Source organism: Plesiocystis pacifica SIR-1 (assembly GCF_000170895.1).
Taxonomy (GTDB): domain Bacteria; phylum Myxococcota_A; class Polyangia; order Nannocystales; family Nannocystaceae; genus Plesiocystis; species Plesiocystis pacifica.
On record NZ_ABCS01000010.1, the window covers coordinates 1 to 56,421 of the forward strand.

At 70.6% G+C, this 56,421-nt stretch carries 49 protein-coding genes and 1 tRNA gene (1 of these 50 only partly in view); 25 read left to right on the forward strand and 25 right to left on the reverse strand.

Features of this window, described 5'->3' with window-relative positions:
* From PPSIR1_RS50710 to PPSIR1_RS06945, 7 genes are all read left to right on the forward strand, one after another.
* A partial coding sequence (locus tag PPSIR1_RS50710) for a calcium-binding protein (protein WP_006970292.1) occupies positions 1-1,225 on the forward strand: 1,225 nt, incomplete at its 5' end.
* 314 nt (positions 1,226-1,539) lie between these two features.
* Positions 1,540-1,830, forward strand: coding sequence for a hypothetical protein (locus tag PPSIR1_RS47465; RefSeq protein ID WP_006970293.1), 291 nt, complete (start codon positions 1,540-1,542; stop codon positions 1,828-1,830).
* A gap of 65 nt (positions 1,831-1,895) precedes the next feature.
* Complete coding sequence (locus PPSIR1_RS47470; protein ID WP_157595269.1) at positions 1,896-2,405, forward strand: EXPERA domain-containing protein; 510 nt, start codon at positions 1,896-1,898, stop codon at positions 2,403-2,405.
* Between the two features lie 40 nt (positions 2,406-2,445).
* Positions 2,446-3,729, forward strand: a complete 1,284-nt coding sequence (locus tag PPSIR1_RS06930; RefSeq protein ID WP_045115536.1) for a DUF2330 domain-containing protein — start codon at positions 2,446-2,448, stop codon at positions 3,727-3,729.
* The gene (locus PPSIR1_RS06935; RefSeq protein WP_157595270.1) at positions 3,726-4,412 is read left to right on the forward strand and encodes an AgmX/PglI C-terminal domain-containing protein; all 687 of its coding nucleotides are present in this window, start codon (positions 3,726-3,728) and stop codon (positions 4,410-4,412) included. Before PPSIR1_RS06930 ends, PPSIR1_RS06935 begins: the two co-directional genes overlap by 4 nt.
* A gap of 78 nt (positions 4,413-4,490) precedes the next feature.
* Positions 4,491-4,724, forward strand: a complete 234-nt coding sequence (locus PPSIR1_RS06940; RefSeq protein ID WP_006970297.1) for a hypothetical protein — start codon at positions 4,491-4,493, stop codon at positions 4,722-4,724.
* A 164-nt stretch (positions 4,725-4,888) separates the two neighbouring features.
* Entirely contained in the window at positions 4,889-5,416 is a 528-nt protein-coding gene (locus PPSIR1_RS06945; protein WP_006970298.1) for a hypothetical protein, read from the forward strand.
* A gap of 11 nt (positions 5,417-5,427) precedes the next feature.
* On the opposite strand, the gene PPSIR1_RS06950 is transcribed toward PPSIR1_RS06945, so the two are convergent.
* From PPSIR1_RS06950 to PPSIR1_RS06970, 5 genes are read right to left on the reverse strand one after another with little or no spacing between them, the layout of a single operon-like run.
* The gene (locus PPSIR1_RS06950) at positions 5,428-6,651 is read right to left on the reverse strand and encodes a fatty acid desaturase family protein (protein WP_006970299.1); all 1,224 of its coding nucleotides are present in this window, start codon (positions 6,649-6,651) and stop codon (positions 5,428-5,430) included.
* The gene (locus tag PPSIR1_RS06955) at positions 6,627-7,631 is read right to left on the reverse strand and encodes an NAD-dependent epimerase/dehydratase family protein (RefSeq protein ID WP_045115551.1); all 1,005 of its coding nucleotides are present in this window, start codon (positions 7,629-7,631) and stop codon (positions 6,627-6,629) included. The genes PPSIR1_RS06950 and PPSIR1_RS06955 overlap by 25 nt, the downstream gene beginning before the upstream one ends.
* Positions 7,628-9,388 (reverse strand): fatty acid CoA ligase family protein, encoded by a 1,761-nt coding sequence (locus PPSIR1_RS06960; protein ID WP_006970301.1) that lies wholly within the window; start codon positions 9,386-9,388, stop codon positions 7,628-7,630. Before PPSIR1_RS06960 ends, PPSIR1_RS06955 begins: the two co-directional genes overlap by 4 nt.
* Positions 9,385-10,353: an alpha/beta fold hydrolase gene (locus PPSIR1_RS06965; protein ID WP_006970302.1), complete on the reverse strand. Its 969-nt coding sequence runs from the start codon at positions 10,351-10,353 to the stop codon at positions 9,385-9,387. The genes PPSIR1_RS06960 and PPSIR1_RS06965 overlap by 4 nt, the downstream gene beginning before the upstream one ends.
* On the reverse strand, positions 10,353-11,399 hold the full coding sequence (locus tag PPSIR1_RS06970; protein WP_006970303.1) for a 3-oxoacyl-ACP synthase III: 1,047 nt from the start codon (positions 11,397-11,399) through the stop codon (positions 10,353-10,355). The genes PPSIR1_RS06965 and PPSIR1_RS06970 overlap by 1 nt, the downstream gene beginning before the upstream one ends.
* A 215-nt stretch (positions 11,400-11,614) precedes the next feature.
* Between PPSIR1_RS06970 and PPSIR1_RS06975 the strand changes: the two genes are divergently transcribed.
* Positions 11,615-12,226 (forward strand): GIDE domain-containing protein, encoded by a 612-nt coding sequence (locus PPSIR1_RS06975; protein ID WP_157595271.1) that lies wholly within the window; start codon positions 11,615-11,617, stop codon positions 12,224-12,226.
* An 89-nt stretch (positions 12,227-12,315) separates the two neighbouring features.
* Positions 12,316-13,566, forward strand: a complete 1,251-nt coding sequence (locus PPSIR1_RS06980; RefSeq protein WP_006970305.1) for an alpha/beta hydrolase family protein — start codon at positions 12,316-12,318, stop codon at positions 13,564-13,566.
* 75 nt (positions 13,567-13,641) lie between these two features.
* On the opposite strand, the gene PPSIR1_RS42020 is transcribed toward PPSIR1_RS06980, so the two are convergent.
* Positions 13,642-14,217, reverse strand: coding sequence for an SMI1/KNR4 family protein (locus tag PPSIR1_RS42020; RefSeq protein ID WP_006970306.1), 576 nt, complete (start codon positions 14,215-14,217; stop codon positions 13,642-13,644).
* Positions 14,218-14,286: 69 nt separating this feature from the next.
* Here PPSIR1_RS42020 and PPSIR1_RS06990 point away from each other — a divergent pair, with 69 nt between their 5' ends.
* Positions 14,287-15,789 carry an acyl-CoA dehydrogenase family protein gene (locus PPSIR1_RS06990; protein ID WP_045115537.1) on the forward strand — a complete coding sequence of 501 codons (1,503 nt, stop codon included), beginning with the start codon at positions 14,287-14,289 and terminating at the stop codon, positions 15,787-15,789.
* Between the two features lie 8 nt (positions 15,790-15,797).
* Here the strand turns inward: PPSIR1_RS06990 and PPSIR1_RS06995 are convergent, their stop codons facing one another.
* Together PPSIR1_RS06995 and PPSIR1_RS07000 are read right to left on the reverse strand one after the other, a co-directional pair.
* Positions 15,798-16,715, reverse strand: a complete 918-nt coding sequence (locus PPSIR1_RS06995; RefSeq protein ID WP_006970308.1) for a crotonase/enoyl-CoA hydratase family protein — start codon at positions 16,713-16,715, stop codon at positions 15,798-15,800.
* A 133-nt stretch (positions 16,716-16,848) separates the two neighbouring features.
* Positions 16,849-18,309 carry a lysophospholipid acyltransferase family protein gene (locus tag PPSIR1_RS07000; RefSeq protein WP_006970309.1) on the reverse strand — a complete coding sequence of 487 codons (1,461 nt, stop codon included), beginning with the start codon at positions 18,307-18,309 and terminating at the stop codon, positions 16,849-16,851.
* A gap of 250 nt (positions 18,310-18,559) precedes the next feature.
* Between PPSIR1_RS07000 and lon the strand changes: the two genes are divergently transcribed.
* On the forward strand, positions 18,560-20,971 hold the full coding sequence (lon, locus tag PPSIR1_RS07005) for an endopeptidase La (RefSeq protein WP_006970310.1): 2,412 nt from the start codon (positions 18,560-18,562) through the stop codon (positions 20,969-20,971).
* 117 nt (positions 20,972-21,088) lie between these two features.
* Here the strand turns inward: lon and PPSIR1_RS07010 are convergent, their stop codons facing one another.
* Entirely contained in the window at positions 21,089-21,571 is a 483-nt protein-coding gene (locus PPSIR1_RS07010; protein WP_157595272.1) for a substrate binding domain-containing protein, read from the reverse strand.
* Between the two features lie 52 nt (positions 21,572-21,623).
* On the opposite strand from PPSIR1_RS07010, the gene PPSIR1_RS07015 reads away from it, so the two are divergent.
* The 3 genes from PPSIR1_RS07015 to PPSIR1_RS50050 all read left to right on the forward strand — a co-directional run bounded on the left by PPSIR1_RS07015 (position 21,624) and on the right by PPSIR1_RS50050 (position 23,962).
* Positions 21,624-22,958 (forward strand): sulfotransferase domain-containing protein, encoded by a 1,335-nt coding sequence (locus PPSIR1_RS07015; protein WP_006970312.1) that lies wholly within the window; start codon positions 21,624-21,626, stop codon positions 22,956-22,958.
* A 135-nt stretch (positions 22,959-23,093) separates the two neighbouring features.
* Entirely contained in the window at positions 23,094-23,642 is a 549-nt protein-coding gene (locus PPSIR1_RS50045) for a hypothetical protein (protein WP_006970313.1), read from the forward strand.
* The gene (locus PPSIR1_RS50050) at positions 23,609-23,962 is read left to right on the forward strand and encodes a hypothetical protein (RefSeq protein ID WP_232296442.1); all 354 of its coding nucleotides are present in this window, start codon (positions 23,609-23,611) and stop codon (positions 23,960-23,962) included. The genes PPSIR1_RS50045 and PPSIR1_RS50050 overlap by 34 nt, the downstream gene beginning before the upstream one ends.
* Here PPSIR1_RS50050 and PPSIR1_RS42025 read toward each other — a convergent pair.
* The 5 genes from PPSIR1_RS42025 to PPSIR1_RS07050 form a co-directional block, all read right to left on the reverse strand.
* Positions 23,959-25,515, reverse strand: a complete 1,557-nt coding sequence (locus tag PPSIR1_RS42025; protein ID WP_006970315.1) for a LamG-like jellyroll fold domain-containing protein — start codon at positions 25,513-25,515, stop codon at positions 23,959-23,961. The two genes, PPSIR1_RS50050 and PPSIR1_RS42025, sit on opposite strands and share 4 nt — an antisense overlap.
* 97 nt (positions 25,516-25,612) lie before the next feature.
* The gene (locus PPSIR1_RS07035; RefSeq protein WP_006970316.1) at positions 25,613-27,175 is read right to left on the reverse strand and encodes a HEAT repeat domain-containing protein; all 1,563 of its coding nucleotides are present in this window, start codon (positions 27,173-27,175) and stop codon (positions 25,613-25,615) included.
* A gap of 31 nt (positions 27,176-27,206) precedes the next feature.
* The gene (locus tag PPSIR1_RS07040; protein WP_006970317.1) at positions 27,207-27,686 is read right to left on the reverse strand and encodes a hypothetical protein; all 480 of its coding nucleotides are present in this window, start codon (positions 27,684-27,686) and stop codon (positions 27,207-27,209) included.
* A gap of 15 nt (positions 27,687-27,701) precedes the next feature.
* A complete protein-coding gene (locus tag PPSIR1_RS42030; protein ID WP_086001085.1) occupies positions 27,702-29,282 on the reverse strand; it encodes a formylglycine-generating enzyme family protein in 1,581 nt (526 codons plus the stop codon).
* A 54-nt stretch (positions 29,283-29,336) separates the two neighbouring features.
* Positions 29,337-30,014, reverse strand: a complete 678-nt coding sequence (locus tag PPSIR1_RS07050) for a potassium channel family protein (protein ID WP_006970319.1) — start codon at positions 30,012-30,014, stop codon at positions 29,337-29,339.
* A 160-nt stretch (positions 30,015-30,174) separates the two neighbouring features.
* Between PPSIR1_RS07050 and PPSIR1_RS07055 the strand changes: the two genes are divergently transcribed.
* Positions 30,175-30,666, forward strand: coding sequence for a hypothetical protein (locus PPSIR1_RS07055; protein WP_157595273.1), 492 nt, complete (start codon positions 30,175-30,177; stop codon positions 30,664-30,666).
* Here the strand turns inward: PPSIR1_RS07055 and PPSIR1_RS07060 are convergent.
* The 3 genes from PPSIR1_RS07060 to PPSIR1_RS07070 all read right to left on the reverse strand — a co-directional run bounded on the left by PPSIR1_RS07060 (position 30,638) and on the right by PPSIR1_RS07070 (position 34,309).
* Positions 30,638-32,176, reverse strand: a complete 1,539-nt coding sequence (locus PPSIR1_RS07060; protein WP_006970321.1) for a TrkH family potassium uptake protein — start codon at positions 32,174-32,176, stop codon at positions 30,638-30,640. The two genes, PPSIR1_RS07055 and PPSIR1_RS07060, sit on opposite strands and share 29 nt — an antisense overlap.
* Before the next feature lie 75 nt (positions 32,177-32,251).
* Complete coding sequence (locus PPSIR1_RS07065; RefSeq protein WP_045115538.1) at positions 32,252-33,055, reverse strand: VOC family protein; 804 nt, start codon at positions 33,053-33,055, stop codon at positions 32,252-32,254.
* A 219-nt stretch (positions 33,056-33,274) separates the two neighbouring features.
* Positions 33,275-34,309, reverse strand: coding sequence for a 3-oxoacyl-ACP synthase III family protein (locus PPSIR1_RS07070; RefSeq protein WP_006970324.1), 1,035 nt, complete (start codon positions 34,307-34,309; stop codon positions 33,275-33,277).
* A gap of 138 nt (positions 34,310-34,447) precedes the next feature.
* Between PPSIR1_RS07070 and PPSIR1_RS47475 the strand changes: the two genes are divergently transcribed.
* Positions 34,448-34,596, forward strand: a tRNA-Leu gene (locus PPSIR1_RS47475).
* A 74-nt stretch (positions 34,597-34,670) separates the two neighbouring features.
* Here the strand turns inward: PPSIR1_RS47475 and PPSIR1_RS42035 are convergent.
* Together PPSIR1_RS42035 and PPSIR1_RS07080 are read right to left on the reverse strand one after the other, a co-directional pair.
* Positions 34,671-35,387 carry a tail fiber domain-containing protein gene (locus tag PPSIR1_RS42035; protein ID WP_006970325.1) on the reverse strand — a complete coding sequence of 239 codons (717 nt, stop codon included), beginning with the start codon at positions 35,385-35,387 and terminating at the stop codon, positions 34,671-34,673.
* Positions 35,388-35,434: 47 nt separating this feature from the next.
* Positions 35,435-36,262 (reverse strand): prolipoprotein diacylglyceryl transferase family protein, encoded by an 828-nt coding sequence (locus PPSIR1_RS07080; protein ID WP_006970326.1) that lies wholly within the window; start codon positions 36,260-36,262, stop codon positions 35,435-35,437.
* A 228-nt stretch (positions 36,263-36,490) separates the two neighbouring features.
* Here PPSIR1_RS07080 and PPSIR1_RS42040 point away from each other — a divergent pair, with 228 nt between their 5' ends.
* From PPSIR1_RS42040 to PPSIR1_RS07095, 3 genes are all read left to right on the forward strand, one after another.
* Complete coding sequence (locus PPSIR1_RS42040; protein ID WP_006970327.1) at positions 36,491-38,545, forward strand: DUF2330 domain-containing protein; 2,055 nt, start codon at positions 36,491-36,493, stop codon at positions 38,543-38,545.
* A 102-nt stretch (positions 38,546-38,647) separates the two neighbouring features.
* The gene (locus tag PPSIR1_RS07090; protein WP_157595275.1) at positions 38,648-39,628 is read left to right on the forward strand and encodes an NHL repeat-containing protein; all 981 of its coding nucleotides are present in this window, start codon (positions 38,648-38,650) and stop codon (positions 39,626-39,628) included.
* A gap of 123 nt (positions 39,629-39,751) precedes the next feature.
* The gene (locus PPSIR1_RS07095) at positions 39,752-40,699 is read left to right on the forward strand and encodes a DUF1295 domain-containing protein (RefSeq protein ID WP_045115539.1); all 948 of its coding nucleotides are present in this window, start codon (positions 39,752-39,754) and stop codon (positions 40,697-40,699) included.
* A 344-nt stretch (positions 40,700-41,043) separates the two neighbouring features.
* On the opposite strand, the gene PPSIR1_RS07100 is transcribed toward PPSIR1_RS07095, so the two are convergent.
* Complete coding sequence (locus tag PPSIR1_RS07100) at positions 41,044-41,955, reverse strand: LysR family transcriptional regulator (RefSeq protein ID WP_006970330.1); 912 nt, start codon at positions 41,953-41,955, stop codon at positions 41,044-41,046.
* Between the two features lie 125 nt (positions 41,956-42,080).
* Here PPSIR1_RS07100 and PPSIR1_RS42045 point away from each other — a divergent pair, with 125 nt between their 5' ends.
* Positions 42,081-43,295, forward strand: a complete 1,215-nt coding sequence (locus tag PPSIR1_RS42045; protein ID WP_006970331.1) for a M57 family metalloprotease — start codon at positions 42,081-42,083, stop codon at positions 43,293-43,295.
* Between the two features lie 145 nt (positions 43,296-43,440).
* On the opposite strand, the gene PPSIR1_RS07110 is transcribed toward PPSIR1_RS42045, so the two are convergent.
* Positions 43,441-45,732: an amidohydrolase family protein gene (locus tag PPSIR1_RS07110; protein ID WP_006970332.1), complete on the reverse strand. Its 2,292-nt coding sequence runs from the start codon at positions 45,730-45,732 to the stop codon at positions 43,441-43,443.
* Positions 45,733-45,937: 205 nt separating this feature from the next.
* On the reverse strand, positions 45,938-46,186 hold the full coding sequence (locus PPSIR1_RS07115) for a Rossmann-fold NAD(P)-binding domain-containing protein (RefSeq protein ID WP_006970333.1): 249 nt from the start codon (positions 46,184-46,186) through the stop codon (positions 45,938-45,940).
* A gap of 121 nt (positions 46,187-46,307) precedes the next feature.
* Here PPSIR1_RS07115 and PPSIR1_RS07120 point away from each other — a divergent pair, with 121 nt between their 5' ends.
* The 3 genes from PPSIR1_RS07120 (at position 46,308) to PPSIR1_RS07130 (ending at position 50,491) form a co-directional block, all read left to right on the forward strand.
* Entirely contained in the window at positions 46,308-47,327 is a 1,020-nt protein-coding gene (locus tag PPSIR1_RS07120) for an AraC family transcriptional regulator (protein WP_006970334.1), read from the forward strand.
* 102 nt (positions 47,328-47,429) lie between these two features.
* Positions 47,430-49,280, forward strand: coding sequence for a lipoxygenase family protein (locus PPSIR1_RS07125; protein WP_006970335.1), 1,851 nt, complete (start codon positions 47,430-47,432; stop codon positions 49,278-49,280).
* Positions 49,277-50,491, forward strand: a complete 1,215-nt coding sequence (locus tag PPSIR1_RS07130) for a catalase family protein (protein WP_006970336.1) — start codon at positions 49,277-49,279, stop codon at positions 50,489-50,491. The genes PPSIR1_RS07125 and PPSIR1_RS07130 overlap by 4 nt, the downstream gene beginning before the upstream one ends.
* Positions 50,492-50,572: 81 nt before the next feature.
* Here PPSIR1_RS07130 and PPSIR1_RS49180 read toward each other — a convergent pair whose 3' ends face one another.
* Together PPSIR1_RS49180 and PPSIR1_RS07140 are read right to left on the reverse strand one after the other, a co-directional pair.
* Positions 50,573-51,400, reverse strand: a complete 828-nt coding sequence (locus PPSIR1_RS49180) for a hypothetical protein (RefSeq protein ID WP_006970337.1) — start codon at positions 51,398-51,400, stop codon at positions 50,573-50,575.
* 58 nt (positions 51,401-51,458) lie between these two features.
* Positions 51,459-52,856: a hypothetical protein gene (locus PPSIR1_RS07140; RefSeq protein ID WP_006970338.1), complete on the reverse strand. Its 1,398-nt coding sequence runs from the start codon at positions 52,854-52,856 to the stop codon at positions 51,459-51,461.
* A 113-nt stretch (positions 52,857-52,969) separates the two neighbouring features.
* Here PPSIR1_RS07140 and PPSIR1_RS07145 point away from each other — a divergent pair, with 113 nt between their 5' ends.
* Positions 52,970-54,391 carry a BNR-4 repeat-containing protein gene (locus PPSIR1_RS07145; RefSeq protein WP_232296443.1) on the forward strand — a complete coding sequence of 474 codons (1,422 nt, stop codon included), beginning with the start codon at positions 52,970-52,972 and terminating at the stop codon, positions 54,389-54,391.
* A gap of 145 nt (positions 54,392-54,536) precedes the next feature.
* Here the strand turns inward: PPSIR1_RS07145 and PPSIR1_RS07150 are convergent, their stop codons facing one another.
* Positions 54,537-55,787 carry a saccharopine dehydrogenase family protein gene (locus PPSIR1_RS07150; protein WP_006970340.1) on the reverse strand — a complete coding sequence of 417 codons (1,251 nt, stop codon included), beginning with the start codon at positions 55,785-55,787 and terminating at the stop codon, positions 54,537-54,539.
* 89 nt (positions 55,788-55,876) lie between these two features.
* On the opposite strand from PPSIR1_RS07150, the gene PPSIR1_RS07155 reads away from it, so the two are divergent.
* On the forward strand, positions 55,877-56,421 hold the 5' portion of the coding sequence (locus tag PPSIR1_RS07155; RefSeq protein WP_006970341.1) for an aminotransferase-like domain-containing protein. The gene runs 658 nt beyond the window's last position; 545 of the gene's 1,203 nt are visible here — the first part of the coding sequence; it begins with the start codon at positions 55,877-55,879; its stop codon lies beyond the right edge, outside the window.

Below are 56,421 nucleotides of genomic sequence, written 5' to 3' on the forward strand. Positions count from 1 at the left end.
GTCGGCTGAGACTGGGCCCGTGCTCCGTGTTCGCGCGCTCACCCCCTCGCTGACCCTCGCGCTCTTGGCGATCGGTCTGGCTGGCTGCTCCTTCGACGCCTCGGGCTCGGGCCAGACGGGCGCCGGTGATGGCGAGTCCGAGACCGCCAACGCCGACGAAGTCGGGGAGGACAGCGAGAGCAGCTCCGAGGGCAACGACGACACCACGGACTCGACCGACGCGGACACCACGGAGACAGAGACGGAGACGGAGACCGGGGAGACGGAGGCCGGGGACACCACGACCGGGGACACCACGGAGACCGGGACCGAGGAGACGACGGAGGAGAGCACCGAGGAGTCGACGGAGGAGAGCACCGAAGAGAGCACCGAAGAGGAGTCGACCACCGGCGAGCCCGACCCCAACTGCATGGGCATCCCCGACTGCGAGACCGTCGACGTGATCCCGATCGTGAACGACGAGGGCGATCCGCTCGAGGATCTCGAGCCGGACCTCGGGCCGTGGAGCGGCGTCGGCGGGGCCGAGATCATGGGCACCGACTCGGGCGAGAACCTCGTCGGCAGCAACGCCGCTGACACGATCTTCGGCCTCGCCGGCGCCGACACCATCAACGGCAACGGCGGCTCCGACTTGATCTGGGCCGGCTCGGGCCCCGACGACGTGTTCGGCGGCGACGGCAACGACAGGCTCATCGGCGGGGGCGGCGACGACGAGCTCAACGGGGAAAACGACGCGGACTGGATCTCGGGCCAGGCTGGCGTCGACACCATCGACGGCGGCGGCGGGGCCGACCTGCTCGAGGGCGACAGCGGCGACGACGTGATCAACGGGGGTCAGGACGCGGACTGGCTGTTCGGCGGCGACGACCTCGACACGCTAATCGGCGACGAGGGCGACGACCTGCTGTTCGGCGAGGCCGGAGACGACGACCTCCAAGGCGGCGGCGACTCGGACACCCTCGTCGGCGGGGGCGGCGACGACACCCTCGGCGGCGGGGCCGGCAGCGACTTCTACGTGTGGAGCAACGGCGAGGGCGACGACGAGATCACGGGCGAGACGAGCGGCTCGGACGTGCTGTGGATCGTCGGCTTTGGCCCTGACGACGTCATCCAGCTCAAGATCGGCGATGACCTGGTGGTTCAGCTGCCGACGGGCAGCGTGACCTTGGTGGGCTACTACAACGGCCAAAACGAGATCGAAGAGATTCGCACCGAATTTCTTTGATGCCCCCACAGGCGGTGGGGGACCGGGGACGCTTCGTCGCTGTCCGCTCCTCCGCTCTGGTCGTGGGGCAATGGGGTTCGTGCCTTCTAGGGCGCATGTGGTCGCCCCCGCAGGCGGGGGCGTGGTTTGGCGTGGTTTGGCGTGGTTGAGGGCTGGAGTGGCGTGGGCGGGGTATGGCGTGGGCAGGGTATGGCGTGGGCAGGGTTTGGTGGGGAGGGGGCGGCGTTGGAGGGGAAGGGCGTGGAGTGGCGTGGGAGCGGCGATTACCTGCGCAGGTAATCGCCAGGGCCCTCGTCTTCGCTCAGGTTTAGGGCATGAACAAAGCTGTCACCGTGCTCGCGTTCCTTGGGTTCACCGCCTACACGATCGCGGTCATCGTCGCGCATGGGATGCCAGACTTCTCGACCTTCGACCCGTGGAACTGGCAGGTGTTTGTCGACCTGTGCGCCGCAGCGTTGGCCTTTTTCTGGTTGGCGCTTCCGGAGGCGAAGCGCCTGGGCGTGCCGGCTTGGCCCTACGCGCTCCTCACTCCCGTGCTCGGGTCGATCGCGATCCTCGCCTATCTCGTTCACCGCGAGTTTGCGTTGGCCCGGCGTCCAGGTTGATCGAGTACCGCGTCGTGGGATCGGCGTCACGCCGCGGCTCCATCAAACACGCCACCATGGCGGCCATGGACTCCGCCGAAGCCGCCGAGGCGCCCCGCATCCCCCCGCTGCTCCAGCGCCCCCTCGACATCCTGCTCATCGTCTGCTTCGTCACCTTCGCGTTCACCTCGCTGGTGATGGAGATGTACGTGGTCTTCGACCTCGACCTGCACGCGCGCCCCAACGACCCCTTCGCCAAGGCCTGGCTGCTCTACGCGAGCTGGGATCCGCTGTTCTTCGACAACCCGATGTGGCTGCGGATCATGTGCGGCATCGATGCCTTCGTGTTCGGGCCTTTCTACCTGTTGCTGATCCCCGCGCTGGCCCGGGGCTGGAACGCCATCCGCGTCCCGGCCTTGCTCTACGTCTCGGCCATCGTCTACTCGACGGCGGTCTACTTCGGCTACGAGTTCATCGTCGAGGCGGGGCGAGCCAACTTGACCATGGTCGTGCTGGTCAACATCCCCTACACGCTGATGCCGCTGGTGCTCGGGTGGCGCATGCGCAAAGCTCGACCCTTCGACGTTGCGGCCTGACTGCCGGCCCGCTGATGGGCTTTTGTGTAGACTGGGCGCGATGCCTGCCCCGCTCTCGCGCCCCAGGTGGCCCGCGCTCGTCGGCGCTTCGCTCATCGTGCTCGGAGCCCTCGCGCTCCCGGCCGGACCCCTGGAGCCGGGCCAGGCGCGGGCTTGCGGGACCTTTCGCGGCCGGGGCGTGGATCCCGAGCGCACGCCCACGCCCAGCCGCGAGAAGGTGCTGCTGATCCACGACGCCGAGGCCGGGCGCGAGCACTTCGTGCGCGAGATCGCCTTTCGCCACGGCTCGGAGCCCTTCGGCTTCGTGGTCCCGACGCCCTCGCGGCCCGAGGTCGTCGGCATGGAGGGCACGCCCTTTGGCCTGCTGCGCCGGACCTTCCCCTTCGCCCCCACGCCGCGGGCGCAGCAGGGGGCCTTTGGGTATGGAGCCGGCCCGCAGTCGGGCGTGGACGTGCTCGACGTCGAGAAGGTCGGCAGCTTCACCGCCTTCGTGCTGGCGGCCTCGGACAGCGGCGCGCTCGGAGACTGGCTCGAAGACAACGACTTCGCGTCCACGCCCGAGACCCGCGCCTGGCTCGAGCACTACGTGCGCATGGGCTTTTACTACGTCGCGCTGCGCTACGAGCCGCCGCCGCTGCCCGCCCAGCCGGACGGGGGCGGGGAGGCCGAGAAGAAGTCCAAGCCGGCGGCGGGCGGGGGCAAGGGCGGCAAGAAGGGCAGCAAGACGAGCAGCCTCGCGGACCGGCAGCGCCAGCAGGCCGAGCGGGGCAAGCTCGCCTCCGAGGTCCTGCGCATCAGCTTCGACACGCCCGTCCCCTACTACCCCTACTTCGAGCCGACCCTACCCGCGGTGGCCCAGGTGGCCAACGCGGCCCAGCAGCGCGACGCCAGCGTGCGCGCTCGCTTGCTCGAGCTGTGGGTCGTGGGCCAGCGCCCGGTCGTGCCCGTGGCGACGGCGCGCGTCGACGGCGAGACGCGCTGGGTGCGACCCCTCGCCGAGGGGCAGCGAGCCAACGACGGCCGGGCGCGCTTCGAGCAGAGCCTCGGCCGCGCGCAGGTCGACGTCGCCAAGCTCGTCGACCTGCTGCCCGCGGGCGAGCTGGTCGTGCAGACCTTCCAAGATCAAAAGTCGGGGCGTGAGGGCTACGGCGACATCCTGTTCGCGCCGGCGGAGCTGAGCCCCCTCGACGAGGACGCGCGCGCAGCCCTCGAGCCGCTGCTCGGGGTCCTCGACCCGGCCCTGGTTCCGCCGCCGCCCAAGCCCAAACCGAAGCCCAAGCCCGACGTGCTGCGTGACGACACCGGCAAGCGGGTGGGCCCGTGACGCGCTGGAGCTCGCGCGTGGCGCTGGGGTTGCTGCTCGCCCTCGGGTGCGTCGCCCCGGAGGCGGAGCGGGTCGCCGCGGGCGGAGACGGGGTCGAGCCCGAGCGCGACGACGAGCCCCGCGAGGGCGCGGGCGAGGTGCCCATCGGTGGGCCGTCCCCGACCGGGGCGAAGGACGCGGACGAGAGCGAGCAGCTGGCGGGCATCGAGCTCGGACCCACGGGCCGCGAGGAGGACGTCCTGGCCCTGTTCGACCGGGGCTTGGCGAGCCAGCTCCCCGTGCGCGGGACCGACGAGGGGGCGACCCTCGACCTGCGATTGGGCGACAAGCTGGGCAAGGGCGAGACCAAGGCGCGCGCCAAGATCCGCCTGCTCGAGCCGACCATCGTCGGCTCCCTCGACGCCGCGATCATCAATCGGGTCGTGCGCGCGCACCTCAACGAGCTGCGCTACTGCTACGAGCTGGCCCTGCGCGAGGATCCACAGCTGCGCGGCGCGCTTCGCCTGGACTTCACCATCGACGCCGAGGGCAAGGTGTCGAAGGCGACGGTCGGCGAGGAGAACCTCGGCGACGAGACGGTGCTGAACTGCCTGGGTCGGCGGCCCAAGCACTGGCAGTTCCCCGAGCCGCGCGGCGGCGGCGAGGTCGAGGTCGGCTATCCGATCAAGCTGAGCCCGGGGTGAGCCCGCAGCTGGGCGGTCCTGCTAGTTTGGGGTGTCGACGCGGCGACATTGCCGGGGTAGCGTGGCCCTCGGTTCATCGTGAAGCACGTCACCAAGACCATCGCCCGCGCCGCCAACACCCGCATCGATCAGTGCAGCTGCGGCGCCATTCACATCACCGTCGGCGGGGTCACCATGCGGATCCGCGAGCAGGCCGCTCGCGAGCTCCGTGACATGCTCATCGCAGGCCTGCGCGCAGTCGATCAGAACACCACCAACGCGCCCATGCCCTTCCACATCGTCCCGCCGCCCGACGACCAGGACCTGCACTGACCAGCTGGCGCGAACTTCGCCACCGGACGCGCGGTCCCATGTTTCGGCGGGAGTCGAGCCCTGTGCACCACTGCACTGGTTGATCCAAAGCGCCCCACTACACTGCGTAGATGGAGCCACGTCGACGGTCGGATAGAGCGCAACTCCCCCTCCTCGCACTCGCCGTGCTGCTCGGCGCGACGGGCTGCACCCACCGGATCTGGCTGACCCAGGACCTGCGCGAGGACTACGAGCTCGGGGTCATCGACGGCGAGGTCGCCAGCGCGGACACGACCGCCAAGCACTCCGCCGCCGAGCTGCAGTACTTCATCGCCGACCGCGTCGTGCTTCAGCGCCAGGTCTCGGGCCGCTCCGACGACGTCGCCCGCGGGCGCATCCGGGTCCGCCAGGGCCGCTTCGTCGACACCGTGGTGATCCCCCGCGGGACCCCCGGCATCGCCGCCGTCGTCGAGACCGGCGCGCTGCAGATCAGCTTCGAGGAGGGCAGCGCCTTCACCTTCATGCCCAACGAGCGGACGGGCATCTACGAGCTGCAGACCGTCGAGGGCGAGGGCGAGTGGCCGACCATCGAGGTCGACGGGGAGTTCTACTGGGTGCAGCGGGGCGCGCGGGCGCAGCTGCGGGTGCGCCGGGAGGACCGGATGCAGCACTCCTTCCGACGCCGGGCCATGAAGGGGCGCCGGCTGGACTGAGCGAGGGGGCTCTACCCTTCTCGAGCCGACGCCCGGGTCGTATCGAGCACGGGCATGTCGACGTCGCCGACCATCACCGCGACGGTCTTCGCGACCCGCGTCCACACGCCCTCTTGCACGTAGGGCACGCCGTGGCGCTCGCACAGCTCGCGGACCTTGGGCTGCACGCGGCGGTACTGGAGCAGGGAGAGGTCGGGCCACAGGTGGTGCTCGATCTGGTAGTTGAGCCACCCGCTCATCAGGTCGACGGTGTCCGTGCCGCAGCGGTAGTTGGCGCTGCCGACGATCTGGCGCAGGTAGAACTCGCCGCGCCCGCGGGTCCGGCCCTCGAAGCGGTAGAGGTCGGCGCCGGCGTGGTTGGGCACGATGGTCACGAAGGCGTGGGTATTGGTCAGCGCCTCGGCGAGGGCCGAGTTGATCAGCACGCTGGCCACGGCCCACCAGCCCAGGGGCGCGAACAGGGCCGGGAGCACGAGGAAGTTGAGCAAAAAGTAGGGGCCCCACGAGCGCAGCCACAGCCTCATCGTGACCACGGGCAGGAAGCTCCACAGGCCGCGCTCGGACCAGCGGGCGCGCAGGGCCTCGGCCGGGTCGAGGGCGGGCCCGCCCGCGCGGCGCTGCTGGGCCCGGGCGAGGGCCTCGAGGGTGCTGGGCGCGTAGTAGACGTACTTCCAGCTCATCGCCATGAAGGGCACGAGGGCGCGCCGCAGCCAGCGGGGCAGCCTCGAGTCGCGCAGCCAGATCAGGTTGCGCTCGACCAGGTCAGGGTCGGCCTCCTCGTTGAGGCGGTAGTGGTGCTGGAGGTTGTGCTCCTCTCGCCAGGCGTCGGGGTCGATCCAGTCGAGCCAGTCGACGACCCGGCGCCAGCCCGCGGCGAAGCCCTTGCCGGTGCGCGAGCGGGGCGTGGCCTCGACGCCCTCGTAGCCGCGGTGGCACACGGGGTGGGCGACGCCGGTCCAGCGGACGAAGCGGCCGAGGGAGAGGGCGAAGATCGACAGGGGGTTGGGGGCGATCCAGCTGGTCGCCAGGCCGATCAGGCTCGCGGCGCGGCCGATCCGCTCGACCTTGCGCAGGTGTCGAAGGTCCGCCTCGCCCATGTCCGCGCGGGCCTCGGACGCGATCGCGTCGAGCTCGGCGGTGAAGGCCTCGACGTCGAGGCCGTCGAGGAAGCTCGGCGCAGGGCTGCGCCCGGGCGCATGGTCGCGCGGGTCTAGAGCGGGTTGTCGCGTACCCATGAGCGGAGCCGTTGCATGCCCTCGGCGTAGGACACCGCGGGCTCGTAGCCGAGCTCGCGGCGCGCCGCGGAGATGTCGTACCAGTGCGCCGTGGACATCTGGCTGACGACGAAGCGGGTGATGGGCGGCTCTCGACGGATCCGCAGCAGCTTCCACAGGCCCTCGATGACCGCCGCGGCGGCGCGCGCCTTGGCCGCGGAGATGGTCGCCTCGATGGGCGGCAGCCCGTTGATGTCGAGCAGGTCGTTGAGGAACTGCGGCCCGGGCATGGGCTCGCCCTGGGTGATGAAGTAGGCCTTGCCCGCGGGCGCGCGCTCGGGGTGCTCGGGGTCGAGGCGCTCGGCCGCGGCGATGTGGGCCGCGACGGCGTTGTCGATGTAGACCGTGTCGATGGGCTGGGGCTCGCCGATGAGCTTGACCCGGCCGGTGCGGGCCTTGGCGATCATCCGCGGCATCAGCGAGGTGTCCCCGGGGCCCCAGACCAGGTGAGGGCGGATCGCGGCGGTGACCAGCTCGGCGCCGTTGGCCGCGAGCACCTCGCGCTCGGCGATGGCCTTGGTCGCGGGGTAGTGGGCCTCGAAGTGGTCGGGGTAGGGCGCGGACTCGTCGACGCCGTCGACGGTCTCGCCCCCGTGCACGACGCTGGGCGTGCTCGTGTAGACGAGCTTGCGGGCCCCGGCGGCGCGGCAGGCCGCGAGCACGTTGCGCGTGCCCTCGACGTTGGTGGCGAAGAAGCGCTCGTAGGGGCCCCAGATGTCGACGAGGGCCGCGGCGTGGAAGACCGCGTCGCAGCCCGCGACGGCGGCCTCGAGCGCGGCGCGGTCCTGGACGTCGCCGCGCACCAGCTCGACGCCCCACTCGCGCAGGAAGGGATAGTCGCCGCGGCAAAAGCCGCGCACCTCGACGCCGCGATCGAGCAGCGCCCGGGCGATGGACTTGCCGACGAAGCCGCCAGCGCCGGTGATCAGCGCGCGCTTCATCGCAGCCGGGCCTCCGCCCACGCGCGCAGCTTGCCCCGGCCGATCTTGGCGTTGTGCCGGATGTCGACGGGGAAGCCCTTGGCGTCGTCGTAGCGCAGGTAGTGGCGGACCCGATCGAGGCCCAGCGCGGGGGCCAGGGTGCCCTCGGCGTACTCGGCCTGGTGCTTGGCGAGCTCGCGCAGCTCGGCCTCGACGGTGGACCAGGCCTGGGCGTCCTTGCGCGCGGGGTGGTCGGGCTCGAGCTCGACGCACAGCGCAGCCTCGACGGCGCCGCCGCGCTGGGGACCCACGAGGGCGCAGCGGTACACGGCCGGGTGGGTCTCGAACACCTTCTCCGCGGGCACGGTGAACAGCGTCGACGCGCCCGGCTCGGCGGCGTCGAGCACGACCCGGTGGCTCTTGCGGCCGCAAAACCAGATCCGGCCCTGCTCGTCGCGCCAGCCCACGTCGCCCATGCGGTGCCAGATCCGGCGGCCGTCGTCGCTCTGCTCGACGATCTTGGCCTTCGCGGTGTTGGCCTCGTCGTTGAAGTAGGACTCCGTGACCATGGGGCCGCACACGGTGATCTCGCCGACCTCGCCGCGTTCGAGCTCGAGGGCGGGCGACCACTCGGGCACGGGCTCGTCGCTGATCTGGATGATGCGGACCTCGATGCTGGGCACGGGGAAGCCCACGCACACCCCCGCGCCGACCTCGGTGTGCGGCCAGGTCTCGCCGCGGATGCTGCGGCAGGGCAGGCAGGCCACGGGCAGGGACTCGGTCGCGCCGTAGGGCGGGAACAGGTCGGCGGTCGCGGGGACCATGCCGTGCCACCGGGCCATGGTCGGCCCGGGCAAGGGCGCGCCAGCGGCGATGACCCGGCGCAGGCTCGGGAGCTTGGCGCCGTGGGCCTCGCCGTAGCGGCCCACGGTGTTGAGCAGCGCCGGCGAGCCGAACATGGTGGTCACGCCGAAGCGCTGGACGGGCTCGAGGATGTTGCGCGGATCGACCTGGGCGGGCTTGGTCGAGTCCATGTCCGGGAGCACGGTGGTCATGCCCAGGGCCGGATCGAACAGGGCGAAGAGCGGGAAGGTCGGCAGGTTGACCTCGCCGGGCTCGATGCCAAACATCTCGCGCAGGGACTCGACCTGGGCCACGAAGGTGCGGTGGCGGTAGACCACGCCCTTGGGCGGCCCGGTGCTGCCGCTGGTGAACAAGATGGCGGCGATCTCTTCGCCCCGGGTGGGCTCGGGGCGGTCGCCGGCGGCCAGCCGCTCGGCGCCGAGGGCCTCGACGCGCTCGAGCTTGGTGCCGCCCAGGCCCATGCCGCCCACGTGCACGCGCTGGCGGATCGTCGCGCGCCCCCAGCCGAACAGGACCCGGGCGACGTGGGCCTTGGGGATGCCGATGAAGGCCGTGGGCTCGGCCCGGGCGATGCAGCTCTGCAGGCCCTTGATGCCCAGGCCCGGATCGATCATCACCGGGACCACGCCGGCCTTGAACATCGCGAAGGTCAGGGCGAACAGCTCGGGGCTCGGCGGGACCATGAGCACGGCCCGGTGCCCGCGGGCGACGCCGACGGCGTGCAGGCCTGCGGCGATGCGATCGCTGCGCTCGTCGAGCTCGCGGTAGCTGACCTGGGTGTAGACCAGCTGGCCGTCTGCGTCGCGGCGCTTGGTCGGGAAGTAGATCGCCGTGGCGTCGGGCTGGGAGGCGGCCATGCGCGGGAGCATGTCGGCGACGGTCGCCGGGAGCTCCCCTGCACCCTCCGTGCTCACGGGGAGGCCTCCGCGGCGCTCGGGGCTGCTTTGTGGGCGCTGTCCTGAGCTGCGGTCGGTACCACGGCCGGCGCCATGAACTCGCGGACCAGCGCCTCGATCTCCTCCCCGGCGTCCTCGAGCACGTAGTGGCCGCAGTCTTCAAAGCGGTGCACGTCGGCGCTGGGCAGCTTGCGCTCCCAGACCTCGAGGAAGTGCTTGTCGAACACGAAGTCGCGCATGCCCCAGCAGATCAGCACGGGGTGGCTGTCGAACTTGGGCAGGGCCTCGCCGACCTCGGAGACGATGTCGAAGCCCGGATCCCGGGGCGCGAGGGGGATGTCCTGGACGAAGCGCAGCACGGCGCGGCGGTTGGCCCAGCTGTCGTAGGGGGCGATGAGGCCGTGGGCGACGGCGGGGTCGAGGGGGCGCCGGGTCACGCAGTAGCGGTTGGCCCCGCGGCTAAAGGCGTTGAAGCCCCGGACCAGCACCGTGCCCAGGCCCGTGCGCGTCAGCCGGAGCGTGCCGGGCATGGCCTTGGCCGGCGGCAGGCCGAAGGCCGCGGTGTTGAGCAGCACGATGCGATCGACCTCGGCCTCGTGGGCGTGGGCCCAGCCCATGCCGATCATCCCGCCCCAGTCGTGGACCATGAGGTGGATGGGTCCAGCCTCGGTCAGGCGCAGGTGGGCGATGAGCTTGCCCAGGTCCTCGATGCGCCGCCCGAGCCGGTAGGGGTAGCGGGCGTCGTCGGGCTTGTCGGACTTGCCGCAGCCCATGTGGTCGGGGGCGACGACGCGGAACTGAGGCGAGAGGGCCTTGATCAGCCGGCGCCAATAGAACGACCAGGTCGGGTTGCCGTGGACCATGACCACGACCGGCGCGCCCTCGCGGGGCCCCTCGTCGACGTAGTGCATGCGCAGGCCGGGCTCGACCTCGAAGTAGTGCTCGGCGAAGGGGTACAGCTGCTTGGAGACGGAGACCTGCATCACCACACCACCTCGGCCATGGCGCAGTTGAGGCCCGAGCCGATGCCCATCAGCCCGACCCGGTCGCCGCGGCCGAGCCGGCCCGAGCTCGCGGCCTTGGACAGGACCATGGGCACGCCCGCGGGCCCGACGTTGCCAAACTCGGGGTAGGTCGCCAGGAGCTTGGCGGGGTCGAGCTCGAAGGTCTCGCAGAACTTGTCGGTGTGCGTGCGGCTGACCTGGTGGATCACGCACTCGTCGAGGGCGCCCGGGGTCCAGCCGAACTCGCGCTGGGCCGCGCGCCAGGCCTCCTTGGCCACGCGCAGGCCGGCGGTCAGCAGCTCGGCCGAGTCCGTCTCCATGCGGTCGACCTGGCCGCGGCACAGGCCGCTGTGCTGGGTCGCGGCCACGATCACGCTGCCGAGGAACTGGTGGCTGTAGCCGCCCTCGGCCCGCTTCTCAGCCAGCGCCTGGGCCAGATCCGTGCGCGCCAGGACCATGGCGGCCGCGGTCCCGCCGAGGGTCAAGGTCGCGAAGTTCGACCAGAAGTCCTCGCGGGTCGAGTCGGGCGCGCTGAGCCGCTCGATGGTCTTGTCGATCACGTAGCGGCTGTCCTCGCCGTCGACGACGATGCCGTAGTCGAGCTGCCCGCGCTCGATCATGTTGCCGATGATGTCCATGCCGTTGATGAACCCGAGGCAGGCGTTGCCGACGTCGAAGTTGAGGCAGGTCGGGGGCAGGCCGAGCTTGCCGTGGACCAGGCAGGCCGTGGACGGCTCGACGAAGTCGCGGCACACGGAGGTGCTGATCAGCACGCCGATGCGCTCGGGGTCGACCCCGGACTCGGCGATGGCCCGGCGCGCCGCGAGGGTCGCCGCGTCCGAGGGGCTGACGCTCGCGGGCCACATCCGCCGGGCCTTGATGCCGGTGAGCGTCTCGAGGATCCCGGGGGGCAGGCCGAGGCGCTGCATGGGCGCGGCTAGTCGATTCTCGAGGTCCGTGGAGCTGACCCGGTAGGGGGCGTCGACGTGGGCGACGCTGCAGATCGAGACGTTGGCGAAGCGCATGCGGGACCGTGGCGGGCACCCTACTCTCGGGGGCGATGGGCGACAAACCCAGGCGCGCGAGGCTCGGCGCGGGCTGTCGCACATGGGCGAGGTCACCGTGAGGTGAACCCGCCTCGCACCCAAGGCGGCGCCGAGTCAATCTCGAGTCGACGGCCGCGTGGCTCCCCATCTGGGTCCCCACCGCCGAGCGGGTAGCTGCTAATCTGGCCGCGCCCGTGCAGTTCCTTGCCCTGTGTGCCGCGCTTGCCGTGTTCGCCCTGCTCTTGTATCGACTGCGCCGTTTTCTGTCCGGCGCACCGCGGGTCGCCATCGACAGCGTCCGTCCAGGCTGGGTCGAGGTCGCGGGCCAAGTGAAGGGCCTTCAGCGGGACGCCGGGGCGCTGTGCCGTGCGCCGATCTCCGGCCGCGAGGCCGTGGCCTGGCGCGTGCTGATCGAGCAGGAGACCGGGGTCCGCGGTTGGGAGCCGGTGGTCGATCTTCGCGACGGCGTCGACTTCGAGCTCGACGACGGCAGCGGCCGGATCCGAGTGTGCGCCGCGAGCTCGCCTTTGTCCCTCGACGTCGGCGAGCGCCGCGGCAAGGGGGGACCCTTCGCCCCGCCGCCGGCCATCGTCGAGCAGCTCATCGCCCGCCACCGAAACCCCCACGGCGTGCTCTTTCACAAGGGCTTTCGCTGGCGCGAGTGGGTCATCGAGGACGGGCGCCGGGTGAGGGTCAACGGGTGGGTCAAGGCGGTGCCGGGGGATCGGGCGGTCGGCTATCGCCGGGTCGACGACGAGCTCGTCCTCGCGGGCGCGGACAATCGACCCCTCGAAGTCATCGATTGATTCGGCGCGCGGACGCCGTGCTGGACGGCGGCGAGGCTCGTGTCTCGGACCTCTGCCCGGCGCGCGCGAGCTTTTGAGATACTCGGCCCATGATTCGAAGGTCTTGGTGTGGACTCGCGGCCCTGCTGCTGTGTGCGTGCCCCGCTGATGACGTCGCGCCGTCCGACGGCGGCGGGACGGAGGACGAAGTCGGCGAGAGCGAGACCACGGACGGGGAGAGCGAGGCCGGCGAGGAGGACACGGGCGGTCCGCCGCCAGCGCCCGCGGACGCGCCCGACGAGCTCGGCCCCGTCGCCGTCGGCTACACCCAGCTGACCGCCGTCGACCCCGAGCGCGACGATCGGACCCTGCTCGTCGACGTCTGGTACCCCGCCGGCGAGTTCGACGAGGGCGCCGCCGCGCCGGCGGGCTACCTGCTCGGCGGCCTGTTCACGCTGCCCTCGGAGGTCGCCTGGGCCGACGTGCCCGTGCGCGACGACCCCGAGCAGAGCCTGGTGATCTTCTCGCACGGCTATCGGGGCATCAGCACCCAGAGCTTCGAGCTGTGCGAGACCCTGGCCAGCCACGGCTTCATCGTCGTCGCCCCCGAGCACACCGGGAACTCGCAGGCCGACCCCTCGGACGACTTCGACACGGCCGCGGGTCACCGGGTCCTGGACGTGTCCTTCTTGCTCGACCTGTTCGAGGCCAAGGAGGCGGACGCCGAAGACATGTTCCACGGGCGCATCGGCGACGCGGGCTACGGCGTGGTCGGGCACTCCTTCGGTGGCATGACCTCCGTGGGCGCCGCCGCGGGCTGGGCCGGCGCGCCACCGGATCCGCGGGTCACCGCCATCGCCCCGATCTCGGCGGTCATCGACGGCGATCTGCAGTCGTCCCAGCGCAACAGCCCCAACGCGGGCTTCACCGCCGAGCAGCTGGCGAGCATCACCGTGCCGGTCATGCTGCTCGGCGGCACCGAGGACGTGGGCGTGCCCGTCGAGAACAACGCCCTGGCCTTCGAGGGCATGAGCGCCGCGTCCAGCGTGTATCGGGCCGACATCATCGGGGCCAACCACACCCACTTCTCCAACGTGTGCACCATCGGCGAGCTGCTCATCGCCATGGGCATCCCCAAGGAGATGTGGGAGGCGATCGGGGCGGGCGACCTCATCGGCCCCTACGACGCGACCTGTGGCCCCGAGGCCTTCCCCATCGAGGAGGCCGTCCGCCTGCAGAACCTCTACGTGGTCGCCTTCTTGCGCAGGCACATGCTGGGCGAGGCGGGCTACGATCACTACCTCTCGCCGGAGTACGCCGACACCGAGGCGGCGATCATCTACTGGGAGCGCGAGCGCTAAACGGCCGCGCTGGGAGCAGCTGTGGGAGCTCCCTCTCGACGAGGCGCGTGCGCTTCGACGTCGAGGTCCAGCGGACTAGTCGAACTCGATGAAGCCGGGCTCGGAGAAGCCGTAGGCCCCGTTGGCGAGGGCGCTCAGGTGCGCCCGGAGCATGTCCTCGAGCCCGCTCCAGCGGGCCAGGTAGGGCCCCTGGCCGTCCTGAAACTCCATCGCGATGATCTGACCCACGCGACCGTTGGGCCCGGGGGCGAGGTCGTAGCAGTACTCGTTGCCGCAGCCGTCCTGGGCCAGCGGCACCCACTGCGGCTGCCAGTAGGTCCGCGCCAGGCGGCCGTCGTCGAAGCGGCCGTCGCCCCAGCTCGTGACGTTGGCGAAGTGTCGGCTGAAGTCGATCTCCCGGGTCCCGCGAATGCCCTCGGCGATGCGCTTGGGGTCGTTGGCGCCGTAGTTGCCCATGAAGTTGAGGGCGTTGCGGTTGGTCTTCAGCCAGGTCTTCAGCTCGCCGGGGAGCTCGGCGCCGGCGGCCTCGGCGATCGCCGCGAGCTCATCGTCGGTGGCCGGCTCGAAGCACGACCAGCTCTCGAACACCGAGTCGGCGCCCGCGGTCTTCAAGGCCTCACGGTACTGCTCCAGCAAGTTGGCGATCGACATGGGCGCACCCTTCCTAGCCCGCCAAAGCGCCGGTGGTCAACGAGCCATGTTAAGCTGCTCGCGCGACTCATGAATGCCTCCAGACCCCCCTTTGACGAGTTCCTGAGTCGCTTCTCGAGGCGGATCCAACACCTCTTGCGCGAGCGCGAGGACCCCGACCGCCTGGGCCTCGAGCGCGGCATGCCGCCCTTCGTGCTGCGAGAGGTCCTCGCCGCCGATCCGCTCTCGGCCTTCATCCCGGTCGAACACGGCGGCCGCGGGACGAGCATCGAAGAGGGCGGGGCCGTGCTCGAGGCGATGGCCTACGAGTCCCTCGGGCTCGGCCTCATCCTCGGCATCAGCGGCCTGTTGTTTCTCCAGCCCTTCACCAAGTACGGCCAGGAGGCGGTCAAGGCCAAGGTCTACGAGGGCTTCTTGCGCGACCGCAAGCTCGGCGGCCTGATGCTCACGGAGCCGGGCCACGGCAGCGACGCGCTCAACATGCAGACCCGCTGGACCCTCGAGGACGGCGTCCACGAGCTCCGCGGCACGAAGCACTGGGCGGGGCTCACGGGCTGGGCGGATTATTGGCTTTTGTCGGCTCGCCGCGTCTACGAGGACGGAAGCCTCTCGCGGGACGTCGACTTGTTCATGTGCGACCTCGACGAGCCCGGCCAGCGGGTGATCGTCGAGGAGCGCTACAACAACCTCGGGCTGCACATGATCCCCTACGGCCGGAACCGGATCGAGGCGTCGATCCCCGCGGCGCAGCGCCTGACGCCGCGCACGACCGGGGTCAAGCTGCTCCTCGACCACCTCAACCGCAGCCGCATGCAAATGGTAGCGATGGCCATGGGCTTCCTGCGTCGCATGCTCGACGAGGCCACGGCCCACTGCCGCGCGCGCGAGGTCGGCGGTCAGTCGCTGCTCGGCTACGACCAGGTCCAGGCGCGCTTGGTCGAGATGCAGTCCGCGGTCACGGTGTGCACGGCGATGTCGGTGCACATGGCCGAGCACGCCGGCCTCGAGTTCAACCTGGCGGCGCGCGGCGTCGAAGCCAACGCGATGAAGAGCTGGGCCACGGACGCCATGCACGAGTCGGCGCAGTCGCTGCTCCAGCTGTGCGGGGCCATGGGCTATCGCTTCGACCACATCGCCGGGCGCTCTGTCGTGGACAGCCGCCCGTGGTCGATCGCCGAGGGCTCGAACGACATTCTCTACGACCAGATCGGCAACGCCTTCGTTCGTCAGATGCGGATCGCCAAGCAGCGCAAGCTCGGCGCCGTCATGGCCGGCGAAGCGCTCACGGCTCGGGCGAGCGAGCGCCTCGGGACCCTGCTCGACGTCGAGGTCGACGCTCCCCTGGCGCAGCGCGAGCAGGTTCAGCTCGGGCGCGTCGTCAGCCGGGTCATCGCCATGGAGATGACCCTCGAGCTGGGGGCGCGGGGCTACGCGGCGGACCTCATCGAGGCGAGCGTGGGCTGCCTGACCCGGGAGATCGCGGGGCTGCTGGCCGACTACGTCCGGGCCTCGCCGGGGCAGCAGGTCGACCTGGAGCGCGCCAGCGCCCCGTGGAGGGAGTTCCTGGGTTAGTCGGTGCGCTAGCCCTTGTGCGTCGAGGGCCCGAAGTCGCCGAAGGGATCGTCGCGCTCGTGCACGGCCTGCTTGAAGCCGACCTCGGCGGCCCGGCGGGCGAAGGCGTGGCCCTCGGCGGTGTGCCGGGCGACGCCGTCGAACACGGTGCCGAGGATCTGCGTGGTGTGCAGCCCCTGGGCCATGACGGTCTGGTTGAGCAGCAGCTTGTGCATGACCAGCTGGTTGATCGGCACCCGGGCGATGCGCTCGAGCAGGTTCTCAAAGCGCGCGTCGAGCTGGTCCGCGGGCGCGCTCTCGATGGCCAGGCCCCACTCGACGGCCTCCTTGCCCGAGAGGCAGTCGCCGGTGAACAGCAGGCGCTTGGCCTTCTCGAGGCCGACGCGGTGGACCCACAGCGAGCTCGTGGGCACGCCCCAGACCCGCGCCGGCGGGTAGCCGATCTTGGCGTCGTCCTCGATGACCAGCAGGTCCGAGCACAGCGCCATGTCGGTCCCGCCGGCGACGCAAAAGCCGTGGACCTTGCAGACCACGGGCTTGTCGCTGTGGAACAGGCTCATGAAGCCGCGGACGTTGCGGCTCATCATCGCGTAGTCGACGGTCGGGTCCCAGTCGCCGCCGGGCTGGTGGTTGGTGGCGATCACGGCGGGGTCGAGGGGTGAGCCCGCGAGCGAGGCGTCGCCGAACTCTTCCATGCCGTGGATGCCCTCGGCGGAGGCGACCAGATCGTAGCCGCCGCAAAAGCCCTTCCCGGCCCCGGACAGGGCGATCACGTGGACGCTCGGGTCGAGGTTGGCCCGCTCGACGCACGCGGCGAGCTCGCGCGGCATGGCCATGGTGATGCCGTTCCCCCGCTCTGGGCGGTCGAGGGTGATGCGGGCGATCCGTCCGTCGACGGCGTAGGTCATGGTGCTGAGCTCGGCCATGGACCGGAGTCTGCCCGAGAAATCGCGCCTCGGGTCGGGCCCGTCTCCGCGAGTTCGCTTCGAGCAGCGTGAGGATCTCGGCGAGGCTCCGCTCGCGGGCGAAGTCGAAGGCGTCCTTGCCCTGCGGCTCCGGTCACGCTGCGTGCTGCGCTTCGCCTTCGGGCTCGTCGAGCTGGGCGAGGTAGGTCTGGCGGAGCCGGGCGAGCTCGCGCTGGAGCCGGCGTCGCTCCCCGCGGAGCCGGGCGAAGCGTCGGCGCTGACGCAGGCGCCGGAGGTTGCTGCGCAGGCCAAAGCGATACAGGCGAAGATCGATGGCGTAGCGGTGGGCGAAGATCGCCACGGGCAGCAGCGCCGCGCCCACGCCGACCGCCGGCCACAGCCCCGCGAAGCTGAACACCGCGTAGCTCAGCAGCGCGAACCATCCGAAGAACAGGGCGGTCCCGCCGAGCAGCTTGGTCAGGGCCACGCGGTAGGCGGTAGGGCGCGTCAGCAGCAAGAGCACGCGCAGCAGCAGGTAGGGGACGATGGCCGCGACGGCGCCGACGAGGGCCAGGGGGGCGCCGAGGATGAGCCCGAGGGGGCCAAAGAGCGAGCGGTCTTCCCGGCCCAGGCGCGAGGCGTGGGCCTCTCCGCGCTTTTGCAGCGCGGTCTCGACCCGGCCCAGACCCAGGCGTCGGCGCTCGTCGGTGTAGGCGACGACGCGCTCGCGCAGCCGGGCGCAGCGGACCGGGTCCCCGTCCTCGAGCCAGCGGTAGGCGTCGATGATGCGCTGGACCAAGGCGGTGCGCTCCGCCGGGGATTGGCCGTTGGCGTCGAGGCCCTCGGCCTGGCGGATGTCGACGATCAGCGCGGTGACCTGGGCGATGAGCCGCTCGTCGTCCTCGTGCTCGACGTGCACGGCGAGGTCGCGGATCGACTCGCCCATGCGCTCGGTCAGGGCGCGGACGTGGGTCTGGGGATCGCTGTTGGGGGTCTGGAGCTCGCGCAGGGCCGCGCGCACGGGGATGGGCGGGCCAAAGGCGACGTGCACGTCGCTGCGGAAGGCCTCGCGGACCAGGTAGTTGAGGCCCACGGGGACGATGTGCAGCTCGGGCAGCTCCGCCTCGGAGTAGGCCTGGATCGTGTCGATGGCGATGCGGACCGTGCCGGTCTTCATGGGCTCGACGCGCAGCCGGGCGTGGGTCTTGCCCTCCGGGAAGATCGAGATGACCCCGCCGCGGACGAGCACGGCCCGGCACTCGGCGAATGCCGCGTCGTTGTCGACGGCGCCGCCTTTGTGGTCGCTGCGACGGCGGATCGGCACGGCCCCGACGGCGCGCAGCAGCGCCCCGAAGCCCGGCACGCGGAACAGCCCGTCGCGGGCGCAGAAGGTGACCTGGCGCCGCTCCGAGAGGCCCACGAGCACGGGGTCGACGATCGAGTTGGGGTGCGTCGAGGCGAGGATCGTCGGGACCTTCGCGTCGATGTGCTCGAGGCCGGTGACCTCGATGTGGCGGTAGAACAGGCCCAGGCCCGTGCGCGCCACGGCTCGCAGGCCGCGGTAGACCAGGCTCGGGGCTGCGCCCGCGTTGCCCGAGTCCCCAGCTTCGACCATTCCACGACGATACACGCCCCGAGCGCCGCGCGGGGAACTCTCCCAATCTTGGTCACTCTCGCCCGCTCTCGGGCCCACGACAGAACTGTCCCGTGGCTCGGCCAGGCGCCAACCCAGGTGGGGAGGCGGCCGGGACGCTCGATGCAACAACCCGCCCATTTGGCCCAGGAAAGCCCGAAAACGGGATTTTGACCCCGTTGACCCTCCCGAGGCCGACCTTAGCTTCGCCAAACCTTCCCAGGAGCGAAGCATGAGCGACAAGCAAACTCAGGTGTACCCACTGCTGCCCCTTCGCCGCGGCATCCTCTACCCCGGCTCGGTCTCGACCCTGCCCGTGGGGCGCAAGCGGTCCCTGGCCCTCGTCGAGGCCGCGCGCGCTGGCGACACCATCGTCATCGCGTCTCAGCACGACCCCAGCACGGAGCGCCCGGCGCTGGCGGACATTCAACCCGTGGCGGTGTTGGCGAAGATCCACCGCATCGGGCGCAACAAGGCGGGCAACGCCCGGCTGGTCGTCGAGACCCTCGAGCGCGTGAAGATCGACGCGCTCGAGACCAGCGACCCCTACCTCCAGGCCCGGGTGCACGCGACGCCTGACGAGAACGCCCAGTCGACGGAGGCCAAGATCCTGGCCGAGTCGCTGCGCGAGCACATCCGCGAGCTCGCCGGCGAGGCGGGGGGCGGCCTGGTCGAGGCGGTGTCCAAGGACATGCGCCCCAGCGAGTTCGCCGACGCCGTCGCGTCCAACCTGCCGCTGACCCGCGAGGCGGGCTTCGAGGTGCTGGTCACCGTCGACGTCCCCGAGCGCCTGCGCCTGGTCGCGCGCTACGTCAACGAGGCCCGCGAGACCCAGGAGATGCGCCAGAAGATCGACGAGGAGGTGCGCAAGCGCCTCGGCAAGCAGCAGCGCGACCACATCCTGCGCGAGCGCATGAAGGCCATCCAGAGCGAGCTCGGCGACGGCAACGGCGAGGACGAGGACGAGGTCGCCAAGCTGCGCGCCAAGTTCGAGGGCATCGAGCTGCCCGAAGAGGCCGCCAAGGTGGTCGAGCGCGAGCTCAAGCGCCTGACCAAGCTCAACCCCGCGCACCCCGAGTTCAACGTCGCGCGGACCTACCTCGAGACCCTGTCCGAGCTGCCCTGGGACACGCGGGCCGAGGCCGTCGACGACCTCGACGCCGTGGCCAAGCAGCTCGACGACGACCACTACGGCCTCGACGAGGTCAAGGAGCGGATCCTCGAGCACATGGCCGTGCTCAAGCTGAGCAAGGGCAGCAAGGGCACCATCTTGTGCCTCGCGGGCCCTCCCGGCGTGGGCAAGACCTCCCTGGGTCGGTCCATCGCCGAGGCCACCAACCGCCCCTTCGTGCGCATCGCCCTGGGCGGCGTGCGGGACGAGGCCGAGATCCGCGGCCACCGGCGGACCTACATCGGGGCCCTGCCCGGGCGCATCATCAACGCGGTCCGCAAGTCGGGCGTCAAGAACCCGGTCATGCTCCTCGACGAGGTCGACAAGCTCAGCCAGGGCTTCAGCGGCTCCCCCGAGGCGGCGCTGCTCGAGCTCCTCGACCCCGAGCAAAACGACACCTTCACGGACCACTACCTCGAGCTGCCCTTCGACATGTCCGAGGTGATGTTCGTGGTCACGGCCAACGATCTGAGCCGGATGTCCGCGCCCCTGCGCGACCGCCTCGAGATCGTCCAGCTCAGCGGCTACACCCCCGAGGAGAAGCTCGAGATCGCCCGGGACCACCTGCTCCCGCGCCAGCTCGACGAGAACGCCCTCGAGCCGGGGACCATGCTCCTCGAGGACGAGGCCCTGCGCCAGGTGATCACCGACTACACCCGCGAGGCCGGCGTCCGCCAGCTCGGGCGCGAGATCGGTCGCCTGGCTCGGGCGGTGGCCCTCAAGGTCGCGCGGCGCTCCCCCGAGGCCGAGGCCGACGCGGAGGCCATCCACATCGAGGCCGAGGAGCTCGAGGACTACCTGGGCAAGCGGCGCTTCTTCAACGAGGTCGCCGAGCGCACGGCGGTCCCGGGCGTGGCCACGGGCTTGGCGTGGACGCCGGTCGGCGGCGACATCCTGTTCATCGAGACCTCGCAGATGCCGGGCAAGGGCGCCCTGCAGATCACCGGGCAGCTCGGGGACGTGATGAAGGAGTCGGCGCGCGCGGCCTTGACCTACGTGCGCAGCAACGCCGAGTCCCTCGAGGTCGACCCCAACTTCCTCGACGGTCGTGACGTGCACATCCACGTCCCGGCGGGGGCGGTGCCCAAGGACGGGCCGTCGGCGGGCGTCACCATCTTCACGGCGCTGACCTCCCTGCTCACGGGTCGGCGGGTCCGCAGCGACACGGCGATGACCGGCGAGTGCACCTTGCGCGGCCGCGTGCTGCCCGTGGGCGGCATCAAGGCCAAGGTGCTCGCCGCTCACCGGGCCGGGATCACCCGGGTGATCCTCCCGCACCGCAACGCCCGCGACGTCGACGACGTCCCCGAGGAGGTGCGCTCGACCATGGAGTTCGTCTTCGCCGAGGACATGCAGACCGTGCTCGAGGCCGCCCTCGAGACCAGCACCGAGGCGGAGCTCGGCGCGGACCAGTCGCTGACCTCCCTGGGCATCGTCGACCACGGCGCGGGAGGGAGCGTGCCTTTGAGCTGAGCGGCGCTACGCTGTAGAGCGAGAGCGAAGGAGCGAGCCCCTCTTCGACGTCCCAGGCCAGCCACCGCGGTGGCCGGTCTGGGGGTCGGGGAGGGGCCTCGCCTTTTGGTCGTGCCGTTAGCGGGAGAGGGCCCGCCGCATGCTGGTCACGAGCGCGGTGAGGACGGGCGAGCCGCGATCGCGGGCGCGGTAGACCGCGAACAGGTCGATGGTCGGGGCCTCGAAGTGGGGGAGCACGAGCTCGAGGCGTTCGTCGGCGAGGGCCTCGCGCGCCAACCAGCGGGGCACCAGCGCGATACCCAGACCGGCGAGGGCGCCGCGAAAGTTGGCCAGCAAGGTCGTCGAGCGCAGCCGCCCGCGGACGCCGACGGTGTACTCGCGCTCGCCCCGGGTCAGGCGCCACAGGTGGTCGGGGCCGCGGGCGGTCAAGGTCACGATCGCCTCGTGCTCGGCCAGGTCCGCGGGCTGCTCGGGGCGGCCGAAGGCGTCGAGGTAGTCCGGCGAGGCCACGAGCACCCGGGCGACGCGGCCGAGCCATCGAGCTACCTTCGAGGACTGGGCCGTCGAGCCCGGGGGCTTTGGGCCCAACGGCCTCGACATCGACGGCGAGCTGCTGTGGGTCAGCCACACCGACAAGGGGGCGATCTACCGCGTGCCGATCGTCGACGAGGCGCCGGGGGACATCGTCGAGCTCGAGCTCGACCGCGTCCCGGCGGGCGTCGACGGGCTCGAGGTCGACGTCAACGGGGACATCGTGTTCGTCGAAGGCTACGCCGACCAGCTCACCCGCATCGAGGTCGACGGCGACAGCGGGCAGCTGACCACCCTCTCGCTCGGGGTCCTCGACGGGCCGACGACCTTCGCCTTCTCCGGGGCCGCGGGGCGTGGATCGTCGAGGGCCAGCTCCCCCACCTCCTCGACCCGACTCTGGGCCCGCCGAACTTGCCCTTCCAGGCCGTGTTCCGCGAGCTGTGATTTCGAGCGGCTCGCCAGTGTCCGCTGGGAGGGCGGGCCGCGCTATGTATGGGCGATGGCGACCGAGCCCGAGATCCCGCGGATCCTCCAGCACAAGCTGCTCAACCCCATGCTGCCCATGGTCGCCGCGTTGAAGGTCGCGGCGCGTGTTGGCAAGGGCGCCAGCGTGCTGCGCTTCATGAGCAAGGCGATGTTCCTGCCCAAGCGCTGCCGCGCGATCGATCGCTACGGCGCCTCAGAGGGTGACGTCTACGTCGCCGTGTTCCCCAAGAGCGGGACGAACTGGACCCTGCAGCTGTGTGTCCAGGCCGCGCACTACGGCGAGGTCGAGTTCAGCCACATCCTCGAATTCCTGCCCTGGCCCGAGGCGCCCATGCCCGGGATCCCGCGCCTGGACCGACCCGGACCGTGGCGAGATGCGCCCACCGGGCTGCGCATCATCAAGACGCACCTGGGCTTCGAGGGCCTCCCCCAGGATCCGGGGGCGCGCTACGTCTGCATGATCCGCGACCCCAAGGAGGTGTGCGTGTCGGCCTACTACTTCATCACCAAACTGTTCGATGTTCGAGAGCGCATCTCGCCGCGCAAGTGGGTCGAGATGTGGTTCGAGCCCGGTCTCTACGGGGAGGGCTGGGCCGAGCACGCGGCGGGTTTTTGGGCTGCGCGCGAGCGCCCCAACGTGTTCGTGTGCACCTACACCGAGGCCAAGGCAGACCTGCGCGCCCACGCACAGCGCCTCGTCGATTTCCTCGGCGTGAGCCTCGAGCCGGCGCAGTTCGACGCCGTGGTCGAGCGCGCGTCCTTGCCCTACATGAAAGCCCACGAGCTGCAGTTTGCACCTCCGCGCATGCCCTTGACCCCGGAGCGAGGGGTGATGATCCGGCGCGGGGAGGCGGGCAAGTCGGGGGAGATGCTGACGGCGCAGGAGCAGGCGCGCATCGACGAGCATGCCCGGGCCGAGCTCCGCCGACTCGGCTCGGACCTGCCCTACGACGCGCTCTTTGGCGGCTGAGACGGAGGACAGCTGGCCAGGCTACGGGCCAGCTCTCTCCCTGCGCTGCAAGGCAGATGCGCCAGGGCCGAAGAGGGAGCGATGCCTGGTGCACTTCATCAAGGAATCCTCGCCCTCTTTCGTGACGACCCGTGGATGGCCTTCGCAATCGCTCGACTCGAGCGCCCTCCGGGCCTCGAGGCGCTCCTCGATCGACACGCGGCGCTCGACGCCTTCGACGTCGATCTGGCCCGGCGACAGCTCTTGCCCGATCTCGTATTGGTCGCGGACGGGGAGCGGCGCGCGGGACGTGGGAGGGGCCTGGTCCTCACCGTCGAGGTCCAGAGCCGCACGAACGAGGAAAAGCGCTGGCGAATCCCGCACTATCAGGCCGCCCTGGCCGACGAGCACGCGCGCGAGACCTGGGTCGTGGTGGTGTCCTTTTGCGCCGCGGTGTCCCGACAGCTGGCAGCCTGGGCCGAGGCCGGGCCGCCGCGCTTCGAGGTGATCGTGCTCGACGCGGCTCGGGTGCCGGTGGGCTACGACATGGTCAAAGCCTCGGCGAGGCCCAGCGCAGCTGTGCTGGGGGCAGCCTTGCACGCTTGCCGGGGCGACCTCGACGCTGCGCGCTGGGGCCTCAAGTGGTGTCGCGGCTGCCCGCCACGCGGCGCATGCGTGACGCGACCACGATTCTGGCCGCGGTAGACAAGAGTATGCGCCTCACGCTGATTCAAGAGTTTCCCTTCGCGCCGGACGACGATCGCCTCATGGAGATCGAGCGCCGGAGCGGGACCTATCACCTCGGTCGAGACGAAGGCCTCGAAGAGGGGCTGGAAAAGGGCCGCTGCCAAGTGCTCAAGACCATGGTGCTGGCCCTCCTCGAGGTTCGGGGAGTCCCTCTGTCCGAGGCAGAGCGCGCTCGCGTAGACGAGGAGACGCGCGTCGAAGAGCTCGAGCGATGGGCCGAGCTCGCGCGTACGGCCGCGCGAGCGGGAGCTCTGTTCGAGCGTTTACCGCCCGGCTAGAGGTAGCCGAGCTGCAGCTGGATCCCGGTGGTGTTGGTCTCCAGGTTGACGCCACAGGGGGCGGGCGTGCTCCAGCCGCAGTGGCCGCCGCCGGTGATCTCGACGACCTGTCCATCGTTCGAGAACTCCGCCATCCCGGCCGGCATCCAGCCACACTGGAGGAACTCGTGGTCGACGAAGAAGGGCGTGCCGGTCAGGTCGATGTTGGCCACGCCGTTGGCGAGGTTCACTTGCTGGCAGCCCATGGCGATGCCGAGGAACATCTCGCTGACCGGGATCATGTTGTGGAACAACATGCCCGAGGAGCTGGCGAAGGTGCGATCGTCGATGTCGACCTGTAGGGTCTCGGGGTCGACGCGCAGGCCCATGTAGTTGGTGCGCACGCTGGTGTCGCCGCCCTGGCCCGCCGAGACGGTGTACTGGCCGAAGTTGTAGTCGCCGCCCGTGTTGACGAGGGGGATGTACTCCCGGGGAACGCCGGGCATGTCGACGCAGTCGACCTCCCAGGGCTGGTCGAGGTCGCCCTCGTAGAACAGGGTGTAGAGGCCGTCGAAGAGGTTGGGGTCGGCCTCCTTGAAGTCGGCGCAGCTGGTCGGGATTTTACAGGTGCTCAGGCAGCCGTCGTCCTCGACGCCGTTGCCGTCGTCGCAGTCCTCGCCGTCGTCGATGACCCCGTTGCCGCAGGGCAGGGGCGGGGGCGTGGGGTCGCCGGGGCAGGTCATGGCCCAGGTCGCCATGCCGTGGATCGTGTCGTCGACGCCCACGCCCTCGTCCCAGGTCATGTCCCCGCTCCCTTCCTGGAAGTGCCACAGGCGCAGGGTCTCGGCGTCGTTCTCGAACAGCTCGGGAGGCGTGAAGTTCTCGGTGTAGCGGGCACCCTCGGAGATGCGCAGGGAGTGGATCTCGCCGTGGTAGAATTTGTCGTTGCTGCGGTTGGCGATGGTCATCGGCTTGTCCGCGACCTCGTAGCCGAGGGGTTGCATCGAGCTCAGGATGCCGCCCGCGCCCGCGCGCACGCCGACGCCATCGTAGATGGCCACGACGTGGTGCCAGCCGTCCCGGGAGAAGGGCAGGCTCCAGGTCGCGGTGGTGTTGGTGCTGCCGTCGCCGAGATCGAAGCGCAGCTGGCTCCCCGAGAGGCTGAACTGGAAGCCGCCGTTGAGGGATTTTTGCGCGACGATGTAGGCGCTCTCGTTGGCCTGCGGCCGGATCCAGGCTTCGATGGTGAAGGTCGTCGCGCTGAGGCCCTCGACCTCGAGGTAGTCGTCGGAGCCGTCGAAGAACAGCGAAGTGCAGGGGTCTTCGCCGCCCCCGGTGGTCGTGGTGTCGGTGGTGTCGGTCGTGTCCGTGGTGTCGGTCGTATCCGTCGTGGTGTCGGTCGTATCCGTCGTGGTGCCGTCCGTATCCGTCGTGGTGTCGTCCGTCGTGGTGTCGTCCGTCGTGGTGTCGTCGGTCTCCGAGGTCTCGGTGTCCGCGGGGCTGTCTTCGACGGGGCACCCAACAACGAGGGGCAGCGTCGAGAGGATGGTGAGTCGGAGCTTTGGGCTGCGCATGACGCCGACGAGGTGTCGAGTCCCTCGATGTCGGATCCGTATTTTCGACTCGAAACGGCGAGCACACCGTGGGGCGTGGGGCGGAGCCCGCCGTGCGCTATTCGCAGCGTTCGCCAGGGAACAGCGCCACGAAGCTGTCGTGGGCCGTCGAGGCGACCATGGGGCTGCCGTCGGCGGTCCGGCACAGGGCCTCGCGGACCTCGGGGGAGGCGACGGGGGACTGGCCGAGGGCGGCGGCGAGCTCGCGGGCGAGGTTGGAGAAGCGGCTGTCGACCAGGGCCGCGGCGACGAGGGCGGGCCCCTCGGGGTCGTGGAGCACGAGCTGGCGCCCGGCCTCGGCGCGGTGGCTCAGGGCGACGCCAGTGTCTTGAAGGATGTCGCGCAGGGCCGAGTAGGCGGCCGGCTGATCGCAGCGACCCAGGGCCGTGACCGCCGAGCGGCCGACCCGGGCGTCCTCGTCCCCGCCTTCGCTGTCGGGGCCCGCGATGGCCGTCAGCGCGCGGACCGTGTCTTTGGTGCACGCCGCCTCGCCCCCCTGGGTCCGCGCGACCTGGTCGAGGGCGGCCTTGCGGACCTCGGGCCAGGGGTGGGCCTGGCTGGTCGACAGCCACGGCGCGCCGGGCTCGGACGCGGGCCCCATGAGCGCGTAGCCCAGGCTCGCCAGGCGCGGGGCGGAGGCGTCGATGAGCGCGAACTCGCTGGCCAAGGGCGCGGCTTGATCAGCGGGCATGGCCTCGAGGGCGAGGCTCAGCAAGACCTCGCTGGCCTGGTCGCCAGCCTTGGCCGCGCTGGCGTTGGCCCGGGCGACCTCGGCGAGCACGGAGGCGCCGCGCTCGAGCCGACGCAGGCCGTCGATGGCCGCCACGCGCACGGAGAAGGGGGCGTCGGCGGAGCGGGCCAGGGACTCGAGCCGAGCGCCGAACGCATCGCCCGCGGCGCAGCAGGCCGCGCGCACGACCAGCAAGCGCGCCGCTCGATCGCCGCTGTCTCGGTCCCCCTCGGCGGAGCGGGCCAGGTCGGCGTCGAGGTCGGCCTCGATGCCCGCGGCGATCGCCGCGTCGTCCCGAGTATCAGCGTGGGCGCGGCGGATCAGCGCCCGGCGCAGGCGGTCCTGGAGCTCGCTCGCGCCCCGGCCGATCATCGGCGAGAGCTCGTCCAGGCGCTCGCGGGGTGTGACGTCGACGAGCAGGTCGAGGAGGTCGCCGCGGTCGGCGTTGCTCAGCTCCTTGTCGCCGACGAGCCCGACGAGCACGGGCATGGCGGCCGCGCCCTGCTTGCGCAGCAGCTCGAGCCACAGCTCCGTGGGTCGGTCCTGGCGCATGGCCACGCGCAGCTGCTCCCCAAACAGGGCCACGTGCTCCGGACGCTGGAGCCCCGCGAGCAGGTTGAGCAGGCGGTTGCGCTCGGCGGGGCCCGGGGCCGGGACGGCGTCGAGGCGCTCGACCACGGCCTGGGCCGCGAGCTCGCCGTGGTCCTCGAGGCGCCCGCGGGCGTCGATGTAGGCCTTGCCGCGATCGACGAGCATGACCTCGACGTCGGCGCGGGCCTGCTCGAGGCCGTAGCCGTCGCTCGGGGCGTCCGCGGGGGGGTCTGCGGGCGCGGCCTCCGGGGCGACGGCCTGGGTCAGCGCGAGGGCGAGGCGGAGCGCGGTGGCGAGCACGGACCCAATGCTGCCATGCGCTCCCAGACCCTCAAAGCAGGAAGGCCGTCGCCGCCACCGCACCACCTGCGGCCACCGCCAGGCCCAGGAGGACCATCCAGGTCACGTCGCGGCCGGGCTCGACCGAGCTGGCTGGGCTCGGCGCGTCGGGCAGCTGGGAGCCCCCAGGTACGATCTCTCCGGGCTGCGCGGGCCTGTCGACGAGCTCGACGACGACGAAGAGGTCGCCGGGGCGCTCACCGGGGCGACCCACGCCGCCCTGGCCGCGCAGGCGCAGCACGGCGCCGGGAGGCAGCTCGTCGGGGAGGTGCAAGGTCACGCGCTCGGGGTCGGCGGCATCGACCGCGCGCTCGACGAGGTCACCGTCGGCGGCGAGGCGCTGGGGCACGGCCACGCGCACGCCGTGGCCCAAGCCTGCGCGCGGGACCTCGGCGGTCACGCGCAGATCGGGACCGCGGGCGGCGCTGGAGTCCCCCTCGCTGGCGTCGAAGATGTTGGCGAGGCCGGCCATGGGCGAGGACCAGTGTCACCGCCGACGCTTGCGTTGTCGAGGCCGGGCCGCCGCACCCTCGCCGGGCAGGGGGTCCGCGGCGCAGCGCAGCCCGAGGTCGGCGCGGCGGCTGCGGGGGTCGACCATCTTCGAGCCCAGCGCGCTGAGCTCGTGGGCCTCCTCGCTGAGCGCGGAGCCCCCGAACACCCGCGCGCCGCTGGTGCCCGCGTCGCTGGTCCACTCCCACACGTTCCCGGCCATGTCGACGAGGCCCCAGCGCCCGGTGCCCTCGGGGAAGCTGCCCACGGGCGCGGTCCCGACGAAGCCGTCGCTGCGCTCGTACAGCGCCGTGAAGGCCGGCTGGCGCTTGCCCTCCTCGTCGCGCGCGCGCAGCTCCCGAGCGCACTCGCGGCCGCAGGCGTTGACGAGGTGGCGGTCCGGCGGGTCCTCGCCCCAGGGGAAGCTGCGCTGCTGCTCGCCGCCCTTGGCCGCGTAGATCCACTCGTGGGCGTGGGGCAGGCGCTTGTCTCGAGCCTGGCAGTAGGCCCGGGCCTGGTCGAGGGTCAGGCAGTTGACGGGGTGCTTGCGCCGCCCGGCCTTGTCCTCGTTGCACAGCTCGTCGTAGCGAGCGTGGAGCGCCTCGTCGAGCTCGTCGACGCCGCGCCAGTCGACGCTGGCCGGGGCCTCGGAGCAGGTGTGGTCGGCGGCGCAGCGGGCATAGTCGGCGACGGTCACCTCGCTGCGATCGAGGCAAAAGGCGCCCGCGATCGGCTGCGCGCCGTAGTGGATCATCGCCATGCCCTCGGGGCAGCGCAGGTCGGAGAGGATTTCCTCCGTCTCGACGCGAGCGTCGAGGGGGAGCAGCTCGAGCTGGACCAGCGAGCGACAGTCCCGGGGCGGGCCGTAGCTGCTGGTCGCCTCGCAGGCCGCGAGCTTGCCGTCGCTCGAGTAGTAGCCGCGGTGCCGGCTGCCGCCGCCGCCCGCCCCCGCGCCGCTGACCTCCACGCCGGCCTCGACCCGCGCGCCGCTGGCCTCGGTCAGCTCGAAGGCGCCGACGATCAGGCTCGAGACCACGTGGGTCGCGTCCTCGCACTGGCGCCCGCGCAGCGCGGCCCTTGGCGGAGGCGTCGAGGGTCCGGCGTATTGCCCGACCAGGGCCATGTCGAGGAGCAGCGCGCCGTAGCGCTCGACGGCGCCGACGAGCTTGGCCGCGCCCAGGGGGACCTTGGCCCACACGTCGCCGGCGCTCTGGATCAGCAGCTGGTCGTGCTTGCCCGAGACCTCGGTCCACTCGTAGCTGCCCTCGACCTCGCAGCCGCGCAGGACCTCCATGGCGCAGCCGGTGTAGCGGACCACGATGAGCTCGCCGCGGTGCAGCTCGGCCTCGAGGGCGCTGCGCTGGGTCGAGGGCCACTCGACGAGCAGGGGGTCGAGGTCGAGCTCGGCCTCCTCGCTGCCCGAGCCCTCGACGCAGCGGGCGTAGGCTTGCTTGGCGTCGATGCCTTCGAGGCCGCCGGGTCGCGGGCTCGAGCAGCCCGGCGCGAGCAGGACCGCGCCGACGAGGGCCATGGCGCCGAGGAAGGGCGCGGCTCTCCAGGGTCCCGCAGGGCCGAGCATGACCCGACGCTAGCAGCACCTCGCAGACGCGGACAAGCTGGAGGGGGCGGGCGCTCAGCCTTTGCGGGTCAGCACCGCCACGGCGCGGTCGATGTCCGCGTTTCCGGCGATGACCAGGACGGTGTCTCCAGTCCGGATCCGCGTCTCCCCCCGAGGGATCACCAGCTCCCGCACGCCCTTGCGGCGGATCCCGATCAGCAGGCACCCCTCCGGAAACTTGCGCTCCGCCGCGATGCTGGCGGCTGAGCGGCCGATGCACCAGGCCGTGGGCGGAATGCCGACCGAGAAGACCTGCGCCGCGTCGTCGCCGATCATCACGATCTCGTTGACCACCGGGTGCTCGATGTAGAGCACGACCTGGTTGCGGAGCAGGTGGGTGGTGCGGATCAAGTGGTCGGCCCCGGCGGCCTCGTAGGCCGCGGCGTAGGCGTTGTCGCGCAGCCGGGCGATGATCCGCTCGACGCCGAGGGTCCGCGCGAGCAGGGTGCAGGCGATGTTGTCGGCGTCGTTGGGCATCACCGTGACCAGCAGCGAGGCCCGCTCGGCGCCGGCGTCCTGGAGCACGTGCAGGTCCGTCGCGTCGCCGAGCACGGTCACCGCCCCGAGCTGGGAGTAGATGGCCTCGCAGGTGTGCTTGTCTCGGTCGATGACGACCACGTCGTGGCGACGGGCGATCAGGGCCTCGGCCAGCTCGCGCCCGAGCGCGCCTCCGCCGGCGATGATGACGTACATGGCCCGATCCTATCAGGCCCCCAAAGCGGCCTGATAGGCTCTCCAGGGGCTAATGGCGAGCCCGCGCGCGAGCCTTGGGGGCGCGACGGAGGGGCGCGGTGATCGATCCCCGGGTCGGTGGCACGTCCCAGTCATGAGCCGAGTCGTTCCCCTGCTTGCCTTGGCCTCGTGCCTCCTCGTGCCAAGCCTGGCCTCGGCCGACGTCAAGCCCGAAATCTCGTCCCCGGAGGACGGGGCGATCGTCGACACGACCTTCTGGGTCGAGGTGAGCCGGGGAACCTTCGAGCACTGCAGCGTTGGCGGGTGCGACGAGCTAAAGGACCTCGATGTCACCCTGAGGGCCAACGGGAAGTATGCGGCCAGCGCAGACTTCGAGGGGCAGCCCTCGGTGGCGCTGGAGGTGACCCTCGAGCCTGGCGAGTACGAGCTCGAGGCGGACGGTGAGGTCTCGGGGGTCGGCAAGTCGATCACGGTGACGGTGGAGGGGCCTCCGGACGTGCCCCAACCACCGCTGGAGGACGGCTGCTCGGTGGTCGACGAGGGGGGCGCTGGGCTCCCCTTGGGGGGGGCGCTGATGCTCTTCGCGGGGCTCTGGCGGCGTCGCCGGGGCGCGGAGGAGCGCGCTAGCGCGTCCACGCCCGGACGCTCATGAACACGAACAGCGGCAGGACCTCGAGGCGCCCCGCGAGCATGGCGACCATCCAGGTCAGCTTGACCGCGGACGGCAGCTGCTGGATCTCGGGGATGCTGATGTAGCACGGCCCGATGTTGTTGAGCGCCGAGCTGATCCCCGAGAGCGCCTGCCAGCCGTCGTGGTCCGAGAGCATGGTGGTCAGCACGGTCCCGAAGGCGAGCACGCACATCCACGCGACGGCGAGGGCGGTGACGCGGCCGAGCTCGGGCACGCCCACGACCCGGCGATCGAGGACCACGGGGGTCTGGGCGGCGCTTGGCAGGACCAGGCGGCGGAGCTCCCGGACCATGACCTTGACCAGCAAGATGACCCGGGTGAGCTTGAAGCCGCCGGTGGTCGAGCCGACGCAGCCGCCGAACAGCATCAGGATCAAGAACAGGGTCTTGGCGGTGTGGGCGAAAAAGGGCGAGGCGATGTCGACGGTCGCGTAGCCGGTGGTGGTGACGATCGCCAGGGTGGTGAACAAGGAGGTGCGCAGGCCGGCCTCGGCGCGGGCGAGACCGCCAGCGTTGGCGGCGTGGGTCGTGACCAGGGCATCGTCGGCGAACATGCCGACGCCCTCGCGCCACTGCTCGAACACGAGCAGGGCGACGACGCCGACGATCAGCCCGATCCACAGGCGCATCTCGGAGCCGTCCCACAGGGCTCGCCACTCTCGGCAGACCAGGCGGTAGTGGACCACGAAGCTGGTCCCGCCTGCGGCCATGCCGGCGATCAGGATCCACTCGACGGCGCGGACGTTCACGTCGACCCCGGGCTCGCGGTAGTAGGCGATGCTCGCGTCGTGGGTCGAGAAGCCGCCGGTGGACAGGGTCGTGAACGCGTGGGTGATGGCGTCGAACCAGCTCATGCCGGCGGCGAGCAGGCCGAGGGCCACGAGCACGGTGAAGCCGACGTAGAGGTAGACGAACAGCTGCAAGGTGCGCAGCGGGCCGGGGACGGAGCGGCTCGAGCGGATCTTGTGGGCCTCGGTCCCGCTCAGGCGGTGGGCGAGGGCCGAGCTCCGGGTCAGCGCGACGAACAGGCTCAGGATCCCGACGCCGCCGATCCACTGGCTCAGGGCGCGCCACAGCAGCACGCTCGCGGGCATGGTGTCGAGGCCCGAGAACACGGTGATGCCCGTGGTCGTGAACCCGCTGACCATCTCGAAGCTCGCGTCGACGAAGCTCGCGTCGAGCAGGACCATCAGCGGCGCGGCCCCGATCGCCGAGGCGAGCAGCCAGGCGGCGGTGCACACGAGCATGGCCTGGACCTCGTCGAGGGGCCGCGATGGGATGCGCGCCCACATGCCGGCGCCCGCTCCAGCGGTGATCATCGCGGGGAGGCCAAAGGCCAGGGCGAGCGGGCCGAGGGCCTCCCCGAGCAGGGCCGCGACGACCCCCGTCACCAACAGCGCGCCCGCGAGGACGAGCAGGACCAGGCCGAGGGCGTGGGCGACGGTGGCGAGGGTCCGCAGGCGCGGGCGCATGGGTCAACGGTACCGGCTTTTGACCATCTTCGCCGTCGTGGACGACGCCACGCCCTCCCTACCCCACGTCCACGACTAGTCCACGAACAGGCGGACTTCGAGCATGGTGATGATCGTGAACGTGGCCCCCTGGGCGTCGTTGACCACGGCGAAGCGGCCGACTTGCGGGATGTCGATGGCGGGCACGCAAATCTTGCCCCCGGCCTCCTCGATCGCCTTGGCCGTCGCGTCGACGTCGGCGACGGAGAAGTAGGTCATCCAGTGGGGCGGGATCCCCTGCCACTGCTCGCCGACCATGGGCACGATGCCGCCGTTGCTGCGCCGGCCGGCCGCGATCGAGGTGTAGACGAACTGGCCCATGTCCTGCTCGCTGTAGGTCCAGCCAAACAGCTCGCCGTAGAACTTGCGCGCCCCGGGGACGTCGGTGGTCGCCAGCTCGTTCCACGACATCGAGTTGGGCACGTTGACCGTGCCGGCGCCGAAGTGGGTGCCGGCCTTCCAGACCGCGAACATGGCCCCGTGGGGATCCATGAACGCGGCCATCGAGCCCGAGTCGAGCACCTGGAAGGGCGGGAAGATGACCTTGCCGCCGAGCTCGGCGGCCTTGGCCGCCGTGGCCTCGACGTCGCTCACGGCCACGTAGTCGGTCCACATGGTCGGGGCCCCGCTGGCCTTCATCTCCTCGCTCATCTGGCCCAGGCCCGCGACGGGGCGCCCGTCTTGGGTCCAGATCACGTAGGGCGGCCCGCCCTTGGTGTCTTGATCCACCGCGGTCCATCCAAAGATCTTCGAGTACCAGGCCTTGGCCGCCTCGAAGTCGTGGGCCACGAGGTCCGTCCAACAAAATACACCGTCGTCGTAACCATTCATCTCGGTCATTGCGTGCTCCCATCTGCGGGCGTTCGGTGCCCGTCTTTGCGGGCACGCTAACCCATCTGCGCGCCGATTGGAGCCAGCAGCTCTGCGCCTCGAGAGCCCGCAGGGGTGCCCTTGGTGGATCGCCGACGACCACTCTCGACGCGGACGTCGAAAAGCAAAGGGCCGCGAAACATCGCGGCCCTCGTGTGCGTCGAGCGGAGTCGGTGCTGAGCTCGAGTGTCACCAATCGATGATCGCCGAGCCCCAGGTGAAGCCCGAGCCGAAGGCGGCCAGGGCAATCTTCATGCCCGGCTTCAGCACGCCGTCGCGCTTGGCCTCGGCCAGCAGGATCGGGATGGTCGCCGCGGTCGTGTTGCCGTAGCGCTCGATGTTGTGGACGACCTTCTCCTCCGGGACCTTGAGCAGCTTGTGGGCGACGTACTCGTTGATGCGCTTGTTGGCCTGGTGGAGCACGAACAGGTCGATGTCCTCGAGCTTGGTGTTCGTCTCGCTCATGGCCTGCATCAGCGCGCCGGCGATCTTGGTCACGGCGTGCTTGAAGACCACGCGCCCGTCCATCTGGGCGAACAGCTTTTGCGGGGGCACGCGGCCGAAGCCGTCGGCGTCGAGCTCGACGAAGGGGAAGTTGGCGATGTCCCAGATGTGCTGGGCGAGGACGTCGGCGTTGGAGCCGTCGGCGCCCAGCCACACCCCGCGCACGCCCTTGTCCTCCTCGGTGCCCTCGAACACGGCGGCCCCGGCCCCGTCGCCAAACAGCGAGGCCACGGTCCGGCCGCGGGTGCTCAGGTCGAGGGCGTGGGAGTGGGTCTCGGCGCCGACGAGGAGCACGCGCTTGCACTGCCCCGACTGGACCATCGCCGTGGCGACCTGGGTGCCGTAGAGGAAGCCCGAGCACTGGTTGCGGATGTCGAGGCAGGGGACGTACTTGAGCTTCTTGCCCTCGGTCAGCCCGAGCTTGTGCTGCAGGTAGACCCCCGAGCCGGGGAAGCAGTGCTCCGGCGAGAGGGTCGCGAAGATGATCATGTCGAGGTCCTGGGGCTCGAGGCCCGCGTCGGCGAGCGCGGCCTTGCTCGCCTCGAGGCCCAGGTCCGCCGAGCCGACGCCGTGGTCGGCGAAGCGGCGCTCGCGGATGCCCGTGCGCTGTTGGATCCACTCGTCGCTGGTCTCCATGCCGTAGTCGTTGACGAGGTCGTCGTTGGTGACGACCCGCGGCGGGACGTAGAAACCGGTTCCGGAAATGTAGGCGTTGGTCACGAATGGGCCTCGGAGCGGACTCTATCAAACGCCTTTCTAGGCGGCTCTGCGCACATTTTTGCGCACTTTTGTGTCCGTTCTGGGTCTGTTCCGGGTCTGGCGCTTGCGCGCTGGGACATCGCTGCTAGCTTGACCGGCGGCGGGTTGGTGAAACTGGTAAACACACGCGTTTGAGGAACGCTCGTTGAAAAACGTTTGGGTTCGATGGGGCGGCTCATGTGAGTTCTGCCCACGCGATCTGGGTCCGCACAAAAGATGACTTCCTGGTTCGAGTCCAGGACCCGCCACGAGAGAGCCGAGGTCGACGACCTCGGCTCTCGTACATTGTGTGGGCTCCACGCGCGAGGCCGAGGGGGCCCACTCACTCATCGACTGCCTCGAGCTTGGCGAGTCGGGCCTCGAGAGCCGCGACCGTCTCGCGCAGGGCCTCGTTCTCGGCCTCGAGGTCCTCGAGCTTGGCGTCGAGGGCCTGGATCGCCGCGAAGGACACGCCGTCGGCGTCGACCTGGAAGATGGCGCGCTCGCTCGCGCCGACCTCGAAGGCCGCGCGGAAGTCCTGGGCCATGGGGCCGATGTGGCGCGCGGCGTGGGGGTCGTCTTTGTAGGTCCAGGCCGCGACGGGGAGGGCGACGAGGGCGTCGAGGACGGCCTGGGTGTCGACGGTCTGGAAGTCGCGCTTGAGCTCGCGGTCGCTCATGGGGCAGGTGACGCCGCAAAACTCCTCGCCGCGCGGGACGGGCAGGCCGGCGCAGCACATCAGGCCCTCGCAGCACAGCTCGGCGTTGGCGCAGCTGGCTCCCTCGCCGCCGCACATCCCGGCGTCGGTGGAGTCGGTGGAGTCGGTCGATGTGGAGTCGGTGGAGTCAGTCGATGTGGAGTCGGTGGACTCCGACTCGGTCGAGCTCGACTCGCTGCCCTCCGAGCTCGACTCGGTCGTGGGTGACTCGTCGCTGGAGTCCGCGTCCGTGGCCTCGTCGCTGGTGTCGGAGGTGGCGTCGCCAGAGTCGTCGGCGCAGGCGAGCGCGGTGAACAGGGCGAGGGTCAGCGCAACGGTGGGAGCACGACGCGGCGAGAGCATGGCGCGATCTTGCCAGAGCTAGCCGCGGCCACGCGCTGGTGATCGCATCAGCTGAAGTACAGCGCGATGGCGGACGCGACGGCCAGGCCCACCGACAGGCGCTGCGCGGAGTTCAGCCCGGCCTCGGGGTCGTGACCCTCGCGGTAGAACTCTTCGACGAAGCGGTACATCGAGACACTCAGGAGCAGGCGCGGCAGGGCCCAGCCGTCGGGCTGGCCGAGCTCGAGCACGCGCAGGCTGAGGGCGCCGAACAGGGCGAAGCAGACCGCCGAGGAGATCAGCGCCAGGGGCAATACGCGGACGCCCGTGTTGCCCTTGGAGCGGGGGTCGAACTCTCGCCAGCCCCGGACGCGGCGCAGCTGCTCGGCCTCGTAGCGCACGCCGCAGCGCGAGGGCTTGCCGCGGTGGCTGCCGCCGAAGAAGCTCGCCAGCCGGCGCATGGCCAGGACCAGGGCGAGGCTCAGCGCGGCGAAGTCGGCGGCCGCGGCCATGGGCAGGTCGGCGAGCCAGGCCGAGAGCAGCCACGCCGGGATGACCACGAAGCACATGTCGCTGAAGCAGGGCTTGGGCTTGAGCCCAGTGAGCTGCTGCTTCGTCGCGAGGTACAGACCCTGGTAGAGGATCTGCATGAACACGAAGGCGAAGGCGAAGGCCGAGAGGGTGAAGCCCTCGACGAGGCGGCTGAAGCCCGCGGCCAGGAGCAGGGTCAGGACCACGCTCGCGTCGGAGACCAGGAAGTAAGGGTGCAGGGGTCGGCCGAAGGCGCGGAGGGTGTGCGCCGCCGCGATGCTGCGATCGAGGCCTGCGTTGATCAGCCGGGTCCACCCGCCGGGGCGGACGAGACGAACTCGTCGGGAGTCAGGGGCTGCATGCAATAAAGCCATGGTGATGGGGGGCTGGGCCGAAGGGGGGCGCCCAGGGCGAGTCGGGTGTCCCTTCCCGAATGTGCGGAAGGTGCACGCGCTCATGCAGGGAGTGCGCTGACGTAGCGGCTTTCATCAGGGGTGGTAAAAAAAAGGATGATACGCTGTTCAAACTGTATTTCGGCCGTTCGTAGCCCGCCTTGCTGGTATCTTCGTGAAGGGCCCCGTCCCCTCGCCTCGTTGTCGATCGCTCTGACTGCCAGTCTCGCAGCCGGGGCGATCTCGCTGATCCCCACCCCGAGTCATGCCTTTTGTGGGTTCTACGTCGCGGGCGCGGACGCGGAGCTGTTCAACGACGCGACGGTCGTGGTGCTCATGCGCGACGGCAAGCGGACGGTGCTCTCGATGCAAAACGCCTATCGAGGCCCGCCCGAGGCCTTCGCCATGGTCGTGCCCGTGCCCGTGGTGCTGTCCGAGGACGACGTCAAGGTGCTGCGCCCCGAGCTCTTCGACCGCGTCGAGACCCTCTCGTCGCCGCGCCTGGTCGAGTACTGGGAGCAAGACCCTTGCGGCGACGGCTACGGGGTCGCCGGGCTCGGGCTGATCGGCACGGGCCGCGGCGGCGGAGGCACGGGGTCCGGCTACGGCTTCGGCGGGGTCCCGACGGTGACCGTCGAGGCCGAGTTCGAGGTCGGCGAGTACGAGGTCGTGATCTTGTCGGCGACGGAGTCCACGGGCCTCGACACCTGGCTGCGCGACAACGGCTACTCGATCCCCGCGGGCGCCGAGCCGGTGCTGCGCCCCTACGTCGAGGCGGGCTCGAAGTTCTTCGTCGCCAAGGTCGACCCCGCCAGGGTCCAGTTCGACGACCAGGGCCGGGCCATGCTCTCGCCCCTGCGCATGCACTACGACAGCGAGGAATTCTCCCTGCCCGTGCGCCTGGGCCTGATCAACGCCCCCGAGGGCGGCAAGCAGGACCTGATCGTCCACATCCTCGCCCCGCGGACGCGCTACGAGCTGGCCAACTACCCCAACGCCTTCATCCCCACCAACCTCGACGTCAAGGCCGAGACCGCCGAGCGCTTCGGCGAGTTCTACGTGTCCTTGTTCGACCACACCCTCGAAAAGAACCCCGGGGCGGTGATCACCGAGTACGCCTGGTCGGCGGGGAGCTGCGACCCTTGCCCGGGGCCCGAGGCCGCGCTGACCAGCAAGGAATTGCTCGAGCTCGGCGGGGACGTGCTCGACAGCCAAAGCCGCGCGCTCCGGGCCGACGCGCGCCCGTCGATGACGGTGCGCCCGGCGAGCAAGGGGGTCGAGGCCGACGCGGGCGTGGATCCGATGGTCGTGCGCCGCATCGTGCGAGCCCACGCCCGCGAGCTCGAGAGCTGCCGCGAGTCGGTCGCGGCCAAGGTCCCGCCGGGCGCCGAGTTCTCCGGGACCCTCGACCTGGAGTTCACCGTCGAGTCGAGCGGGAAGGTCGGGGACGTGCACCTCGCTGAGGGGGGCGTCGACAACCAGCCCCTGCGCGACTGCCTGAGCGGCCGGATGAGGCGGCTGAAATTCCCCAAGCCCAAGGGCAAGGGCCCCGCCACGGTGCGGCTGCCGCTCGTGTTGCGCGAGACGGAGGCGAGCGCGATGAGCTTCTCCCCGACGGCGGCCTCGAAGTTCGTGCTCACCCGCCTGCACGCGCGCTACGACGGCAAGGGCCTCGGCGAGGACCTGGTGTTCGAGTCGGCCGGGCCCGTCACCGGCGGGCGGGAGTGGATGGACATGGACGGCGAGATCGAGCAGGGCGCGAAGGTCGGGGACGCCTACGGGGTCAACAACTTCCAGGGTCGCTACGTCATCCGCCACGAGTGGACGGGAGCGATCGAGTGCGAGGAGCCCCACCGCGGGTGGTGGGGGGGTCCGCCCGAGGGCGCCCAAGACGAGCCCAAGGTCGCCAAGCAGCTGGCGACGACGACCCGCGGCGCGAGCCTGGGCAGCTTCGTGACCGCGGCGTCCGTGGAGACCCTCGGCGTCGAGGCCAGCGCGGCGTCGCCCAAGCCCGAAGCGCAAGCCGACGCGGCCGAGGACAAAGACGGCGAGGCGGAAAAAGCCGAGGGCGCGCCCGAAAAAGCTGCGGAGGCCAAGGAGGCCCCGGCGAAGGACGCGCCCGGCTCGTGCGCGTGCGCGAGCAGCAAGGGAGATCTCGCGGGGCGTGGTGCCCTGGATCTCGGCGCTGCGCTGTCGATCCTGGGGCTGAGCCTGGGTCTGCGCCGGAGGCGTCGCGTCCGTGTGACGTCTGGGTGAATCGGACTTCCCGCCGAGCCTCGCCCTGAGCCGGTCGGGGTGCGACCATCCGCAGGTCGGGCCCGCTGCGGGTGTGGGCCCCATCGACCAAAGGTGTTCTCGATGGCGACGCTCTCCTCGACCTCCCCCCTGACCGCCGCGCTCGGCCTGACCCTGACGACCGTGCTGGCGGTGGGCCTGGTCGCGTGCTCGGACGACGGCGACGGCTCGCCGACCTACGCGACCGCGGGCATGGGCACCGACTCGACCGCCAACGACGACGCGAGCGACGGGGAGAGCACGGACGAGGAGAGCACGGAGGAGGTCGGCGAGGACGGGCCCGAGGACAGCTCGGACGACGAGGAGGCCAAGCTCGACATGGGCTCGCAGGACCTCGGCGAGGGCCTCATGGAGGTCGCCGAGGTGTTCGGCCACTCGGGGCAGGTGCTCTACCGCCTCGACCCCGAGACCCTCGAGGTCGAGGAGGTCGGCCCCTTCGACGGCTGCACCGCCTCGATCATCGACGTCGCCCTCGACGCCGACTCGAACATGTACGGCACCGCCTTCGGCTCGCTGTGGGCCATCGACCGCGAGACCGGCGACTGCACGCTGATCACCGACGAGGGCAGCTTCACCACCTCGCTGTCCTTCGTGCCCGCGGGCACCGTCGACCCCGACGAAGAGGCCCTCGTGGGCTTCGACGACGATCAGTACGTCCGCATCGACACCGAGACCGGGGCGATCACCACCCTCGGCAGCCTCGGCGACGGCCTCGAGTCGAGCGGGGACATCGTGTCCGTGGTCGGCAAGACCTACCTGACCGTGCGCGGCCCGGGCTGCGAGGACACGGACTGCATCGTCGAGATTGATCCCAGCGACGGGTCCGTCCTCAAGAACTTCGGCAGCGTCGGCTACGACCAGGTGTTCGGCCTGGCCTTTTGGGGCGGCCGGGCCTATGGCTTCGCCCGGGAGGGGGCGCTGTTCGAGATCCAGTTCGGGGACGACTCGGTGATCTGGACGAGCATCCCCATGCCGGGCGCGCCGGCGAACCTCGAGTTCTACGGCGCGGGCTCGACCACCTCCGCGCCGCCCCTCGAGGGCTGAGGGGCCGCTCGCTCTGAAGTCGCACCTCGCGCGCGCCGGGCCGACTCGTCCGGCAGCGCGCAGGACGGACCAGACCCCCATTTCGGCCGCCGGCTGGCCCTGGAGCCCGTAGGTGTGGCAGGCATGGGTGTGTCGTCCAGCCCGCCCCTCAGCCGCCGCGCGTCCTTTTACCGGGTGACCCTCGCCTACGTCGTCGCCCTCGTCGTGGCCGCGGCGAGCGTCGTGGTGTGCGGGCGGCTGGGCTGGGAGTCGGCCTACGTGCAGATCGGCGTCGCCGACCTGGCGGCGACCTTCGTGGTGTTCGCGTTCAGCTACGCCCACGACAACAGCAGCTTCTACGACGCCTACTGGAGCATCATCCCGATGTGGATCATCGTCTACCTGGCGGCGCTCGGCTGGGGCGGCGAGGCGAACCAGGTGCGGATGATCCTGGCGCTGGTCGGCGTGTGCTATTGGGGCGTGCGGCTGACTTGGAACTGGGCCCGGGGCTGGAGCGGCATCGACCACGAGGACTGGCGCTACGTCGACATCCGCGCGACGGTGGGCGAGCGCCTCGAGTGGCTGGCGAGCCTGGGCGCCATCCACCTGTTCCCGACGGTGATGGTCTTCCTGGGTTGCCTGCCCCTGTTCGTGGTCTGCCTGGGCGCGCCCGATGGCGCCGCAGCGGTGCAGCCCCTGGGCCCGCTCGACGCCCTGGCGACCGTGGTGACCTTCGGCGCGGTGACCATCGAGCTCGTCGCCGACAACCAGCTGCGCGACTACGTGCTGCACCGCAAAAAGCCCGGCGAGACCATGACCGAGGGGCTGTGGAGCTGGTCGCGGCACCCCAACTACTTCGGCGAGATGTCCTTTTGGTGGGGCCTGTACCTGTTCGGCCTGGCGGCGGTCGGCCTCGAGCACGCGGCCTCGCTGTGGTGGATGGCCGGCGGGGCCCTGGCGATGACCGGGCTGTTTCAGTTCATCAGCATCCCGATGATCGAAAAGCGCATGCTCGTCCGGCGCAAGGACTACGCCGAGGTCCAGGCCCGGGTCGCGCGCTTCGTGCCCCGTCCGCCGCGCAAGCGGGCCTGAGTGGGCTCAGATCAGCCATCACCGAAGTCGAGGCTTCGGCCTGCCAAGGATGAAACAGCCCCCCGCGGACTACCGAGCGGTCAGTTTCGCATCAGAGGGTCGGCCAGAACGAGTCCTGTCCGCCCCTCTGTCTATTTTAGCCGTCGTGGACGACGCCACGCCCCTCCCTGCCCCACGTCCACGACTCAAGTCAGAGACTTGTCAACGAATCCACGCCCCCGCTTGCGGGGGCGACCACCAGCCTTCTCCAAGGTACGAACTCCATTGCCCACCAAGCCAAAGCGGAGGAGCGGATAGCGACGAAGCGCCCCCGGTCCTCAGAGCCTGTGGGGGTAGAGCAGAGCTCAGCCCACGGTCGATTCGAACTCGGCGAAGAACTCGCGAATGATGGCGAGCAGGCGGCGCGTCCACGCGAGCTCGACGTTTCGCTCCGGGACGGCGATCCACATGCCGACGTCGCCGCCCAGCAGGCCCTCGAGGACCTCGACCTCGTCCGCCTGGGTGCCGATCGCGGGGATGAAGTAGGGCAGGCTCGGCACGAGGACCAGGCCCGCGCCGCGCTGGGCGATGGCGTGCAGGAAGTGGACGTCGTCGAGGACCATGGCCGGCGTGACGGGGAGGGGCTTGCCGTCGCTCGAGAGCACGCTCGCGCCCTCCCCCGAGGTCATCAGCGCGCCCTCCCACACCCACAGCGCGTGGTCCTTCAGCTCCTCGACGGAGCGCGGCGTGCCGTGCCGGGCGAGGTAGGCCGAGGAGGCCTGGAGGGTGAAGCGCATGCGCAGGACCTGGAAGGTGCGGTACTCGCCCAGCCGCGGCCGGCCGAAGCTCATGATGAGGTCGGGCTCCCGGTCCACGCCGTGGAGGAAGGGGTTGGCCTGGGTGTACAGGTGCAGCTGGATGTTCGGCATCCGCTCGCGCCAGCGCTCGAGGAAGAGCGTGGTCTGGACCGGGGCCATGCCCGGGGGGATGGCGACCTTCACTGGCCGGGTCGGGGTGTCGAGCTCGAAGCGCACGGACGCGTCGAGCTGCGCGGCCTGACGCAGCAGCTCCTCCGCGCCTCGAGCCAGGCGCGCCCCGGCCTCGGTCGGCAGCGCGCCGTCCCGGGAGATGGTCAGCAAGGGCGTGCCGAAGTCGGCCTCGAGGGCCTCGAGGCGCCGGTTGAGGGTCGTGCGCGGGACGCCCAGCTGGGACGCGGCCCGGTTGATGGAGCCCGCCTCGATCACCTCGAGCAACGCGCGCAGTTCGTCCAGGGTCATGGTGGTGCTGCCTCGTCCAAATCTGGGCAACGGTACTCCAGATCTGGACATGTCCGGGGGTGGTAAACCGCTGACCGGAACCGGACAGAGCCAGGCCGGCGCGGGCGTGACAAGTACAGCTCGCAATGACCAAGCGCTCTTCACTCCTCTCCCTCCTCCTCCTCGCTACCATTGCCTGCGACGCCGGCGTCGACACCGACGGCGAGCTGGACTCCCTGCGCGACGAGACCGAGCTCATCCTCGACAACCTGGCCGTCGCCGGCTTCAACGACGAGCACGTCGAGGTCCGCGAGGACGGCCGCGTGTACGTCGGCGGCGACATCCACGTGACCCTCGAGGCGTCGCGGGAGATGGTCGCCCAGGTCGCCGACGAGGGCGACGAGGCCTTCCGCCACTACCGCACCAGCAACCTGGTGACCGACGAGATCATCTGCGTCGACGCCTCGGCCTACGGCAACGCCGACAAGCTCGACGCCATCGACGGCGCGATCCGCCGCTACAACGCCCAGGCCCTGAGCTTCGAGATGCGGCGCACGAGCGGCTCCGAGCCCGACTGCGACACCACCATCACCGTCGTCCGCACGGGCGGCACGGGGGGCTCGGCCGGCTTCCCCTCCGGGGGCCACGCCTACGACGAGATCGAGATGGGCGACAACATCTGGTCCAAGTACGGCAAGGCCGTGTTCCGCCACGTGTTCATGCACGAGCTCGGCCACTGCGTGGGCTTTCGGCACACCGACTACTTCAACCGCTCGATCAGCTGCGGCTCGGGGGGCAACGAGGGCGGCGCGGGGGTGGGCGCCCACCACATCCCCAACACGCCCACGGGCGCGAGCAACAAGGGCTCGATCATGAATTCCTGCTACTGGGACACCAGCGACGGCGAGTGGAAGGACAACGACGTCACGGCCATCACCGAGCTCTACGGCGTCAGCTTCTGCGACGCCTTCGACGGCCGCGAGATCTCGCTCCGGACCAGCGACGAGCGCTTCGTCCGGGCCCGCGACGACGACAAGAACTGGCGCCTCGACGCCCGCGAGGGCAAGAACGCCGACACGACCTTCACCGTCGAGTGCACCAACGGCAAGGTCTGGCTCAAGACCAGCCACGGCCGCTACGCCTCGCCCCAAGGCAGCGGCGACGATTACATCATTCGTCAGCGCAGCGGGTGGAACATCCTGGACTCGTTCCTGCCGTCGCAATACGACAACGGCAAGTGGCAGTTCGCGACCCGTTACTCCCGGTACATGCGGGCGCGCAGCGGCAGCGACGACTGGAAGATCCGCCAGAGCACCTCGAGCCAGTCGGACACCCGCTTCAAGGTCCACCTCGAGAACTAGGGGAGGGGGCAGGGAGGGGGGGCGTCGCCCACGACGGCGAAAGAGGACCCGCAGCGTCGCCCCCGACTCGCCGAAATTGGCGAAGCCCCCGCGAGCCTCGAGTGAGGCCCCGCGGGGGCTTCGTCGCGTTGGGCGAGCGCCCTCCTCAGCCGCCGCTGAGGGCCTGGCCGCGCTCTTCGGCCAGCTCCCACATGCGGATGTAGCCCTCGGCCGAGCGGAACAGCGGGTCGAGGTCATCCTCGGAGGTGGCGTCGTTGCGGGCGTCCTCGATGAGCTCGGGGAGCAGGCCGATGTGGACCAGGCCCTCGAAGTTGAAGTCGAGGGCGCGGTTGCCGATGACGGGCTCGGTGAACTCGACGTCGCCGGCGGCGGACTGGAAGGGGTAGGTGACCGGGTCGGTCTGCTCGGTGTTGCACACGCCGTCGCCGAAGCGGGGCCCGCGGGCGCCGGCGAAGCCGTTGAGGTCGAAGCCGAAGCCCTCGGCCGGGTAGCCGCCGTTTTGCTCGATGAGATCGATGCGGTTGAGGTAGTTCGAGAGCGTCGAGCCGGGCTCGCCGCTGCGGCAGCGGCCCAGGCCGCTCTTGGCCACGCCGCCCAGGGCGTAGATCTGGCCGTTGAAGTTGCGCCCGTGGGTGCCCACGGCCGGGTACTGGTTCTCCTCGAGGATCTCGAAGGCGCGCTTGTAGGACCACTGCGGCAGGTGGTCGACCTCGAGGATCATCCCGCGCAGCATCATCTCCTCGATCAGCGTCTCGCCGAGCTCGGTCATGACCGCGTTTTGGCAGTACTGGCCCTCGAGGGGCGGGCCGAACAGCTCGTTGATGTACAGCGAGACGATGGCCACGGGCTCGTTGACGTAGTCGATGAGGTTGAGCGGCGCCTCGCTCTGGAACTCGTCCCGCGGCATGTTGAGGCCGCCGAAGAAGATGTCGCCCTGGTCGAAGCCGTCGGTGACCTCGTCGGGGCACTCGGTGGTGAAGTTCGACCAGTGGCTGCTGTTGAGGAAGTTGCCCAGCTCGATGAAGGCCCGATCGCCGTCGCCGGGGCCGAAGGCGTTGTCGTACTTGTGGACCGGGAACACGGCCCGGATGCCCCGGTCGTAGTAGTCGTCGAGGGTGTTGCGCACGTACTCGGCGTCGCACACCGGGTCCTCGGGTCGCGGGGTCAGCTTGCAGTCGAACAGGTCCGAGGTCTCGATGCCGAGGATCACCGCCATCTTGCCGTCCTCGATGACCTGGCGGGCCTCCGCGGGGCTCTGTACGATGCGGAAGAAACCCTCGCCGGGGCCGCCGAACTGCGCGTCGATGTAGCGCTCCATGGCGTAGCTCTCGTCGATGATGCGGTCGACGGCGGTCATGTCGTCGCAGTCGTAGCGGGTCTGCTGGATGCCCTCGCCCGCGGTGAAGTTGCAGATCACCGAGTTGGTCGTGGCGTGCTGGACGACCAGGCGCAGGCCGCCGAGCCAGGCGCGCTCCATCCACTTCCAGTACTGGGTCTGGTGGGTCGAGCGGCTCGGGGCGTTGGGCCACCCGGTGAACTCGGGGTAGCCGTCGGTGTTGTGGTTGTACTCGGCGAGCTCACCCGCGACCAGATCGGGGATCAGCGCGGCCAGGTCCGCGTCGCCGGCCCCGGCGGTGTCGAAGGCGAAGCCGAAGAAGTCGTACTTGCCGTCCGGGCCGTGGGCGAACTCGCAGCTGGGCAGGGCGTGCTCGACCCCGAGGGGGTGGAAGGCCTCGCCGTGGAAGATGCTGCCGCCGCCGAAGGCGAAGTTCGAGAGGATGTGCGAGTGGGTGTCGACGATGCCGTAGAGGTCGCCGTCGTCGAAGGTGGTCTTGGTCGGGGTGCCGCTGGCGTCGAGGGTGAGCTCGGGGTGCTCCGTGCAGCCCTCGGCCTCCACGAGGGTCACGGGCAGGCCCTCCGCGCCCAGGCCCGACTCGGTCAGCAGCAGATCGTTGCGCTCGTTGCGAAGCTGGATCTGGTCCCAGTCGGCCTCGGCGGTCTCGGGCCACCAGATGGCCCCGGACACGTAGCTGTCGTCGATGAGCAGGACGTCGGACTGCAGCTCGGTCTGGCGCAGCAAGGGCCCGTCGTCGGATACGAGGTAGCCGCCGTTTTCGTCGTAGAAGAGGTAAGCGCCCAGGTCCGCCGCGCGCATGAAGAAGCGGGCCGCGCCACTTTCGTCGGTGGCGAACTCGTAGGTCGTCCCCCCGCCGCCAGCGGTCAGCCAGCGGTCCCCCGAGCGCACGCTGTAGCAGCCGTTGACGAAGCCGAAGGCCTCGAGCTCCGGCGGCTCGCCGGTCTCGCCGGTGTCCGTGTCGTCGCCCGTCGTGTCGCCGGTGGTGTCTCCCGTGGTGTCGCCGATCTCGTCGTCCCCAGCGTCGGCCGTGTCGTCGGAGGGACAAGCCGTGAGGACGAAGACCGTGGATAGCGAAGCCAAGGTGACAATCGGAGGAATGCGCATGTGTCGAAGCCTAGGGGAGTGTGCTCCACAGCACAAGACGGGAGGCCCTCGAACGCGCGTCGCACGACGTTCGGCGGGCCTTGCGGCGAAACACATTCACACCCGGAGCGTCGGTACTAGAGCCCAATTGCGCGGACATGTCCCCGAGGAACTCGGCGTCCTCTTCGACCTTTGCGCTTGGCTATGAGCACCTTCGCGTCTTCGCCCGCGGTGTCGCGCAGTCGGTCTCGAGCATCCCGGGCTCGACGAACTCGACCTCCACGCCGAGGCCGCGTAGCTCGAAGTGGAGGGGGAAGGGCATCTCGTCGCCGGTCGACGAGACGCTGACGACGACCCCGGACTTGGGCGCGCGCATGGGCGGCGGCACGGCCGTGGTGAGCTCGAGCAGGTCGATCACGTTGACGTCGAACTGGCGGCGGAGCTTGGCCATGGGCGTGGCCTCGAGGACCCGTCGTGCCAGCTGCGCTTGGCGTGATCCGATGGCCGGATGGCGCCCTCGGCAAGTCGGGAGCTTGGCCGGAGGTCGCCTCGAGGGCTAGCCTGAAGGGGCCATGTCTCGCTCGAACGCCTTCCCCCTCGAGGCCTCTTGGTTGCCGATGTTGCGCGACCTCGGCGTGGTCCCGCGAGCGGTGCTGCGTCGCGCCGAGCTGCCCGAGGATCTGTTTCGCCGCGAGGGCCCGGTGGGCTTGCCGACCGACGACTACTTCCGGCTGTGGACGGCCCTCGAGCGCGAGGTCGGGGAGCCCGAGCTCGCCCTGCGCCTGGGCCAGGTCGTGCGCAGCGAGATCTTCCACCCCGTGCTGTTCGCGGCGATGTGCAGCACCAACATGAGCGTCGCGGCCCAGCGCATCGCCGCCTACAAGCGCCTCGTCGCGCCCATGGAGCTGCACGTGCTCGAGGACGACGAGCGCATGGTGATGGAGTTCGAGTGGCTCGAGCGCACCGTCGAGCCGCCGGTGTCCCTGGCCCTGTTCGAGCTCGTGTTTCAGATCGCCTTCGCGCGCATGGCCACCCGCGAGCCCATCTACGCCCTGCGCGTCGAGACCCCGCGGCTGCCGGCCAGGCTCGACCCCTACACGAAATTTTTTGGCGTGCGCATCGAGCAGAGCGAGCGCCACGCCGTGCACTTCTCCCGGGCCGATGGGCGCCGCCCCTTCCTCACCGCCAACGAGTCGATGTGGAAGATGTTCGAGCCCTCGCTGCGCCAGCGCCTGTCCGAGATCGAGGCCGAGGCGACGGTCCGCGACCGGGTCCGCGCGGCCTTGCTCGAGGCCTTGCCGGCGGGGGAGAGCAGCATGGATCAGATCGCCAGCAAGCTCGGCGTCAGCAAGCGGACGCTCCAGCGACACCTGCGCGGGGAGGGCACGAGCTTCCAGGCCGTGCTCAATGCGACCCGCGAAGAGCTCGCGCGCTACTACCTGGTCAAGACCAAGCTCTCGGGGGCGGAGATCAGCTACTTGCTCGGCTTCGCCGACCCCAACTCCTTCTTTCGGGCCTTCCACGCGTGGACGGGCTCGACCACGGAGCAGGTCCGGCTCGCAGGCGACGGGGGCCAGCCCGCGCGCGCCTGAGCGAGTCGCGGCTTCGCTCCCAAACCCGAGGTCATGGCGTTCGCGCCATCATCCTGGCGCAGTCGGACCGCGCTATCATCACGGCGCTGGAGCCCGACTGGCATGTCCGCGCCCTCGTTGCCCGCCCTCGATCCCGAGCCCCAGGCTCGCCGCGACGCCCTGGCCGAGCGCCGTGAGCTCTACCGCTACCGCCACGATCGCGTGGGCGGGGTGGCCATGGCCCTGGAGCTGCCCAGGGACGAGCGCCCGAGCCTGCGCTGGTGGGGCGAGGTCGCCGAGGCCTTCGCGGAGCTGCTCAGCAACATGGCCGCGGTGGCCGTGGTCGAGCACTTCGACGGTGAGGACGACGCGGGCGAGGTGGAGGCGGTCGAGGACGGTCGGGAGCGCTACGACGAGACCCTGCGCGGGCTGATCCGCGATCGGGCGCCCTTTGGCCGGGTGTTCAACTACAGCCTCCAGGCCCTCTACGCGAGCGCCATGCGCGGGCGGCCGGACAGCCTCGACGACTACGACCGGCTGTTCCACAGCTCGCCGCGCCCCGAGGTTGCGACGCGCTGGCGGGAGGACTGGGCGTTCGCCCACCTGCGCCTGGCCGGCCCCGCGCCCATGGTCCTGACTCGCGTCGGTGGCCGCCTGCCGCCGCACTTCCCCGTCGACGAGCGGCTCTACGCCCGGGCCCTGAGCGCGCTGGCGAGGCAGCCGGCCTACCGCAGCGCTACCTTGGCGGGCGACACCCTGGCGGCGGCGCTCGCCGAGGGTCGGGCCTTCACCTGCGACTACGCGGGCGCCGAGGGCATCGTCGCGGGCAACTTCCCGGCGGCGCAAAAGTACATCAGCGCGCCGCTGGTGCTGTTGGTCTCGCCGCAGGGCGGGGGCTCGCTGATGCCCGTGGCGATCCAGTGCCACCAGCGGCCGGGGCCGAACAACCCGATCTTCACCCCCGCCGACGGCCACGCGTGGACGCAGGCCAAGCTGGCGGTGCACACCGCCGAGGGCAACCTGCACGAGGCCGTCTACCACCTCGGGCGCACGCACCTGTTCATGGGCGCGGTGGTCCTCGCCTCGCGTCGTCAGCTCGCGGCGCAGCACCCGGTCTCCGTGCTGCTCGAGCCCCACCTCGAGGGCACGCTCTACATCAACGAGCAGGCCAAGGTCGAGCTCGTGGCCACGGGCGGGGGCGTGGACTACGTGCTCGCGGGCACCGTCGACTCGACCCGCGACGCCGCGGCGTCGGCCGTGTTCGACTGGAACCTCGACGAGGCCAGCTTCGCCCGCTCGCTGCGTCGACGGGGCATGGGCCCGGGCGAGGCGCTGCCCTTCGACTACCCCTACCGCGACGACGGCCTGCTGATCTGGGACGCCCTCTCGGGCTGGGTCGGCGACTACCTCGGGTGCTACTACCGGGACGACGCGGCGGTGGTCGGGGACGCCGAGCTCGAGGCCTTCGCCGCCGAGCTGATCGCCGAAGATGGCGGGCGCCTGCGCGGGTGGAGGAAGGCCGGCGGGGGCCGCTTTGCGACGCGGGCCGAGCTGGGCGAGTTCCTGACCCACCTGCTGTTCACGGCCAGCGCCGAGCATGCCGCGGTCAACTTCCCCCAGGCCGAGGTCATGGCCTACGCCCCGGCCTTCCCCCTGGCCCAGTACGCGCCCGCGCCGACGCGGGTCGACGGGGGCTCCATGGAGAGCTTGCTCGCCCAGCTCCCGAGCCTCGAGGCTGCCCACGTGCAGCTGGGCCTCGGGGTGCTCCTGGGCAAGCTCTACTACTCGCGCCTGGGCGACTACCGCGGGCTGCTGCGCCGGCACTTCGACGACGAGCGCGTGCACGGGGCCGAGGACCGCCTGGTGGCTGCCCTCGAGGCCGCCGAGGCGACCATCGAGGCCCGCAACCGCGACCGGGCCTGGCCCTACCTGCACCTGCTGCCCTCGCGCATTCCTCAGAGCATCAACGCATGACCGCCTTCGAGTTCGATCAGCACCGCATCCCGGTCAAGGAGCACGAGTACCGGCCCGTCGAGGCGCCGGACGTTCGCCACCCTTCGCGCCAGGGCTGGGTCAACCGCGGGCGCGAGCTCTACATCGCGCGCTACGGCGCCGAGGCCTTCGAGGCCAACAGCCGCGCTCAATTCCTCTACCCCATGCCCGATCTTTCGCCGGCGAGGGAGCGCGAGCTGTGCCGGACCGAGCGCCTGGCCCAGACCATGTTTGCGACCCGGACCCTGCTCACGGGCCGCCGGGGCACGCACTTTCGCGGCGTCGCGGCCCGGGGCACCATCGACGTCGTCGCCAAGCCCGAGTTCCCCGAGCACGACTTCTTCACCGCCGGGCGCCGCTTCCCCTGCCGCCTGCGCCACGCCAACGCGTCCTTCGACGACGACGCCGTCGTCCAGGTCCGCGGCTGCGCCCTCAAGTTCGCCGACGCGGACTTCGACAGCCCCTACGACCTGGTCATGAACACCGGGGCGACCGCGGCCTTTTGGTGCTTTTGGAGCTTCATGGACTTCGCCAAGGCCCGGGTGCTGAGCCTGCCCTACCGGTGGAAGGCCCAGGAGCGGTGGTTTCGTCGGCTGCCCGTGGCCTGGCTGGGCACCATCGAGTCCCTGCGTTCGCTGCCCACCTCCTACGCGGACATGAGCTACTACAGCAAGATCGCCTACCCCTTCAAAGCCAGGGACGGGCGGCGGCGCTACGCGAAGTACCGGATCCTGCGCCCGGAGCTCGAGCTCGAGTCGGGGCAGATCAACGACGAGGAGCAGCGCCTGGGCTACTACCAAAGCCGCCTGCCCGGGAACGACGGCCCCTACGACCTGCTCGGGCCCGAGTTCATCGGTCGGCTCAGCGCGCCGCTGGAGTACCGCCTGCAGATCCAGCTGTGGGACTGGGAGCAGGACCGCGACTCCGTCGAGGTCCTCAACCTGTGCCGCTACTGGGACGAGGACGCGCACCCCTGGCTGGACCTGGCCACGGTCACCTTGACCGAGCCGCTGCCCAGCCAGGAGATGGAGGTCACCCGGGTGTGGCTCGGGCACCAGCCGCCCTCGCTGGGCATCTCGGCGCCGACCTGTACCCGGGACTACCGATCGTTGGCCTGGGCGCGGGTCGGCGTGTACCCGCACAGCCAGCGCGCGAGCGAGCCCATGGGGCGGCTGCGCGGGCTTCGGCGTTAGCCGAGCGTGGCGCCCCCGCTCGCGGGGGCGACCACACGAAGCGCCCCCGGTCCCCAGCACCTCGTGGGGGCACAACAGAGCTCAGGGCCCGATGCGCTGAAAGGGCACGACCTGCCCGCGCAGCCACATGTCGACCAGCCGTCCGTCCTGGAACAGCGGCGTGACGAAGTAGCCCTTCGGCCGAGAGTTGTGGATGGCCTTCGCCTCCGCCAAGGGCTCGTCCGTGACCACCCGCTCCCCGGTGTAGCTCGCGTGCACGAAGCGGACCTCGCCGGCGCGGACGACCACGAAGCCGACGTGGGTGTCGAGGCCGATGATGTAGAGGCCCTCGCCGAGGTTGGCGATGCGGTCGCGGAGCTTGGTCGCGGGGATGCTGAAGTGGGTGTGGAGCTGGTCGTCGCCGGGGGCGAGGGAGCGCTGGATGTGGATGGCGGGGGCCTGGGCGAAGGTGAAGCGGTTCTCGAGCTCGACCCCGGCGCTGATCAACACGGAGGTCACGAAGTAGCTGCACCCGACCTTCATCTCGGGCTCGTGGGGGCGCGTCGCGGTGCTGTCCTTGCCCATGCCCCAGGGCATGCCCAACCACGCGGGGAACAGGTCCTCGATGATCGTGTCCTCGAGCAGGCGCCGGGCCTCGGCTCGGATCTCGCCGCGCTCGGCGGAGGTGCTGGCCTGCTCGTAGCGGCTGGCCAGGGCCTCGCGCGACCTCGCCAGCTCGACGAGGGCGGCGTCGTGGCGCTCGATGGCCGCTGCGCGGGCGTCCTCCGGGGCCGCCTCAGCCGTGGGCGCCTGCGCTTTCGGGGCGGGCGCCTCGCGGGGTGGAGACCCTTCCTCGCCGCCACAGGCGGGCGTCAGCAGGGCGGCGCAGAGGACGAAGGAGCGGGCCCGTGGCGCTTGGTGCGAAGGCATGGCGGGGGGCGACGCGCGAGCCCGCGGCTTTGTTCCACTGCGGAAGAACCAGGGGGCTTCAGGGCGCGCCCGGGTCGTCGGTGATCATCACCGAGATCGCGTCGCGGGACTGGTCGCCGACCATCATCCCCAGGGACACGCTCTCTTCGTAGTCGTCGTTGAGCCCGGTCATCCACTCGTCGCTGGGGATGAAGTAGCCCAGGGCCTCGCCCGCGTTGCCGATCACGATGGTGTAGGGCGTGGTCATGAACTCCTTGATGGCCAGGCCGTTGCGGGTCAGGGTCTCGCCGGGGAAGGCGACGAGCTGGAGGGAGTCGCCCAGGCGCAGGTAGTTGGACTGCGTCGTGATGCTCGCGGTCTCGCCGTCGTAGTCGTAGTCCATGTCGAGCAGCCCGCCGAGGGCGGCCTGCTTGAGCAGCTCGTTCTCGACCACCAGGTCCCACTCGGTGTAGTCCCGGTAGAGCTCGGGGCTCACGACCTCGCCGCCCTCGACGAGCGAGAGCCCGGCCTGGGCGATGAGGTCGCCGTAGGCGAGGGCCCGCTCGAAGTCGTCGGCGTAGTCGCCCTCGGGGACCTTGGGCGAGACGTCGCCGAGGATGCCGTTGAACAGCAGCACGGGCACGTCGAGCTCGGCCTCGAGGGCGTCGACGGCGTAGCCGGGGTAGTCCCGGGACACCAGCTTGTTGTCGCTGCCGAGGACCACCGGGTGCGCCGCGAAGGCGAACATCACCCCGAGCAGGGAGCCGTCCTCGGGGTCGCTCGCGCGCACGGCCACCAGGCTGTCGTCGGTGAACTCCCAGCCCCGGCGGTTGCGGTTGTCGGTGATCGTCGAGCTCACCTCGAGCGTCGCGGGCACGCGCGAGGTGTAGGCCGTCTCGGCGGACTCGACCACGGCGGTGATCACCCGCTCGCGGTAGGCCTCGGGCACGCTCCCCCACAGGCCCATGAAGTCCGGCCCCGAGTGGGTGTGGGTGGTGGCGATGACGATCTGCTCGGGGGAGAGCCCGGTGGCCTCCTGGATCTCCCCGCGCATCGCTCGGGTCCACTGGTTGCCCATGCCCACCGAGTCGACGATGGCGAGGATCATCGCGTCCTCGCCGGCGGCGATGGCCATGGTCCGCACGAACACCGGATCGTGGACGCCCTCGCAGGGTCCGCGCTCGGTGTAGAAGCCGTAGCCGCCCAGGTAGAACTCTTCGGCGAGCTCGGCCTCGGTGGGGCTCAGGTCGCGGACGTCGAAGCCGACCTCGAAGTCCTCCCAAGCGGCGCCGGTGTCGGTCTCGGACTCGGTGTCCGTATCGGTGCCGGTCTCGGACTCGGTGTCCGTACCCGCGTCGGTCTCGGTCTCGGTCTGGGCCTCGTCGCCGCCGCCACCGCCGTCGTCCGAGCAGGCGAGAGAAGCGGTCGACAGGCAGGCTAGGGCGGCCCAGGCTCCAAGGTAGAGATCACGGCGCATGGGCAACACGGTCGTCCAAGGCCGCGGGCATTGCAAGGCGCGCGCTCGTTGTGGACGCGGGACTCACGCCCGTGGTAACTGCCCAAAACTCGCTGTTTTGACGGGAATTCCAGGTGCCCAAGCTTCACTCGATCCCCTGTTTGACGCCCATCTGTGCTCTGACCCTGGCGCTCGGTGGGCTGGCTGCGAGCGGATGTCAGGAGGACTGCGAGTCCCCGCTGGGCTCGGGGGGGCCGGACATCGAGGTCGACTTCATCGAGGTCAACGACAACGGCGCGTGGTCATGGTTCATGAGCAGCCGCGCGATCGTCAGCGAGGGCAAGCTCATCGTCGGCTCGGTGCGCGCCGTGGGCAAGGCCAGGGAGGACGAGGGCGCCGAGGGCTGGGGCAACGTCGAGGTCTCGACCCTGGACATCGAGACGGGCGCGGTCGGGACCAGCGTCCTCTACCCCCAGTTCGAGCAAGACGACCACGACGCGCCCTCCTTGCTCCCGCTGCCCGACGGTCGGATCTTGGCGGCCTACGCCATCCACGGGCTCGAGCGGGTCGTCTATACGCAGCACTCGGAGGTCGGCGACCCGCTGCGCTGGGGAGCGGCGCAGGAATTCGTCACGCCCGGGGTCGACAGCGGCTTTGGCGGCGACAACGTCACCTACGCCAACCTGTTCCGCTTTCCAGGCGGGCGCATCTACAACTTCTATCGCGGCTACGAGTCCGACCCGAACTACATGTATTCGGACGACGAGGGCGAGACCTGGACCTACGGCGGGCGCTTGATGGAGGGCTTCGACGGCTACGCGCCCTACCTGCGCTACGCCTACGACGGCGCGGGCACGCTGCACTTCATGGCCACGGAGGACCACCCCCGCCACTACGACAACAGCATCTACCACGGCTACCTGCAGGGGGGAGTCATCCACGACTCGAGCGGGGCGCCGATCGCCGAGCTCAGCGAGACGACGGGGGCGAACCTGTCTGTCCTGGACCTGAGCCTCGTCTACGCCGGCGACGAGGACCACGTCGCCTGGACCGTCGACATCGAGCTCGACGCCGAGCGCCTGCCCTACCTCGCGTTCTCGACCCAGCGCGACGGGGCAGGCGTGCCCTTCTTCGGCGGCGCGGGCCAGGACATGCGCTACCACTACGGTCGCTGGGACGGCGAGTCGTGGTCCCACGAAGAGATCGCGTACGCGGGCACCCACCTCTACCCCCGCGAGGAGGACTACACGGGGCTGGCCGCCCTCGACCCGACCAACCCCAACGTCATCTACATCTCGACCGACGCCGAGCCGACCACGGGCGAGGCGTTGATCAGCGAGGCCGACTGCAGGCGTCACTACGAGCTGTTCCGGGGCACGCGCTCGGACTCGGGCTGGACCTGGGAGTCGATCACCGCGAACTCGGAGGTCGACAACCTGCGGCCGATCGTGCCCGAGTGGGAGGACGAGCGCACGGCGCTGGTCTGGATGCGCGGGACCTACGTGCGCGCCCACGGCGAGTGGACCACCGCCGTGACGGCGGCGATCTTGCCCTGAGCGGGGTATGGAATCCGCGCCCCCCTTGGGGGGCGACCGAGCCCTCCTCCCAAGTATCAACTTCATTGCCCCACGAGCAGAGCGGAGGAGCGGGCAGCGACGAAGCGTCCCCGGTTCAGAGACGTCTGTGGGGGCAAAGCAGTATTCAGCGCTCGTCGACGCGGAAGGTCATCCCGGCGGCGCGCAGCCGCTCGATCAGCGGCTCGCCCATGGCCGAGGCCGGCGTGCGCAGGCCCCCAGGGCTGTCGAGCTCGTCGAAGGCCAGGCACAGGGCCGACTCCCCGAGCATCTTGGCGGTCTCGCCGTAGCCCGGGTCGTTGATGCCCTCCACGCGGCCGCGGAGCTGGAGCGGGTTGCCGCCGCTGTCGACCCCGTCGGCGATGAGCCGAACCACGAAAAAGCCGCTCTCGCGCGTGGCCCGGTCCGGACCCTCGCCGGGGGAGGGCAGGCGCTTTTCGAGCAGGCGGCGCGTGGGCCCAAAGGCGATCGCCGGGAGGAAGGCCGCCATGCCGCCCGCGGTCACGGCCGCGCGGGTCAGGCCGCTCAAGCCCTTGCCCGTGCTCGCGCACTCGTCGTAGCGAAAGTCCCGGCCGTAGGCGAAGTCGAGCAGGGCGTTGCTGCGGCGCACGACCTTGGCGTTGATCGCCGCCATGATGAAGGGGGCGGTCCACATGCCCAGATCGTCGTCGCGGCCGATGCCGCGCTGGTCCGAGCCGTCGACCCCAGCGCGCTCGCCCTCGGGGTAGAGCGAGTAGGGGTGGCCGAGGACCTTTAGCACGGAGCGGTCGCGCTTGACCTCGTCGACGAGGTTGAGCATCGAGGCGATGGTGCCCCCGCTCGCGGCGCCCTTGGTCTCGCCACAGAACATGCGCACGCGGTGGACCTGCCCGCCGCGGTCGGCGAAGGCCTTGTAGAGCATGTAGGTGCCCAGGTCCGAGGGGATCGAGTCGAAGCCGCAGCAGTTGACCAGGCGCGCGCCGGTCTCCCGGGCCTGGGCCTCGTGGGCGCGGATCATCCGGTGGATGAACTGGGTCTCGCCGGTCAGGTCGCAGTAGTGGGTGCCGTGCTCGGCGCACGCGGCCACGAGCTCCGAGCCGTACTTGGCGTAGGGGCCGACGGTGGTGCACACGACCTTGGCCTGGCGGGCGATCGCGTCGAGGGAGGCGCGGTCGTGGCTGTCCCCGACGAGCAGGGGGAGCTCGGCGGCCTTGGGGTCGTACTGGCTGAGCTCGGCGCGGACCTTCTCGAGCTTGGCGAGGTTGCGGCCGGCGAGGGCCAGGCGCACGCCGTCGAGGCCGCGCTTGACCAGGTACTCGGCGACGAGCGCCCCGGTGAAGCCCGTGGCTCCCCACAAAACGATGTCATGGGCGCGCTGCGTGTCACTGGCTCCGGTCATGGCCAGACCGTTGACTCTTCGGTGGCCGCCGTCAAGGGCGTGGGCAGAGCGACTGACAGACCACTTGGGGGGGCGTAGCCTCGCGTCACATGGTCGACTCGCTCCCGCGCACGATCCAGGGCCCGCCCTTCGCCCAGACCCCCGCCCTCGAGGGCGTGATCAACCTGGGCCTGGGCCAACCTTCGCCCGGGCTGTTGCCGCTCCCGGCCCTCGCCGAGGCGGCCGCGCGCACCCTCGGCGCGGGCTCGGACCCGCTGCTCCTGCAGTACGGCTTCATGCGTGGGTACGCTGGCGTCCGCGAGGCCCTCGCGGCCTTCCTGACCCGGGAGTACCGCTACCCCGTCGCGCCCGAGGAGCTGATGATCACCGGGGGCAACTCCATGGCCCTGAGCTTCGCCAGCCAGGTGTTCGCCCGGGCCGGCGGCCGGGTGGTCTGCGAGGACCCGACCTACTTTTTGGCCCACGGGATCCTGGCCAACCCGGGGCAGGGCCTCGAGGTCGTCGGCGTCCCCGTCGACGACGAGGGCCTCGACCTCGACGCCCTCGAGCAGCTCCTGGCCGAGGGCCCCGTCGAGTTCGTCTACTGCATCCCCAACTTCCACAACCCCACCGGGGTATGCCTGAGCCCGGACCG

Coding starts and splice junctions, on each gene's coding strand:
- PPSIR1_RS49180 (WP_006970337.1), bottom strand. CDS start 51,400: ATGCCTTCGCACCAAGCGCCACGGGCCCGCTCCTTCGTCCTCTGCGCC.
- PPSIR1_RS07100 (WP_006970330.1), bottom strand. CDS start 41,955: ATGACCCTGGACGAACTGCGCGCGTTGCTCGAGGTGATCGAGGCGGGC.
- PPSIR1_RS07095 (WP_045115539.1), top strand. CDS start 39,752: ATGGGTGTGTCGTCCAGCCCGCCCCTCAGCCGCCGCGCGTCCTTTTAC.
- PPSIR1_RS06970 (WP_006970303.1), bottom strand. CDS start 11,399: ATGCGCTTCGCCAACGTCTCGATCTGCAGCGTCGCCCACGTCGACGCC.
- PPSIR1_RS06930 (WP_045115536.1), top strand. CDS start 2,446: ATGCCTGCCCCGCTCTCGCGCCCCAGGTGGCCCGCGCTCGTCGGCGCT.
- PPSIR1_RS07060 (WP_006970321.1), bottom strand. CDS start 32,176: ATGCGCCCGCGCCTGCGGACCCTCGCCACCGTCGCCCACGCCCTCGGC.
- PPSIR1_RS07010 (WP_157595272.1), bottom strand. CDS start 21,571: ATGTCGAGGCCGTTGGGCCCAAAGCCCCCGGGCTCGACGGCCCAGTCC.
- PPSIR1_RS07090 (WP_157595275.1), top strand. CDS start 38,648: ATGGCGACGCTCTCCTCGACCTCCCCCCTGACCGCCGCGCTCGGCCTG.
- PPSIR1_RS42025 (WP_006970315.1), bottom strand. CDS start 25,515: ATGCGCAGCCCAAAGCTCCGACTCACCATCCTCTCGACGCTGCCCCTC.
- PPSIR1_RS07140 (WP_006970338.1), bottom strand. CDS start 52,856: ATGCGCCGTGATCTCTACCTTGGAGCCTGGGCCGCCCTAGCCTGCCTG.
- PPSIR1_RS07040 (WP_006970317.1), bottom strand. CDS start 27,686: ATGGCCGGCCTCGCCAACATCTTCGACGCCAGCGAGGGGGACTCCAGC.
- PPSIR1_RS07120 (WP_006970334.1), top strand. CDS start 46,308: ATGTCTCGCTCGAACGCCTTCCCCCTCGAGGCCTCTTGGTTGCCGATG.
- PPSIR1_RS07150 (WP_006970340.1), bottom strand. CDS start 55,787: ATGACCGGAGCCAGTGACACGCAGCGCGCCCATGACATCGTTTTGTGG.
- PPSIR1_RS07115 (WP_006970333.1), bottom strand. CDS start 46,186: ATGGCCAAGCTCCGCCGCCAGTTCGACGTCAACGTGATCGACCTGCTC.
- PPSIR1_RS06980 (WP_006970305.1), top strand. CDS start 12,316: ATGATTCGAAGGTCTTGGTGTGGACTCGCGGCCCTGCTGCTGTGTGCG.
- PPSIR1_RS50050 (WP_232296442.1), top strand. CDS start 23,609: ATGCGTGACGCGACCACGATTCTGGCCGCGGTAGACAAGAGTATGCGC.
- PPSIR1_RS50045 (WP_006970313.1), top strand. CDS start 23,094: ATGGCCTTCGCAATCGCTCGACTCGAGCGCCCTCCGGGCCTCGAGGCG.
- PPSIR1_RS42030 (WP_086001085.1), bottom strand. CDS start 29,282: ATGCTCGGCCCTGCGGGACCCTGGAGAGCCGCGCCCTTCCTCGGCGCC.
- PPSIR1_RS47470 (WP_157595269.1), top strand. CDS start 1,896: ATGGACTCCGCCGAAGCCGCCGAGGCGCCCCGCATCCCCCCGCTGCTC.
- PPSIR1_RS07050 (WP_006970319.1), bottom strand. CDS start 30,014: ATGTACGTCATCATCGCCGGCGGAGGCGCGCTCGGGCGCGAGCTGGCC.
- PPSIR1_RS42045 (WP_006970331.1), top strand. CDS start 42,081: ATGACCAAGCGCTCTTCACTCCTCTCCCTCCTCCTCCTCGCTACCATT.
- PPSIR1_RS06965 (WP_006970302.1), bottom strand. CDS start 10,353: ATGCAGGTCTCCGTCTCCAAGCAGCTGTACCCCTTCGCCGAGCACTAC.
- PPSIR1_RS07130 (WP_006970336.1), top strand. CDS start 49,277: ATGACCGCCTTCGAGTTCGATCAGCACCGCATCCCGGTCAAGGAGCAC.
- PPSIR1_RS42020 (WP_006970306.1), bottom strand. CDS start 14,217: ATGTCGATCGCCAACTTGCTGGAGCAGTACCGTGAGGCCTTGAAGACC.
- PPSIR1_RS06950 (WP_006970299.1), bottom strand. CDS start 6,651: ATGGGTACGCGACAACCCGCTCTAGACCCGCGCGACCATGCGCCCGGG.
- PPSIR1_RS06995 (WP_006970308.1), bottom strand. CDS start 16,715: ATGGCCGAGCTCAGCACCATGACCTACGCCGTCGACGGACGGATCGCC.
- PPSIR1_RS06955 (WP_045115551.1), bottom strand. CDS start 7,631: ATGAAGCGCGCGCTGATCACCGGCGCTGGCGGCTTCGTCGGCAAGTCC.
- PPSIR1_RS42035 (WP_006970325.1), bottom strand. CDS start 35,387: ATGCTCTCGCCGCGTCGTGCTCCCACCGTTGCGCTGACCCTCGCCCTG.
- PPSIR1_RS07125 (WP_006970335.1), top strand. CDS start 47,430: ATGTCCGCGCCCTCGTTGCCCGCCCTCGATCCCGAGCCCCAGGCTCGC.
- PPSIR1_RS07065 (WP_045115538.1), bottom strand. CDS start 33,055: ATGACCGAGATGAATGGTTACGACGACGGTGTATTTTGTTGGACGGAC.
- lon (WP_006970310.1), top strand. CDS start 18,560: ATGAGCGACAAGCAAACTCAGGTGTACCCACTGCTGCCCCTTCGCCGC.
- PPSIR1_RS47465 (WP_006970293.1), top strand. CDS start 1,540: ATGAACAAAGCTGTCACCGTGCTCGCGTTCCTTGGGTTCACCGCCTAC.
- PPSIR1_RS06990 (WP_045115537.1), top strand. CDS start 14,287: ATGAATGCCTCCAGACCCCCCTTTGACGAGTTCCTGAGTCGCTTCTCG.
- PPSIR1_RS07000 (WP_006970309.1), bottom strand. CDS start 18,309: ATGGTCGAAGCTGGGGACTCGGGCAACGCGGGCGCAGCCCCGAGCCTG.